The organism is Paenibacillus qinlingensis, from assembly GCF_031455095.1.
In the GTDB taxonomy this organism is placed as follows: domain Bacteria; phylum Bacillota; class Bacilli; order Paenibacillales; family NBRC-103111; genus Paenibacillus_E; species Paenibacillus_E qinlingensis_A.
Genome location: NZ_JAVDSB010000001.1, coordinates 57,672 through 114,798, shown reverse-complemented (window position 1 = coordinate 114,798; position 57,127 = coordinate 57,672). Strand labels below are relative to the sequence as shown.

Genomic DNA, 57,127 nt, shown 5'->3' with positions numbered 1-57,127 from the left:
GCTGACAAGTTAACGGTATCCCCGATCGCCGTGTAATCCAATCGAAGATCTTCAGAACCAATGTTTCCAACAACCGCAGGACCACTATTAATTCCCAATCCAAATTTAACACCAATGCCATAATTCTTAATCAACTTCTGCTCAAGAATATCCGCTTGTGACTTCATCTCGATCGCTGCACGCACGGCCATTTCAGGATGGTTCTCATACTCAATAGGGGCGCCGAACATCGCCATTACACCATCACCGATAAACTTATCCAACGTGCCATTGAACTTGAAAATCGCCTTCGTGCATACGTCCAAATATTCATTTAATACCTGAATGACTTGCTCAGGCTCTAATCGTTCAGACATCGGTGTGAATCCGCGAATATCAACAAATATTAAGGAAATATCTTTGCGGCTTCCACCAAGCTTCACATCTTCACCCGACTGAAGAAGCTCATCCACAACGGTTTTGGAGACGAAGCGGCCGAAAATACCTGTAACCCTGTTTCTTTCTTTTCGCTCTTCTAAATAGTGGCTAACCAAAGACCATACATAGATCGTCACGAGTGCAAATTGCGGATATACTAGCGGTAAGAACAACGAACCAATACTATAGAACCCTAGCCATACTAGGCCATAAATCACGAACATGCCTAAGAAAATAAATAAAGCTGTCTTTCCATTGAACTTCTCGAACAGAAACATAGCAAGCAATGAAATTAATAGAATGATAGCAATTCCTGCTGATTTCGAAGCATCATGATAGAAAGCACTCTCTAGCAAGGTTTGAATCATATTCGCATGAATTTCAATTCCAAACATCTTAACCGAAGAGATTGGTGTCGGATATTCATCCTGCATGGCCGTTACAAACGGACCTACAAGCACAATACTCCCCTTTAGAGGCAATGGCTTTGTACTATTTAGCACATCCACGAATGAGAGCAGTTCATAACCAGTTGTCGCGTCTACCTTCTGTCTCGGCAGTGTGAAAAACTCAGTCGTTACTTGATTTCTTTCGTTAGTTGGTACGACTTCATTCCCTCGCAACCATTCTCCAGTCGCTGGATCACGCTTTACTTTCTCACTATCATCCAGAACTAAATTCGCTAGCGCCACGCTGAATGCTGGTATGTAGGCACCTTTCTCATCAGGTAAACCGACGGGCAGCTTGCGCGCTTTGCCATCCTTATCAACGAATACATTGATATGAGCCATTTGATTTCTCTTGGTTGTTAGTGTCGAGGAGGGATAATCAATTCTCTCAGGAACTAGATCGCCTGCAGACTGTTGTTTGGAGGGGTAGTTTATTTGTACGGGCAAAATAATATTATTGTACTTCGCGAGCACATCAGCTAACGCTTTATCATCCCCAGGATTCTTCGAAGGCTCTGCAAGCACAACGTCGATACCAATGGCAGCTACACCTGATTGTTCAAGCTTTTCAATAACTTGTGCATATGTACTTCGATCCCACGGAAACTTTCCGATCGCGGCAAGCGATTTATCATCAATCTTCACAATCTTGATGCGATCGTCCGGCTGACGCTCTTCAATTGATTTCGCGCCACGCAAAGTATCTTGGAGAGGACCTTCAACAAAGTAAAACAATCCGCTCGAGTTCACAGTGTAGAAATATGTCGAAAATACCATTAATAGAAGTCCTACTACTAAAGTCTTAATCCATTTCTTCTTACTCATATAATCCTCCCTGTGTTTACTAGTTTCATTGTAAGATGCTATGTAAGAATTGGCAATAAATTGTTACAAATTTCACAATATTTCATCAAAAAAAAGAGCTCGTTCCCTTTCAGGAAACGAGCTCTTTCGACATTTCACGAGTTTTCACAAAATGATTTAAATTATGATTAGCTAAAAGGTGAATCCGCAACTTTAATGGAGTCTGTTGGGCAGCCATCTTGAGCATCTTGTAGATCATCAAAAAGATCTTCAGGAATTTCTGTAACCCCTTTGTTTCCATCACCATCAAAAATCACTTCCGCCAAACCTTCATCATCGTAATCATAGATATCTGGAGCTGTAGCTCCGCAAGCGCCGCAAGCGATGCAAGTATCTTTATCAACAAATGTATACTTTGCCATGTTTTCTACTCCTCCTCAAATTATCCTCATTGTAAAATATAATATAAATACGGACAAAGTTCAAACCTTAAAATTGACAATCCACAAAATTTTGCTCAATAAAGTCCGCAATTCCACAGATATCATTCAAATTGAAGCGTGGATATGCGAAGTCATCTTCTAGATTAGAGAGAGCGGTCACAACCGCTATTGGTGATGGTACGACTTCCCTAATCATTTCTCTTTGTTCTATTGTACGATAGACCGCAATCTTTGGATGCTTTTCCCTCTTAAAACCTTCAATAAAAATATAATCAAGATGGGCATAAGCTAGTAATTGTTCCTCTAAGGTCGGAGCTTCTTTTTTCTCATATACGTGCAAGGCATCTGGAGAGAGCGTCACAACAACATCTGCGCCTGACTCCGCATAAATCGTTGAGTCGGCTCCTTTCGCTTCTTTATAATGTCCATGCGCATCATGTTTCATAACCGCAATCCGATGGCCGCGAAGCTTCATTTCAATTGTAAGCTTTGCGACCAACGTCGTTTTTCCACTGTTGGAAAATCCCGCGAAGCCCACACAATAAGCCATGTCATTCACTCTCCTGATTCTTATGTAACGGATTATTACGCAGATGGTCCATTTGCAGCGACGTCCCTCTTACTTTGTGGTTCCGTATCAAGGAAGAGGGATCATCACTCATCATACCTGCTGTTAGAATAACTCCTTCGCCGAATTTATCCCGTAGACCATCCATCACTTTATTCAAATTCTCTCTGCGCGGCTGTTTCTCGTAATCGAATAAATCCAATTGTACATAGGATTCTTCCTTGGCAATCAAGCTCTGAAGAGTAATACCCAAGAGCCGAACTGGGTTCCCATCTTCCCATTGATGATCATATAGCTGACAGGAGGTCCGATAAATATCATCCATATGTTCGGTAGGCGTTGGCAGTGTAAGCGATCTTGTTATCGTCCTCATCTCGGGATCCCGTATTGTAATTTGAATCGTCGAAGTCATGAGTTCCTGCCTGCGTAGCCTTCTCGCTACTTGATCTGCTAAATTCAGTAAGACGCGATGAATTTCAACACGATCCGTGTAATCTCGCGGCAATGTCGTTGTATGTCCGATCGACTTACTCTGCTCCTGTTCTGGATTCACAGGTGAAGTATCAATCCCATTTGCAGAGCGCTTCAGATGCGCCCCTAACACACCGAAATGCTTGCTCAGTATAGTATCATCTCCGACAGCCAACTGACCTAAGGTATGGATACCAAGCCGCGTAAGCTTCTCCGCTGTTTTTTTACCGATTCCGTACAAATAATTACATGGCTTGTCCCAAAACACAGTTGGCACATCACGAAGCCGTAATACGGTAATGCCATTCGGCTTTTTCATATCAGAACCCATCTTCGCTAGTAGCTTATTGGGCGCAACACCAATGGAGCAAGGGAGCTGCAATTCTGTCATAATTCTTTTTTGAATACTATTCGCGATTTCTAGCGGCGTTCCAAATTGTTTGGAACCTGTGATATCTACAAAACATTCATCGATAGACATAGATTCTACCAATGGTGAATATCCATAGACTATCTGCATAAACCTTCTAGAGAAATTACGATAGAGATCAAAATCAGGTCTAATCAAGATGAGGTCGGGACAAATTTTCAGCGCTTGCCTAACTTGCATGCCTGTCTTGATCCCTAGCTTTCGTGCTGCATATGATGAAGTAACGATTATCCCCCTGCGCAGCTCCACACTTCCAGCAACAGCAAGAGGCTTTCCTTTATATAAGTCAGGCTCTACCGCCTCGTGTACCGAGCAATAGAAAGCATTCATATCAATATGTAAAATGACTCTGCCTTGCTTGGGATAATGATGCTCTACTGACACCATATTCACAACCTCCCAGTTATAGTGAAACAGAATTCAGAGCCTTCTCATTCGAGTGAAACACATCCAACTTGAGAAGTCAAAAAAATAATCATTCAAGCCAACGCAATTTTACGTTATGATGTCTTTAGCTGTACATTTATGTTATAATCGTAAATTATACATTAGCGCTTTAAAGCAAGCGAAACTACACACATCTCTTACAACGAAGTCACTTTGCTAGCTTTTGAAGGAGGAACCCATGCCAACATCAGTCAAAATCTTCGACACCACCCTACGAGACGGTACGCAAGGAGAAGGCATCTCTCTGTCCGTCGAGGATAAAATCAAAATTGCCCGTAAGCTCGATGAGCTTGGGGTTCATTATATTGAAGGCGGATGGCCGGGCAGCAACAGCAAAGACATTGAATTCTTTGAGCGTGCCCGTACGATGAAATTTACGAATGCCAAAATTACCGCGTTCGGCAGCACACGACGCAAAGATTCAATCGCCGCGGATGATATTAACCTCAACAGACTAGTTGAATCAGGCGCTCAGGTTGCCACAATTTTCGGAAAGTCTTGGGACTTTCATGTAACGACAGCAATCCAAACAACACTTGAAGAAAATTTGAACATGATTTATGATTCCGTTCTCTATTTGAAAAACAGCGGAATGGAAGTCATTTATGATGCCGAGCATTTCTTCGATGGCTACAAGAACAATCCAGATTATGCTCTCCAGACTATCAAAAAGGCGCAAGATGCGGGTGCCGATTGGATTACGTTATGTGATACGAATGGCGGATCTTTGCCAAACGAGATTACTGCCATCGTAACCACCGTTACACAGCACGTTTCTACACCAATTGGTATTCACGCTCATAATGATTGTGAATTAGGTGTAGCGAACTCCTTAGCAGCCGTACAAGCCGGCGCAAGACAGGTTCAAGGGACCATTAACGGTTATGGCGAGCGTTGCGGTAATGCTAACCTAAGCTCAATCATCCCTAACTTACAATTGAAACTGGGTTATGAGGTCATCTCCCCAGATCAATTAAAGTCATTAACATCCGTTTCGAGATATATCAGCGAAATCGCCAACATGCATATGCCTGTTAACCAACCTTACGTTGGCAATGCAGCATTTGCTCACAAAGGCGGCATTCACGTCTCGGCTATTCTCAAGGACGCCAGCACGTATGAACATACGAAGCCTGAACTTGTAGGAAATAAACAGCGCGTTCTAGTTTCTGAGCTTGCTGGTCAAAGCAACGTGCTGGTTAAGGCACAAGAACTGAACTTGGACTTCAATCGGGAGCACCAGAAAACGAAAGAAATCATCGAGAAAATCAAAGAAATGGAACACCAAGGCTATCAATTCGAAGGCGCGGATGCAACGCTCGAGCTTTTGCTGCGCGAAGCGTTCGAAGGTCTTGAAGAGATTTTCACCCTTGAATCCTTCAAGATGCTTGTTGAGAAGACTGCTAACCAAGCGGTCGTTTCAGAAGCGATCGTCAAGGTCAAAGTACATGGCGAAACGATCTACACTGCAGCTGAAGGCAATGGACCTGTCAATGCACTCGATAACGCCTTGCGTAAAGCGCTCATCCAGTATTATCCCGATATCAAGAATATTCATCTTTCTGACTACAAAGTCCGCGTATTGGACGAGAAAGGCGCTACAGCCGGTAAGGTTCGCGTCTTAATGGAAACGACTGACTTCAACACGACATGGAACACACTAGGTGTATCAAGTAACATCATTGAAGCTAGCTGGTATGCGCTAGTTGATAGCTTGCGTTACGCCCTCATCAGCCGCAAACGTGTAGAACCAGCGAACAAAGAACAACAAGAACGCCTAGGCTTAGTGAATCATTAATAGGTACGAAAAAGCTGCAAGAGCATCATGCCTCTTTGCAGCTTTTTTTGCGTTCGCTCACTCTTCCTTGAGCAGATTAGCCATCTTCTTATCAAGTTCCTTCGGGGAAAGCACATGGATAATTTCGCGGATCACACCATTTTTATCAATCAGAAAACTGGTTGGAATGGCGATAACCTGATAGGTATCCGCATTCGTCCCTTGTTTATCTAATAGCACAGGGAATGGATATTGATACGTGTCAACGAATTTTTTGATATTCTCCATTTTATCCCCAGGGGTCACATTCACTGCATAAAGATCAAATTGCCCCTCGTATTTCTTGTACAAATTCACTAGGTCAGGCGCTTCTTCCTCACATGGACCACACCAGGAAGCCCAAAAATTCACAAACATCGGCTTCTCACGCGGACCGCCAACAGAATAATCCTTCCCATCCAACCCTTGCAAGGTAAAAGAAGGAGCTAAGAAATTCACTTTTGCCGCTTGCTCACTTGGCATCATTGTTTCTTTATTTTCATTTTGAACATTTTGATAAATCGCAATGCCCGCCAGTAACAAGACGAAAGCAATCACGATGAGATTCTTCTTCACAGTATCAACCTCCACTCCCTCTATATTATCTCCAAATTAGCGAAAATTCCAACATCACCAGACAGAAGTATGCTTTCATGCCAATAGGGAAAAGTAAACTTACTCTTTGCAAGGAAAGGATACGTTCATATGAAACAAGCAGCGCTTCCACCAAAAGGTAAGAATACGCTAAATAAAATGAGAATTCACGAACACAATGAGGCTCCCGATAAAAAAGATGCGAGTGCAAAGGGAAGCGTTTGGCAATATCTCGCACTTGCTTCTATCCCCTTGGTACTTGTCCTTGGCAATTCCATGTTAGTTCCTATCCTGCCTGACTTGCAAGAGAAAATGAATATCTCTCGTTTCCAAAGCTCGCTTATCATCACCTTATTTTCACTGACAGCAGGCATCATCATTCCGGTATCCGGTTATTTATCCGATCGTTTTACTCGCAAATCCGTTATCATCCCTTCGCTTATCGTGTACGGGGGTGCGGGAATTCTCGCCGGGCTAGGCGCGGTATGGCACTCCTATCCAATCCTTATAGCCTCACGAGCTATACAAGGGCTTGGAGCGGCAGGGACAGCCCCAATAGCAATGGCCTTAGTCGGCGATATCTATAAAGGCCCCAAAGCTAGTAAAGCGCTTGGTCTTATTGAAGCTTCCAATGGTATCGGCAAAGTAGTGAGCCCCATCCTCGGCTCTCTGTTAGCGTTAATCATCTGGTTTGCACCTTTTTTTGCATTTCCACTGTTTTGTTTACTCGCCTTGCTTGCTGTTATATTCATGATCAAAGAGCCGCCCAAAGAGAAAGAAGCTGAACCTCTTCGTCAATATCTGAAGGAGATCACAACCATCTTAAAGAGTAAAGGCCATTGGCTTCTTCCTGCTTTTGTTGCTGGCTCAATTACTTTATTTATTTTATTCGGCGTCCTTTTTTACCTCTCCCAAATCCTTGAAGAGAAGCCTTACAGCATTGAGGGTGTACGCAAAGGACTTATTCTCGCAATCCCGTTGCTCTGTCTCGTCATTACTTCCTATACCACGGGGGCTAAAATCAAACAAAACGGCAAACTCATGCGATGGCTCATGAATATCGGGCTTATAACCATGGTTATTTCACTTACATTGGCTACATTCCTGAATGGGAACTTGTATGTGTTCATTGGTTTATTATCGCTCAGCGGGATAGGCACAGGACTTCTTCTGCCATGCTTAAACACACTCATAACCGGATCGGTTGAGCGTGAGCAGCGCGGTATGATTACTTCCCTCTATAATAGTTTACGCTTTATTGGCGTTGCCTTTGGGCCTCCACTTTTCGGTTGGCTCATGAGCATTTCTCACAAAACGCTATTCCTTACAGTAGCCTCGTTGTCATTACTTATGCTAGCACTCGTATTCTTCTTCATTAAACCGAAGGCAGAACTGAAAGAACAAACGTGATATACTAACCTCATGTCACGCATGATGAGGGGAGCGAGCGCAAGTGAGCGTATATTTGACTAAAAAAATCTATGACGAATTAGTCTCCTATAGTATGCGTTCACTCCCTAATGAAGCATGCGGTATCCTGCTCGGGGATTCCTCATCCCAGTCTTCAACCGAAATTCACATACATACGTTTATACCCCTTCACAATCATGCCGAGCATCCAACAAGGCAATTCCTCATACAACCAATCGAAATGCTTCCTTTTCTATCAGATAAAAACCTTTCTATGGTTGGCATCTTCCATTCACACCCCACCGCCGCGCCAGTGCCTTCTGCTGAAGACCTCTCCACACTTTGGCACACCGTTCCAAGCTATTGGATCTTATCCTTACAAGACGAATCTAATCCTAATCTCCAGGTTTATTCCCTAAAAAAAACCACCACTACCGCATATCACAAACTTTCGTTTGTTATCGGTCAATGATGGCTTAATAAAGCATATAAATCGCCTAATGTATCTACATCTCTCGCCCTGACTTCCCCCATTAATCGAGACCATAGCTGCGCGGTCATCATAGCATCCTCAAGTGCATGATGCCTTACAGTCACAGGGACATCATACGCATGCAGCAGCGAGTCTAAGCTCAAGTTCTTCCTTTTAGGCATCAACCACTTGGCAATCATCATAATGTCTAAAACACGATGGGATAAGCTTACTTTGGATGTACGCCATAAGGCTGAGTTCAAAAAGTTCTTATCATGTCCTATGGCGTGCGCCACAAGGATTTTCTGTTGAACAAATTCTAAGAAATCACTCAACACACCGATTAAATCAGGTGCTTCACTTGCCATTTCATTCGTAATGCCCGTTAATTTCACAATCTCATCCGGAATCTTCCGTTTAGGGTTCACCATTTTATAAAAGGTCTCTTGCGTCTGCACTTCACTGCCAATAACAGAGACGGCCCCGAATGAAATAATTTCATCACCGTTATAAGGAGAGAAGCCTGTCGTTTCCAGATCAAACACCACAATTTCCATCGAATGCAGAGGAATTTCAAACAGAGAATCCTTCCGTTGCTCTTTCAACATCGACCGAATGAAGGCCATTTGCTGCGCACTTTGTACATCGAACATCGAGGTTAGGGCTGGTGTTAAACCACCCATCTTATATAAATGCCACATACGACCTGCTGGACGCATATCCTTCACGCGATTCACCTCTCCCTAGAACGCGATTTCCGAATCCGATATAGCTAACCTTTTTCTCTCTCTTTATGTGACTCTATCGATTTAGCAACATACTTCTGCAAGGCAATTCCTGTACGAAGGCAACGTTTTAATTGTAAACGAACCTCTTTATTCAACTGATGGGATGACAGTTTACCCCTTGTCGTATACCTCTCCTCCTCTAACAGGAAAGGTGTACTGTCCCTTAACTGTAAAGCGATAGAAAATGCCATTTCCCACTCACTTGCCAGATGTTCGGATATCCCATTCACCTTGAGTTGCTCGATCCGTTCCATAGTTGAAGTAGCCAGAATTCCCGCGTGGATGGCAAGCAGCCGTATCCCATTGACGATTGGAATATAAGCGCCGTATTTAATATCGAATCCGCCCGCATCTTCACCATATCGCTCAGTAATCAAATGCCCTAATACACCTAACGAAATTTTGTGATGCAACGTGTTCGACAATAAATATTTCAAGAGACTAGGATGTTCCTGAACATAGGCAAGAAATGACTGCTTTAACTTCACTACTAATGCCTCAGAACCATAGATACAACGTACATCAGCCAAAATAAGCAGATACCGTACATTCTCCCAATCCGGTTCCTTACACCAATCTAGCATCATTTCTGTATAGCCTTGGAGCGATTTGCGCCACTGCGGATTACTCGATATGACATTCCCTTCACAAGGCGGGTATCCTAGTACATTCAATCCGTGAAGAATATAGGTGGTTAATTTCTCAAAGTATGCATCCAATTCTTCTTGCGAATGCGTTTCACTATCCGCATAAATAAGTCCGTTATCCTGATCGCTCCAGAGCGTTTGCTCCCTTCTCCCGCCACTACCCAATAGAATAAAAGCATAGGAAACAGGCGGCTTTCCGTATCCTTCATCCTCCAGCAAATACTCAGCAATCTGCGTTGTTCGTTGAATCAACGCATCATGCATGTGATTAATTCGCTGTCCTGTCTCAGGTGTATAGGAAAAAAGGAGATGCTCCCGAAACATCTCATGCACCTGATCTCTGGTAATACGCATCTCTTCGAATTGCTCCGACTGATGAATGCGTTCCAGGATCCGTTCCATTGAGAGATGATTCATGTTGCATCCCCTTTGCTCTAGTAGAAAGTATAAGTGTTATTAAACGGAAACTCCGTTTTGAGCTGCTTTTTTCATTTGCTCAGGATAACCGTATGAACCATGCTCAGACAGATCCAGACCAATGATTTCTTCTTCTTCTGTAACACGAAGACCGATTGTCGCTTTAAGAATGCTAAGAATAATGAAGGAAAGAACAAGTACGAATGCTAGAGCTCCAGCAAGACCAAGCGCTTGAACACCTAGTTGGTGGAAGCCACCGCCGTAGAATAAACCTGCACCACCGATACCAACCTTCGCAGATAGCTCAGGCGTTGCGAACAAACCAGTGGAAAGCGTACCCCAGATACCAGCGATACCATGTACGGAGAAAGCATAGATTGGATCGTCAATTCCCGCTTTTTCAAACCATTGTGCTGTGAAGAATGTGATGATACCTGCTACAGCACCAATAACAATAGCCGCCCAAGCATCTACGAACGCACAAGCTGCAGTAATCGCAACAAGTGCTGCCAGAACACCATTCAACATGCTAGGAATATCAGCTTTACCGAAGTACATCCAAGAAATAATCAACGCAGCTACAGCACCTGCCGCAGCAGCCATATTCGTTGTCAATGCGATATAACCAAAGAACCCATCGCCCATTGCACTAAGCGTACTACCTGGGTTGAAACCGAACCAACCGATCCAAAGGATGATAACACCTAGAACAGACAATACTTGGTTGTGACCTGGAATCAAGTTTGGCGTTTTATCTTTATTATATTTGCCAATACGTGGTTTAAGCAAGATTGTTGCTACTAATGCCGCTGTTGCACCTTGCAAATGGACAACCGTTGAACCCGCGAAATCTTGCATACCCAATTTACTCAACCAACCGCCGCCCCATACCCAGTGCGCTACAATTGGATAGATAATGACAGTGAACAAAATTCCGAAGATGAAATAAACCGGAAGCTTTGCTCTTTCTGCGAATCCACCAAAAGCAATGGCAAGTGACACACCTGCGAAAGCTAGTTGGAATAAGAATTTAATACCAATTGGCACATCAGAGAAAGAAAGAGAACTGAAAGCTGCTGCAGCTTGATCTTCTAACCCAGTAACGAAGAATCCTGTTTCTCCGAAGAAGGCATTTCCATCACCGAAGGCAAAACCAAATCCTACAGCCCAGAAAGCAATGGCACATAATCCGAAAGTTAAAATCGTTTTACCGGCTACGTGACCGGCATTCTTCATTCTAGTTGACCCCGCTTCTAAAAGTGCAAAACCAGCTTGCATGAAAATGACTAAGATTGCTGCTAACATTACCCACACTGCATCGATTGCACTCTGTAATTGTGGTGCTGTTGCCTCATCCGCTGCAAATGCGAGTGTAGGGAACAATAATGACATAAGACCAAAAGCTAACAACAATTTCTTAACCATACGACCACTTCCTTTAATGTTAGATTAAGTAACATGTAATGAAACTCTTAATGTCATTATATACAGGTTATTTAGGTTTGACAATAGGATTTTCGTTAAAAAATTGAAAAAAACGAAAAATAACCTGACATGAAACAGGCATAATTCGTGTTTTCGCACATATCCAATCCAAAATCACCCTTTTTACACCATTATCCAATGTTAGGTTTGCGAAGCATCACGTTTGACTGTACGGTTTATTATCAGTTATCATGTTTATATAGAAGAAAGAAATTTATAACACTTGGAGTAGAGGTGAATTTAGCATGGGGAATGAGAAACTTTATAAAATTGGAGAACTCGCAAAGCTTGCTGATGTAAGCCCTCGAACCATTGATTACTACACCAAGCTGAGCTTAATCGAACCCGAGAAAAGATCCGATACGAACTATCGTCTTTACAGTGGTGAAACCTTGCATCGACTTAAACGTATTGAATCGATGAAGAACGAGAAATATACCTTAGAGGAAATCAAAGCTCAATTACAACAATGGAGTAAAGTGACCTCCGATGATACAGTGACAGATAAGCTTACATCACTTCAATTGCATCTTGAACAATTAATGAAGGAAGCCAAAGAACTAAGCCCACTTGTTCAACAATTGAAGCCCAAACAACTGAAAAAGCTGTATCACATCCTTACACAACCTACCGCCGCTTGCATTGAAGCACTTATTGTCCTTCTAGGTAAAAATCCGTTCTCATAATGAATTACGGAGGAGTGCCCTATGTTTTTTCATCCAATGGATTTTCTAATTATTATTGCCTTCGCCCTTTCCATGTGGGCTTCATTCCGAGTACGAGGAACTTTCAACAAATGGTCGAATGTTCCCGTCTACTCAGGCATGACTGGTGCAGAGGCCGCAAGACGAATGTTAGACGCTAACGGTCTATATGATGTACCTGTTGAAGCAGTCCCAGGAACACTGACAGACCATTACGATCCGACGGCTCGCACCGTACGGTTATCGGAACCTGTCTACTTCCAGAGCTCCATCTCAGCCGTGTCAGTCGCTTGTCACGAAGTGGGTCATGCAATACAACATCAAGTTCATTACCCCATGCTCGTCGCGAGACACAAGATGTTCCCTGTTGTTAATTTCGCATCCGGTGTGGCTCCCATCTTAATCCTAGCGGGCTTCTTCTTTCAGCAGATCCCATGGCTCTTGGGTGTGGGTATCATCTTCTTCGCAGCAGCAGTAGCTTTTCAACTGGTCACGTTACCTGTCGAATTTAACGCCAGCTCCAGAGCACGCGATGAAATGGTGGCACAAGGCTTCATTTCTAATGAAGAAGAGCGCGGCGTAGCCAAGGTGTTGAATGCAGCAGCCTTAACCTACGTAGCCGCAGCGTTAATCTCTGTGCTTGAGCTTCTGAAATACCTCATGATTTTCAATGGTCGCAATAACGACGACTAAAATAAAAGCTCTCCCGATTGGGTGCTAAGGCACCTGACGGTAGAGCTTCTTTTATTTAAAATATTCATATAGAAAACGGCGAAACACTTCAGCCACCAATGGCAGCTTCACATCCTTACGACAAATCAATCCAACTGTTCTTGTAACATGAGGATCGGTCACACGAATCTTAACTGGCTGTGTTTGGCCACTTTCCAACAAAGCCATTGCTGGAAGCAAGCTGACACCCATACCCGCGGCAACAAGACCACGAATCGTATCCGTTTCTTCACCCTCAAACTCAATCTTAGGAACGAAGCCCGCCTTCTGACAAGCTTCCATCACAATCGTTCGCAGCGTATATTCTTCACTGAACATAACAAATGGCTCATTCTTCAATTGCTCAAGTCGAATCGATGTGTAGTCAGCAAGAATATGATTGGAAGGGATAATCGCGTACAGTTCTTCCGTTAATAAAATCTCACCCGTCACATGCTCATGTGATTCTGGAAATGGTGAAATAAAGGCGAGATCGATCTCACCTTTCGATACATCACGAATCAAAGATGTGTATGTACCTTGGCGCAATCGAAACTTCACATTCGGATGATTTTTCTTAAAAGCCGCGACGACAGCAGGCAGCAAATTAATGACTAGGCTGTGTGGAAATCCAATGCGAATCTCACCTGCTTCCGGATCGAGAAACTCATGAATTTCACCTACGGCACGTTCTAGGTCAGTAAGAATTCCCTCTACCCGGCTTAGAAACAAATGTCCAACAGAGGTCAAATGTAAATTGCGTCCCTTTTGAACAAATAACTCGACACCTAGCTCTTCTTCCAGCAAATGAATTTGCCGACTAACGGCAGATTGTGCCACATGCAGCTCTTCCGCCGCTTGGGTCACATGCTGTTTCCTAGCTACTTTCACAAAATACTGCAATTGTCTTAATTCCACGTGAGTAATTCCCCCGAATTCCCTTCTTGATGACGAAACAATACGCCTACATTGACTCCGATTATAGCTCTATAGTAACGATTGGACAACTTATCAGCAAAAAGCTTATAATAAGTGAGTTGTTATTTAACATGGATAATAAAGGAGGAAAACATTCAATGGCACAAGAACGTACTGGTGTTGCTACCCTGAAAAGCAATCCTATCACTTTGGTAGGTCCCGAAATTAAAGTAGGTGACAAAGCACCTAACTTCACAGTTAACAAAGACTTGATGACACAAGTTACACTTGCTGACTATGCAGGTAAAGTGAAATTGATCTCCGTAGTTCCTTCTTTGGATACAGGCGTTTGTGATGCACAAACACGTCGTTTCAACGAAGAAGCAGCAAGCCTAGGTGAGAATGTTGCTGTTCTTACAATCAGCGTTGATCTTCCTTTCGCACAAGCTCGCTGGTGCGGCGCTGCAGGCATCGACAAAGTGATCACATTGTCCGATTACAAGACAAAATCCTTTGGCGAAGCTTATGGCGTACTTATCAAAGAAATCCAATTGGATATGCGTTCTATTTTCGTAATCGACGCTAATGACACTGTTCAATACGTTGAATACCTTGGCGAAATGACAGCTCACCCGAACTATGAAGCAGCTGTTGAAGCTGTTAAAAAATTAGTTTAATCCGTAACATAAAATAAAACAGCAAGGAGGCCAAGCTTCCCTGCTGTTTTTGTTATCCATCAATTTTATATGAAGCAAGCTTACGGTCTAATTGTTTATAAATATCTAAGATTGTACGATAATTGGATCCAAGATCCCCCATCGAACCACGTGAAGCCGAATAGATATCAACAGCTGTTTTCACTGGATTAATCGCAAACAAGGTTAAAGTCACGTCTTGCGTTCTCCCTGTCACCGTCTTGCGCTCAGCAAGAATTTCGCCTACATTGGGAACCTCATGTAAAAGCTTGTAACCTGGTGTTTTCTTCAATACAGCCGTTACTTCTTCCCAAACTTGCTCCTTCGGCAGCTTAAAATATCTAGTTTTAAGTAAAGGATCTCTAGCTTTTTCCCCTGTCGTTTCATGACTACGTACTAATCCGATTAAAGTTCTCTTTAGCAAAAGCCCTTTCCCCCTTCAATGAAGTGCATGTAGACCACTTGCCATTTCAACACTATTCTCTATAATACCATTGATTAGGCTTTAGAAAAAGAGGTAAATGAAAAATCGAGGGATCTCTCCCCCGATTCATAACAATCTATTCCTATCTATTCCTTTTTATCCAAAAAAAGTAGTATACAGGAGATAAGCATTCAATCCTGCGATCAAAATAGCAACAAACCAACTCAAAATCGCCATCCATTTAGGGATCACGAGCACGCCCATTTTTTTACGATCAGATGTAAAAGTGACTAGCGGGATCACGGCAAAAGATAGCTGTAAAGACAAAATCACTTGACTGAGTATGAGAAGATCAGTTGCTCCACTTTCCCCATAGATACCAATAACGATAACTGCAGGAATGATGGCAATCAATCTCGTAATCAATCGACGAAGCCAAGGTGTGAGTCGAATGTTGAGGAACCCTTCCATGACAATCTGTCCGGCAAGCGTTCCTGTCAGTGTTGAGTTTTGACCCGAAGCCAGGAGTGCGACTGCAAATAATATACTTGCCGCTCCCGTACCTAGCATAGGTCCCAAAAGATGATAGGCATCTTGAATTTCTGCTACCTCTTTCCCCGCTGAATGAAAAGCTGCCGCCGAAAGAATGAGAATCGCCGCGTTAACGAATAAGGCTAGCATCAAGGCAACCGTTGTATCAATTGTTGAGAATTTGATCGCTTCGCGTTTCCCTTCGATTGTCGGTTCAATTTGACGAGTCTGAACAATGGATGAGTGCAAATACAAATTATGCGGCATGACAGTTGCACCCAATATACCTAAGGCGATATATAACATTGCCGGATTCGTAACAATTTCAGTTGTAGGGATGAAACCAGCAGCTACAGCAGCAAATTCAGGTTGTGAGAAAATTAACTCCATTATAAAACAAACCACAATAAGCGCCATTAAACTGATAACCATCGCTTCAATATAGCGAAAGCCCTTTTTCTGGAGCATAAGCACCAGGATTACATCTAATGCCGTCAGAATCACACCATAGATGAGCGGTAAGCCAAATAGCAATTGCAAAGCGATCGCGGCACCGATAACTTCGGCTAAATCACAAGCCGCAATTGCAAGCTCGCACAGAAACCATAGCACATAAGAAACGGGCTTACTATAATGATCACGACATGCTTGCGCCAAATCCCTACCTGTCACAATGCCGAGACGACCAGATAAAGCTTGCAAGAGAATCGCCATAAGATTAGAAATTAAAATAACGGAAAGCAGCGTATATCCAAATTGTGAACCCCCAGCTAAATCTGTCGCCCAGTTTCCTGGATCCATATAACCAACAGCTACCAGATATCCTGGCCCCACGAAAGCTAATAACTTTCGGAAAAAACCTGCTTTTTTAGGTACTTTCATACTATTATGAACTTCGGGCAGACTTGGACTGGAGGCTTCTTTACGCCATCCGAGCGTCTCCCGAAATGGTTCTTTTTTTGCAATACCCATAACTCAACCCTTCTTTCACAAGACCAATAATGTTGTTCTAGGGAAACTTTTATATGTAGTATACTACATAACCCCATACTATGCTACAGGTAAACAGTTATGTTCCACTGAAATTATTTTTCCCTAGGGAAAGTTTTGAGACAAGTTATATTTGTCAGGTAAGTCGCCATTACTTATTATTTGATATTAATAAGAAAAATAATTAATAAAAGAAGGATATTGAAGCCTAGGCGCGAATACAATGTTTAGTTATCTTTGTATATTCAATAAACAAACAAAGAATGACGAAGTAATAACCATATTCATTGACAAAGGGTGATCCTCATGACTTATTTTATGGGTTTAGATCTAGGTACTTCTGCTATTAAGTGCATTCTAGTGGATGAAGCCGGTACCGTCATCGGCTCGCATTCCGTTGAATATCCGCTATACCAACCACATCCAGGTTGGGCTGAGCAGCAACCAGAAGATTGGTGGCAAGCCACTATTGCAGGTATACAGGGACTTCTAGCGACCACTGGCGTCGAAGCCTCTAGTGTCGCAGGTGTTGGCTTCTCCGGCCAGATGCACGGGTCGGTCTTCCTCGACGAGGCGCAGCAGGTTATCCGGCCTGCGCTGCTCTGGTGCGATCAGCGCACCGCGGAGCAGTGCGCCTACATCAAGGCGACCGTCGGCGAAGCCGAGCTCGGCCGCCTCACAGGCAATCAGGCGCTGACCGGCTTCACCGCGCCTAAGCTCCTTTGGCTCCGGCAGCATGAGCCGGAGCACTACGCCCGCGTTCGGCATCTGCTGCTGCCGAAGGATTATGTCAGGCTGCGCCTGACGGGAGCGTTCGGCATGGACATGGCCGACGCGAGCGGCACGCTGCTGCTTGATGTAGCCCATCGCAGCTGGTCCCAAACCGTCGCAGAGCGGTTGGAAATCCCGCTCGAATGGCTGCCGCCGCTCTATGAGTCCGGCGACATTGCCGGGCACCTGCTGCCGGAGGCAGCGGCGCTGACCGGCTTAGCCCCAGGCACGCCGATCGTTGTCGGCGGCGGCGACCAAGCCTGCGGCGCCGTGGGTGTTGGCGTCGTCCGCCAAGGCATCGCCTCGGTGGCCCTCGGCACTTCAGGTGTCGTCTTCGTCCATGACGACACCTATCAGGCAGATGAAGCGTACCGCCTTCATTCCTTCTGTCACGGCGTGCCAGGTAAATGGCACCGCATGGGCGTCATGCTGGCCGCAGGCGGCTCGTTTCAGTGGTGGCGCAATCACTTCGCTAGCGAGGAGCTCCAACGTGCACAACAAGAAGGCAAAGACGTGTATGAGATTTTGACAGCCGATGCCGCTACAGCCCCACTTGGCAGCGAAGGGTTATTGTTCCTTCCATACTTATCCGGTGAGCGTACGCCACACCCAGATCCCAAGGCACGTGGCGCTTTCATTGGTCTTAACTTAAGACATCAGAAATCTCATATGACCCGAGCTGTCCTAGAAGGCATTACCTTCGGACTTCGAGATTCTATGGAATTGATTCGTGAGTCTGGCATCGAGGTAACAGAGCTTCGGGTTAACGGCGGAGGCGCTAGAAGTCCTTTCTGGCGTCAGATGATTGCTGATATCTTCGGAATCGCAGTTGTAACTGTTAATTCAACGGATGGACCCGCTTACGGCGCTGCTATTATGGCTGCCTCTGGCGTCCTGCAAGTGGAAATCCCTAAGCTTTGCGAAGATTGGATCCAAGTCACAGATCGCGTTGAACCAAACCTGGTAAACCAACAGAAATATGAGGCTTACTACCAGGTTTATCGCAGTCTATATCCGACACTTCAAAGCACTTTTCACCAACTAACCGATCTCGCTGAACACAATTAAAACATAACCTTTGGCCAAGCCGTTCCAAGTTGAGCGACCTTGGTCGGAGACACCTACTATGTAAATAAAAAAAAGGTTGAGCAGGTATTGTACCTGTTCAACCTCTTTTTTATTCGAAGAAACCCGCCTATGCCGTCCGGTTTCCGTGCTTCAAACCCGCTCTCGCAGGTGGGTGTCCGCAGAGGTGTATTTGAGGTCCCCTTTCGAGGGCATGTCAGCCACACTTCAATATAGGTCTCCCTAGAAACAGTCATTGGTTTAAAACAACTTAAAACCGTTACGAGCATCGCAGATTTCTTCTGTTTTCTTATTATAGATCCAACCTCGCTGATAATCAACTGGTAGGATTAGTCTTTAGTCTTGTCATTCTCATCATTTTTATGCAGACTGATTGGAGATTGACTTCCATCAAGCTCATTCGCCTCTGCTTTTTCCGCTTCAGCAGCTTCTGCTTCAGCAAGTTTCTGCTGTTCCTTCTCTTCCAACTCCTGTTGTTTCGTCTGAAGCTTTGTAAAGCTTCTATTAAACTGCCAGAACGAGAATGTTGCAACAATGGCTCCCATGAAGAACACAACTAAGAAGAAATTGAACTTCGTTAAGCAGATATAAACAATAACACCATTACAGATGAGTAACACAATCGAATTGATCGGATTACCAATTGTAAGTAAAATTGAGTTTTTGACAATTTGAAAAATTTTCATATGCAAATGAACGATAATGGAGAAGAAATTAAACAAAGCAATGGTCATGATGACGGTGAAGGCAATAAAGAGAACAGCTAATACCCTTAACGAACTCCCTTGCTTCAGATAGAAGAAATAGTTCACCGCAATAATAACAAAGATTAATACAAAGAAAATACCCCCAAGCATACTTTGCAGGTAGTTGTCTTTGTAACCACGAAAAAAGGTTTTCAATAAAGGAACATCTTCTTCTCCGGTCACCCATTTTCTCGCTACAGCAAACATTGCGGTTGTCGCGGGAAATAAAGTAAACGGTGCCAAAATTGCAAGAATAGGCAACGTAGCTTTCAATGCATCCGGTGTTTGACTCACTAACCCCATAAAGAGGAAAAAGAATACCGGAATTGAGCAAAGCATCCAAAGTAAATTAATAACGGATAACCGCATAATCCACTCCGATATTCTGTACAGTCCTCCCATAACTCCCTTAAACTCCAAAACTGCTTCCTCCTTAGCGTTTCCTTCTGGAAACTTTCTACGTTGATTATTACTGGGCAAGACAACAAGCTTGTCTTATTTGTATATGTACTTAATTATAGCCTATTTTTCATCATATAGGTAGCCGTCTAGTCGTTATAGGTACTTTTACATAATATAGTATTGTCTAGTCGCACCACCCCCAAATCATTATTCAGGAGGTTGATACAATGTCTTATCCAGGTGGAAATTCTGCAGGTGCAATTTTGGTTCTTTTTATCTTGTTAGTTATCATTACTAGCTCATTTGTACTTTAATCCATATACAAGTTGAAAAAAGGCGAAGATCCTCAGGATCTTCGCCTTTTTTCGTGTAATCTTATTTATTAACTAGTGTATCTTCACTTTTACGTGGCGCTCTGGAGCGATCACGGTTTCCGGAGTTGTTGCTACCGTAATCACGGTTTCTCGAAGAGGAGCTGCTTCCGCCTTCTCTGTTTGAACCGTAGTCTCTGCTGTCCTTACGCGGGTAACGTGAACCGCCGCTGGAGGAACCACCTGAACCTGAACCTGAACCTGATCCACCGTAGCTGCCGCCACCTTGACGACGATCACTTGAACCTGATCCTGAACCGTATCCGCCGCCAACACGTCTACCTGAGCTGCGAACGTCGAATTTTTTCTTTCTTGCACGAATTGGATCTTCTGGAGTAAGTTCGATATTTAGATCTTTCTTGTCACCAGTAAGAAGTTTCATCGCTGCTGCAAGCAAGTTAACGGAATCGTATTGCTCAAGCATTTGAATAGCTAGGCCTTTAAATTCGGAATGCTCTTCTTTTTGAAGCATATCCAAAATACGCTCAGCTGTCATTTTTTGTTTACCTTCTACCGCTTCTGCAACGCTTGGCAAAGGTTTTTTGTTGATTTTGTGACGTGTAACCTTCTCAATGAAGTGAAGGTGATCGATCTCACGTGGTGTTACGAAAGTCCAAGCTGTACCTTCTTTACCTGCACGACCTGTACGGCCGATACGGTGAACGTAGCTTTCTGGATCTTGTGGAAGGTCAAAGTTGATAACGTGAGTTACACCAGATACATCTAGTCCACGAGCAGCAACGTCAGTCGCTACTAGAACATCAATACTGCCATCACGGAATTTTCTCATTACGTTATCACGTTGATTTTGGGACAAGTCGCCGTGAAGTCCTTCAGCTGCATACCCTCTTTTTTGAAGAGCTTCTGCTAACTCATCTACACGACGCTTCGTACGTCCGAAGATAATCGCTAGGTCTGGAGCTTCCATGTCAATCAAACGGCTAAGCGCTTCAAACTTTTGTTTCTCGTGTAATTCGATGTAAGCTTGCTCGATCAAAGGAGCACTAACTTGTTTCGGGATAACCGAAACGTGTTCTGGGTTTGTAAGGAATTGTTGAGCCAATTTTTGAATGTTCGTCGGCATTGTTGCAGAGAACAACATCGTGTGGCGTTCTGCTGGAACTAGTTTAAGAATAGATTGGATATCATCCATGAAGCCCATGTCAAGCATTTCATCCGCTTCATCCAAAATAACCGTTTGAACATCATCAAGTTTGATTGTTTTGCGGTTAATATGGTCAAGAAGACGTCCAGGCGTTCCGATAATGATTTGTGGTTTCTTTTTCAACGCACGGATTTGTTTCACGATATCCTGTCCACCGTAAATTGGCAGGGAACGAATGCCTTTGAAACGACCGAGTTTTTCAATCTCTTCCGCAACCTGAATGGCAAGTTCCCGTGTCGGACACATGATCAAAGCCGAAATGCGCTCTTCTTTTACGTTGATTTTGTTAACTAATGGGATACCGAACGCTGCTGTTTTCCCAGTACCTGTTTGTGCTTGCCCGATCAAATCACGGCCTTCCATGGCCAATGGTATTGTTTTCTCTTGGATTGGTGTGGACTCTTCAAAGCCCATTTCTGTAATCGCACGTAGTACCGATGCGTCTAAACCAAACTCCTGAAATGTTTTCAAATAAATTCAATCTCCTTTTGTACAGGGCAGGCTAATGCCTTGTATCTTTTTTACCCTTAAGTACGACTTCCTATCCGTCTCTATAGTTTCTTGGTGGAATACACTTTCGATTCGTCATCTTCCATGATCCAACTGGCCGCCCTTAAGAACATCTAAAATATTATAGCACAGGTGATACATACATTGCCAGTGGCTACTTTTACCCAATCGAACGAAACCGAATGAATAAGCAACTCGTATTATAGGGGAGAACAATAAAACGGAATCGTACAGAGGAGAGTTTCTATGTCCATATTTAAACGTGTCAGCAACATTCTTCGCAGTAATAAGGAACAACCAACTACACCGGCATCCCTCGGCAACCCGCTAGAAGTCGCTCGTGTTGGCGATATTGTCAATGTAGACTTAGAGGAATATGTCATCTCCGGTAAAGTCACTTATTTTGACCGCGGCTTTGCGCCACATCGCTACGCTTATTATCTACAAAGCGGCAAAAATATTCAGTGTTTGATTGTGGAAAAAGGCAGAACCTATGACTGCTTCCTTTGCAGCTTTATTGAAGGAGCTTTAGATGATCCGAATGATGTCCCAACGCGATTAGAGTTGGACGGAGATGTCACTTTCGATTTGGAGCATCATCGCAGCGACGTTTCCCGAACCGAAGGCAACACCGATTTCCGCAGCGGAGATGATATTCTCTTCTGGCGATATTTCGGACCAGACCAACGATTCTTTTTCCTTCAGTGGCAGGATGGTAAATTCGTTGCATTAGAAGGAGAGCGTACACCAGGCAATCAAATTAAATTTTTGAGGAATTTTTGAAATCGACTCTGATGACAATAAAGATATGTTATCATATAAGCAGATTTCAGAAGGATCGGAAAGGAGGACTACCAGACAATGAAGAGATGGACTTCATGGCTTTCCTTCGTACTCATTATCGCTCTTCTTACTGCCTGTGGTGCTGACGCCGGACGTTACATTAAGGATGAATATCCGTTAGTAAGCGTGGATGGCAAGGGAAGTAACATGTCCAAGGTTTACGCTGTTGAGGGCAAGAATGTGCCAACAGTGGCCAATGAGCTTGCTGCCAAAGAGACACCTAAAGAGAAGAGTAAGGAATCCGAGGATCAGATGTTCCTTGTTTATAAGGACAAGGTTATCAATATTCAGAAGGATCCAAGCGATAGTAAAAATACATTGGTTCAACTCGATAGTATTGAATACGCCAAGAGTCATTATGATTCCTCATTCCTGCAAGGCTATTTAACAGCCACGCTGTTACAATCCTTATTTGGTGGCGGTTGGAATTCCAACAAAGGTTCCTCATACGACTACCGCGGCTATACCAAAACGCCAACTTATAAGGCTGGAACGGGAACAACTACACCATCGACAGGCACTTCCAAGGAGACGAAGCCTACGACCTCAGATCGAACGGGAGGTTTCACAAGCGGTGCAGCCAATCCTAGTTCAGGAAGTTCCTCCACGACACGTAAGAATGATGGTTCAACAACGAATAAAGTAACCAAGCCTTCAACAAGCAAGCCAAGTACAACCAAAAAAACCGGATCCTTTAAACGCAGATAGATCATTCCTAAAAAGCTGTTGTCCCTCACACGGACACAGCTTTTTTATATGCTCACCTTTAATTATCCAATGGTTAAATAATGATTGCAGTTTTATAAGAATGAATTATACTTGCAATATGCTGCATACTATTTTAGAGGTGATATGTTTTGAAAAAGGCGCTAGATGTTCTAATCATTCTAGTTGGCGCACTGCTTGTCGCAGTTGGCTTCAATATGTTCCTTATTCCCCATCAGCTGCTCAGCGGTGGCGTGTCGGGAATTGCCATGATTATTGGTTATTTTACTGATTACAATATTGGGTTTCTTTATTTGTTATTTAACATGCCATTAATGATCTGGGGACTTATTTCCATCGGAAAACGTTTTATCATGATTAGCGTTGCCTCCGTCGTTCTAACGACTTGGATGATGCAAATTATTCCAATGAATTTCGTTGCGAAGGACTCGATGTTAGGTGCCGTTTTTGGTGGTGTACTCATTGGTATCGGAAGTGGAATTACACTTCGTATCGGCGGTTCCAGCGGGGGATTTGATATCGTTGGCTTGATATTGACCCGCAAATACGACTTTCCACTCGGCACCCTCCTCTCCTCGATGAATGGAATCGTCATCGTCGCACTTGGCTATTTTAAAGACAATTGGGACCTCGCCTTATTTTCAATGCTAGCCATTTTCATAAGTGGAAAAACGGTCGATATGATACATATCCGCCATATTAAAGTAACCGCGTTTATTGTTACCAAGCACAAGGATGCCATAATTAATAAACTGCTCATGATACCAAGAGGCGTTACTTTAATTAAAACGGAAGGCGCTTATACAAAACAACAACATGATATGCTGATGACTGTAACGACGCGGTATGAGCTCGTAGAGCTAAAACGAATTATTAAAGAGATTGATCCGAAAGCGTTCGTGAATATTGTGGAAACCGTTGGTGTAGTAGGGGAATTTCGAAAGCCCAAGTGATAAATCAGCCAACTGCCCCTTTATTCCAGTTTGAATTGTGTTATAATGAATGTAATTTCATATAGTTCTGGTTTCATCGATGGTAGGTTCAGGCGTAGTTCTTATTCTAATCTTCTGATTGGAAGGGTGATGCTTGTGGAGACAGTCAAATTATCCAGGATTGTAATGAAATTAACGCCCGAGTTGTATCCCTCTTTAACCAGCAATGAGTTGGAATCCGAGATCGTACTCCGGTTCGGTATAGAGGCACTCGCAGCGGAAGATGTCATGGAAATTATTCAATTCAGCATTTCGGAACATCATAAGGACACCCTGTACCACTGAGGGTGTCTTTTTTTGCATGCAACACGGTATCAATATTATTAAAATTGTAATAAATAGGCTATATAGGTTATGATAAGTCCATGATATAATAGTGCTAACTTAAATTTTACTGGAGGTGTCTGGAATGGGAGCTTTATCTCCTTGGCACATCATTCTAATTGCGATTGTTGCCCTTCTATTGTTTGGGCCTAATAAACTGCCTGAACTTGGTCGTGGATTTGGCAAAATGTTCCGCGAATTTAAAGATGCAACGAACGGTAATGGCAATAACTCATCCACGGATGATCAACCTACGATTGCGCGGAAAGAAATTAACCCTGAAGTATCCAAAAGTGAATCAGGACAAGTCAATAAGTAAGTTCAAGCATCTGGAGGCCTAGCTTCTGGGTGCTTTTCTTTTTCCCCTACAAAAGACCGAGTCTCTCCTATGCCAAATTACTCATACAAGCTTCTACAAAAGCCTACAAATTTCCTCTGTGCGTAGTTTCCCGCTTGCCTTATAATGAAAGCTAGAAACAAGGATTGGAGTGGACTTATACATCATGGAAATATTACTTGCCTCACTTGCCCTTATATTGGGTAATGTTACGGCCGCAAACCCTGATGCTAGCTTTGAACAGCTTGTGCAGGCATCGCTCGATGCGAAGAACGCAGTAGCTATCGTACAACCAGAAACACCAACTACACCAACTGATGTAACGGATCCGCTTGCACCTGTCAACAAACTAGATCCGCAGAAGGATGCTCCAGTTGTGAAAGGCATCTACTCCACTGCTCATAGCGCAGGCGGCTCGCGACTCAATACGCTTGTAAAGCTGCTTGATGATACCGATTTGAATGCCATGGTTATCGATGTGAAAGATGATTGGGGCTATATCACGTGGGAAACAGGGAATCCAACGCTCGATGCGCTGGGAACCACTCAGAAAATCATTGGCAATATGCCAGGCTTAATGACAACATTACAAGAACATAACATTTATCCAATTGCACGTATTGTTGTCTTTAAAGACACCATTCTTGCCAAGAAGAAACCGGAATTATCCTTCATTAATCCAGATGGTACGCTGTGGGGGAACGGTAAGAACCCTCCTGATAGCTTCGTCAATCCGTATAACAAGGAAGTTTGGGACTACAACATTGAAGTTGCGAAAGAAGCCGTCAAGGCTGGCTTTAAAGAAATTCAGTTTGATTATGTACGTTTCCCTGAAGGCTTCGAAAAGAGGGCAGATATTTTGAAATATACGAAAGATGAGCGTTCGCGCATCGATGCTGTCTCTTCTTTTGTCAAATACGCACGCGAACAATTAACACCTTTAGGTGTTCGTGTTTCTGTCGATATCTTCGGCTATGCGGCTTCGGTCCCTGCAGCTGAAGGGATTGGTCAGGATTTCGAGAAAATCTCGCAGAACGTGGACGTAATTGCTCCGATGATTTATCCAAGTCATTACAGCACAGGTTGGTTCGGCTCCAAAGTTCCGGACGCTGCTCCTTATGCCACCATTAATGGGGCTTCAAAAGATACAATTAAGAAGCTAGAAGCGATTGATAAGAAGGGTTGGAAGCCGGTTATTCGACCATGGATACAAGACTTCACGGCCTCTTGGGTGCCAGGCTATATCAAATACGGTAAACATGAGCTAGACGAACAAATTCGCGCCTTGAAGGACAACGGTATTAACGAGTATCTGCTCTGGAATGCCAACAATAACTATACAGCTAACGTAAGTTATTAATCCCCACAACTGAGAATACCCTGCGCGCTGCAAAGCGCTCAGGGTATTTTGATGTTTCGTCGGAGTTTACATTCGCATTCCATTTCATTTATCATTGTAGGTATTCATTTCAAAACTCCAAAAGGATGTGATGACATGCTGAAAATAGTAGCCGTAACAGGTATGAATTTAACCTCGATGCAAGAGCAAATGCCACAAGATTTGAAGGAACGCTCCGAGTTTCATTGGTTTTCTTCTTCGAAGGAGGCCGGCAATGTGATTCCTGATGCTGATGTCATTATCTCAGCAGGTCGCTTGCACCCTGATATCGTCAGTCGCGCCAAGAAGTTAAAATGGGTGCAAACCTTATCCGCTGGCGTCGATAAACTGCCACTAGCAGAGCTGGAACAACGTCAAATCATTGTCACGAATGCCAGAGGTGTTCACACCATACAAATGAGTGAATTCGCGCTGAGTCTCATGCTGCAATGGGTTCGGAAAGCAAATGTCCTACATGATAATCAGCAGCAGCAAGTATGGGACAACCAAGTTCGTTTTGGTGAATTGCACGGTAAAACGATCGGAATTATTGGCGCAGGAGCCATCGGAGAAGCGGTTGCTCGTAAAGCTAAAGCGTTCGATATGACGGTCATCGGCCTGAATCGTTCTGGAACACCACTAGCTGCTTTCGATAGAACCGTGCACGGGGAAGATGGTCTTCAATTGCTGCTTTCACAAAGCGATTTCATCGTCGTACTCCTTCCAAGCACAGAGAAAACACGGGGCTTCTTACAAAAAGAGCATCTCTCGCTTATGAAGCCGAACGCCTTTTTCATTAATCTGGCTCGCGGGGATGTCCTTGATGAAGAAGCCTTGATCCAAGCTTTGGTAGAAGGCAAGCTTGCTGGTGCAGCGTTAGATGTTTTTGCTCAAGAGCCCTTGCCTGCAACTTCTCCACTCTGGAACATGAAAAATGTCATCCTCACCCCTCATATTGCAGGATCTTCTGAGCATTACACCGATCGCGTGTCCTCCATCTTCTATCACAATTTGCGCGTCATGCTCAATGGTGGAGATATGATCAATATCGTGGATTTAGCGGAAGGTTATTAACCGAATGAAAAAACACCTATCCTTGTCGAGAGTCAAAAGGATAGGTGTTTTTCTTATGGGGCAGGAATGGCTTCCAGCCCGCGCATATAGGGTCGAAGCGCAGGAGGCAGATAAATCGAGCCGTCCGCTTGCTGATGATTTTCTAGCAAAGGAATTAGAATGCGCGGCGATGCTACGGCCGTATTATTAAGTGTGTAGCAATATCGCAACACACCCTCTTTATCCCTGTACCGTAAATTGCTTCTTCTGGCTTGGAAGTCGAGAAGGCTCGACGACGAATGGGTTTCACCATAAGCTCCGCGGCTTGGCATCCAAGTTTCAATGTCGAATTGCTTATAATTTTTGGCCCCCATGTCCCCCGAACATACGGCCACCACACGATACGGCAGTTCCAGAAGAGCAAGTAAATCTTCGGCATTTTGTGTAATCAGTCCCATCATGCGTTCCGCTTCCTCTTCACGATTCTCGCAAAGAATCACTTGTTCCACTTTTGCAAATTGATGAACACGATATAGCCCTCTTACGTCTCTTCCTGCCGAACCCGCTTCTTTCCGAAAACAATTCGATACAGCCGCTAACTGAATCGGCCCCTCCGACAAATCAACAATCTCACCCGCATAATACGAAATCAATGGGCCTTCCGAAGTTCCAACTAACCAGGTATGGTCAGCTTGTAGCTCATAAGTCTGATCTTTGCCAGCTGGAAAGAAGGCAGCGTTCAGCAGGGTTTCCTCCCGCACCATGAGCGGTACATCCATTACAGTGAACCCACGATCTGTTAACAGGTCTATAGCGAGCTGCTGAACAGCTCTATGCAAGTAGAGCCCCATCCCTTTAAGATAGTAATTTCGGCTGCCAGCAACCTTGACACCACGCGCGACATCAATCATGTCCAGTGCTTCACCAAGCTGCAAATGATCTTTCGTCTCAAATTCAAAAGCTGGCTTCGTCCCAACGACCTTCAATTCTACGTTCTCATGATCACTTGCACCTATCGGTGTATTCGGCGAGACTAGATTCGGTATCTTGAGCATGAGATCCTTGAATCTTGCTTCATGCGTGTTCAATTCTGCTTCAAGAACCGCCAATTGCGTATTCCAGCCACGAACCTGCTCCTTCAAACGTTCTGCTTCTTGCGATTTCTTTTGCGACATATAGGTCGCGATCTGCTCCGACGCGCGATTGCGCTCTGCTCGAAGTTGATCCACTTGCCCCGATAGTTCTCTTTTCTTCTCATCGACTAGGAGCAATTCCTCAACATGGCATGTAACTCCTTTGCGAGCTGCCGCTGTTTGCACTAGCGCTTGATTGTTTCGAATCCATTTGATATCCAGCATTTCCCGTCACCGCTTCCTCTTCGTTTGTGTGAAAAAGACAAAGAACGCCCTCAGTCCGATTGGGACGAGGAGCGTTCTGCTCGCGGTGCCACCCAACTTGATGAAGACATAAGCTGTCATTCATCCGCTTGGTTCCGCGATAACGGGCGGTGCCGACTTATTTAGTAAGAAAGGAAACATCCTTCCGATGGTCATAAGTGTCTCCGAGTTGGATGCTCTTCATTGACATGATGTTGATGTATATATTGATCGTTATTATAGTCGAAATATGAATGAAGATCAATATGAATGAATGAAAATAGGCTTATTGCGATAAACGGCTAGCTAATTCATAAAGCTCCATGTTAAAGGCACGCTTCGTGTTCACAACAAGATCGATATCTGTGGCTACAAGTTCACCTTTGATGATGCCGCAAGCTTTGGAAGAATCACCCTCCATAAGTTTACGCACAGCGAAATCGCCAAGGCGACTTGCCAGAATACGGTCATTATGCGTTGGTGCTCCGCCGCGTTGAATATGACCAAGGACAGTAACACGAGGCTCAATCCCGTTCGTTTCTGTGATCTTCTTAGCAATACCTTCGCCAGTTCCTGCCCCTTCAGCTACAAGGATAATACTATGACGCTTACCATGGTCGAAGTTATCCTTCATGCGGTTAGCGACTTCTGTAATATCCACATCCACTTCAGGAACAATAATCGTTTCAGCACCGCTTGCAAGACCTGCGTATAGGGCGATTTCACCACAATGACGTCCCATAACCTCAACCACGGAAGAACGTTCGTGAGATGTCATCGTATCACGCAATTTATTAATCGCATCTACAACGATGCTAACCGCTGTATCAAAACCAATTGTAAAGTCCGTGAACGGAATGTCATTGTCGATCGTTCCTGGAAGTCCCATTGTTTTGATACCTAGTTTACTAAGCTTGTTCGCACCTTGGTAAGAACCATCTCCACCAATAACTACCAAGCCATCAATCCCACGTTTACGCAAGTTATCAGCGCCGATTTGTTGACCTTCAGGCGTCATAAACTCTTTGCAACGAGCCGTTTGCAGGATCGTACCACCACGTTGAATGATGTCACCAACGCTGCGCAAATCCATTTTACGAATATCATCGTTAATCAAACCTTGATACCCACGCTGTACTGCAAACACTTCGAGCCCATGGTACAATGCACTTCGAACGACTGCTCGAACAGCGGCATTCATCCCCTGAGAATCTCCTCCACTGGTTAAAACCGCAATTGATTTTACTGCTGACATTTTAATTTCCTCCTTCATAATTCTTATGAATGACATTCATGATGTCGTACGAATGTACATGCTATTTATCCAGAAAAAGAGCCTTGTTAAGGGACTATTTTTCATCAGACGCTTCGAAATTTTCTTCACTTGGTGTTGACTGTTGACCTTAGGGTCAGATAAATAGAGAGCAAGCAAACCTTCGATTATCATACGATGAAATCTCGGATGTTCCAAGAACAAAATTTTAGATCTTGCTTCTTGGACAATGAAAGCGATTCGCTCTACGGTTGTATCCATGGAATCATAGTAGGTACAGAAATTCAGGTCTCCGCCTTCACTATCTTCTTCCTGATCTATCAAATAATCAAGCAGAATATGAAGTCCACACACATAAGGGAAATAAGCCTCTCGGATGGCTTCCACCTGCTTGTCCGTCATAACGGGATCACATGCAGCCAAGAATAACATGAACATGCCTAAAGTTGAGCCTGTTGCAGCAGCAAATTCATTCCAAACGATCTGGCGATACTTATGGTGATGGTTATCCCACCATTGATGCAGCTGAGGCTCACGCAAATCTTTGCGAATATGCTTGTACACCTGCAAATCACAGTATAAGCCAACGAATTCTTTGACCTGATCCGCTACTTTCAAATACGAGGGCATCTGGCTGATCGACGTCTGACATTGCTGAACAAGATCAGATAAATACCCGCCATCCTCCTTCTCGGCCCTGAACGCATAGTAATCATGCAGAGGCTTCGCAGGATCGACTGCATCTAGCATCGATTGATGTAATTGCCGAAAATCCAACGGATCTAACGATGTGCTGCGATCACATAAATTATCTAAATAATCGCTAATCGACTGGAAAGCGACAATTAGCGGGATAAGCACGTGACGCATCGATAAATGAGCAGCTGCATACACAGCTCCTCCTTGGCAATGAAATTGCTTCGTGGCAATGCTGGCAAGTGCCTGAGTACGCAGCTCTTCATCAGGAATATTCGCTGCTTTGGTTCTCCAGACGCTCAATTGCTCATTAACAGCTGGCAAAATATAGCGATATACACTGATCATTAATCGGATCGGGCCTTGCGGGACTTTCACATGGCTCTTTATCCTACTTCTGGCCAATGGCTTCAAGTAAACTTCCTCCACAACTTTGTTCATAGCAATATTGAAGTAACAATAGCATTTCAGAACGTTGTATCTGGCGCAGCCAACCATCTACGGTCGGATTCTGCACAAGTGAAACCTGAATTTCAATCACATCAATAAATACATATGGATTCCAAACTGGCGATGTTACGAGCACTTCAAGCTTATGGCGAAGAGCTTCATTGTCCAATTCCATGAAGTCCTTAGTCGATAAATTATCTCTGACAAATTGGATTAATTGAGAAAAAATAGGATGATGACCCACATCATTAAACCAGTATTTCGCATTACTATAGTCGCCTTCCATGCGATGCATGAGCGCATGCCAGTAGCTTCCCGTAGCATTCGTAATCTCCTGAGAGATATCATGTGATTTATCTAAACTTTCATTTAGAAGAAAGAGTCCTGCTTTGATAGCTAAACCATAGGGTTGCTGCTCAGCGCTGCCTTCTGTAATCAACGAAGTCGAGAGCGCTTCAATCCGTGCATCCATTGCAGCATCCCACTCTTCAATTGGATAAAGCGCTGGGAGATGCTCTAGAAGTGGTTTCGCTATCGTCCCAAGCCAGTTATTCCCATCCTTATTGCTATGCATGCAGTCATTCTCCCTTCGTTAACAACCATTAATGGTGGGTTTTGGATTCTAAATCCTGATTCGTACGGAACCAGAGATGAAGATCATTTATGATTGAAGCCAAGTCAGCAATATCGGAATTTAAACGGCACGAGGTTACAAAGTCGTCTTCTTTATCGAGTTTATTTTGCTTTTCTATGATTTGTGCTTCTAATTTGATAATCCGATCCGGGATGATACCTCGAATTTGTTCCCACTGAAGCAAGAGATCTATGCGAACGGCAGCATCATACATTTCCCATTCCAATTCCAGAACGGGAATCGCAATACCTAACCTCTCATCATACTGAAAATAGCTATTCATTCCTATAACCCTCCTTGCAGGCAAAACTGTCTGTCTTATTCAAGAAACATTCTACCTTTAAATGTATCACTTCAAACCTTGGGTTTCCAGTTAAAATTGTATGTCATCCCCATTTCATTTTCTGATATACTTAAGAAATGTTTTGCAAAACGCGAAGGAGTGCGATTTGGATGAATGCTAAGACAGTAAAGGATGCCATCACTTGGAAACAGCTCATCTCCTTTTTCCTCCCCCTCGGACTTTCTGCAACGCTCGTAACCCTCTCTCATGTTATTATTAATAGCACTCTGGCAAGGGCTGATAATCCTGAGCTCGTCATTGCCACCTATGCTATCCCCTTGAGTTTACTAGGATTGACGGAAAGACCCGTTGTATTGCTACGACAAGCATGCTCTGCACTCGTGAGGGATCGGGTTTCGTTCCGTGCGATGGCTGTTGTCAGCTCTTATGTGTTTGCTTGTATTATTCTGCTGGGACTCATACTCTGCTACACACCGGTTGGCGAATGGGTGTTTCTTTATTTTTTTGGCGTAGAACGCGAAATACTAGCCGCAACCTTAAGTGTATACCGCATTCTCATGTACGTTAGCATTTTCTCTGGCCTCCGTTGTTTATTTCACGGAATTATCATATTCAATATGCGGACAAAATGGCTCACGATCGGGATGGGTGTGCGGATCATAGCCATGTACTTCTTATCATTGTATTTCATTACAACGGATAACGTGTCCAGCGGTAAAGTCGGCGCCATTATTTTCCTAGTCGGGATGATTATTGAGGCAACGATTGCCATTTGGGAAGGTACAAGCTTGCTGAAGCGCGTCATTCCTGAAAAAGCACCCCATCATCCGATTGAAACGAAGCAGCAAATCTTTGCCTTTTATAAACCTCTCTTATATTCATCTGTTATTGCCGTGATTATTGGCCCTTCCATTAATGCGATACTAGGCAAAACAACACAGATTCATCTGGCCATCTCAGCCTTTGCGATTGCTGGATCTTTAACACAATTAGTAATGAGTTTCTTCTCTTACATACATCAAATTGTTTTAAATTTCTACCGTAAAGATGCTGTACGAGTGAAAAAATTCATTCTTCTGCTGAGCTTCATACCAGGCACTCTTATTGCTATCCTATCCTATACACCGATTGGCCCGTGGTTCATGACCCATATCATGGGTGTGGATGCTGAGCTGAAACAGGCTAGCTTGAGTGCCATGCGCATTTTCATGATTATGACGATTGTATTTCCATGGCTTGATTATATGAATGGCATTATTATGCTGCGCGGCCAAACAAAAATCATGGTTTTCTCGCAATCTGCGAATGCTACTATAACGGTACTCACTTTATTCGTTGCCATTGCAACTGTTCCAGGGTGGAATGGCATGATTGGCGCTCTTGCGCAATCGTTTGGCATGTTGGCAGAACTGCTTGTGGTCATTTATGTGCTCAAACGAACAGCCGATGTCCAACAACCTGGATTGTCTCTCGAAAATAAGTAATGAAATGGTGATGATTACCTTGTCCAATTCTACTGCGATTGATCGAAACGACCGATTGCTTAAAATGTTTACACTCGCTTTTTTTATGACGATGGGAATTGTTGTTACCTTTTTCCCCTTGTATTTCGATTATAAAGGGTATTCAAAAATCCAAATTGGCTTACTTTATGCCATTGGTCCACTGATCGGTATTGCAACCAACTTGCTCTGGGGCTTCTTGAGTGATCGCTTTCAAACAGTAAAAAAAATCATGATCATTCTGATTCTTGGTCAATTGCTGACAGCCATCTTCGTGTTTACGGCAGGGTGGTTCTCCTTGCTTTATGTCTGCTTAGCCGCTTTTTTCTTCTTCCAGCAACCGGTTAACTCCTTGAACGATAGTCAAGTCATGCTGCACATTCGCTCTAGCGGGAAAAGCTATGCTTCCTTCCGTGCGTATGGCTCCATTGGGTTCGCACTTTCTGCAGGAGGATTCGGGCTATTATTAAAAGCCTATGGAACTGGACTAACACCGATCCTTCTTTTTATTACGATCAGTTGCACCTTACTCATTCTTCTTCTGCTCAAAGATACACGCCAAGGCGGCAAGAAGATGGCCTTCGGCGGCATGGTGAACATCGTCCGATCCAAAAAGTTCATCTGGTTTCTTGTGCTCGTTATCATTATGTCCGTCTCACATCGCTTCAACGATGGCTTTTTAGCCCTCTATATGCGTCAGCTAGGCGCTTCTGACTCGCTGATCGGGTATGCCTGGATGACATCTGCACTAAGTGAAATTCCCGTGTTCTTCTATTTGAGCAAGCACGGTCACCGCTTTAAGGAATTGCCCTTACTTGCTTTTGCAGGCGCGATTTATGCCTTTCGCTTCATCATGATGAGCATCATCCAAGATCCAACTTGGGTTATCGGCATCCAGCTTCTCCATAGTTTAACTTTCGGTGTCTTCTTATTTACAGCGAATCGGTATTTGAGCCAAATTATTCCGGATGAATATCGCTCGTCTGGGCAGGCAATTTTCGCAGTTGCGTGGTCAAGTATTGCTGGATTAATCAGTGGTACAGCAGGCGGCTGGATCTACAATGCAACGAGTGGCAGTACCGTTTATATCCTAGCCGCTTGCCTATCAACGGCATCCGCGATTGGTTTTCTATGCACTTACCTTTTTCAAAAGAATGAAGATGCGCTTCCTAGTCGATGATACAAGAGTGTGTCTTGGCTGATTGCTTCGACAGTTTAACGGTCGCGGCAGTTGTACTCCTAGCCCATCTCCCCTATAATAAGGATATAGTCTTAGTACCAAGTAATAACATCACATCGATAATATGAGCAGCAAAGGTAGGTACACATTTATTATGAAGTATGAAGATTTCAAAACCATTGTGTTAGAACGACGCAGCATTCGTAACTTTACAGAGCAAGAAGTCGCACTTGAAGATATTCGTGAAATCATCGACTGCGCGCGGTACGCTCCAAGTGATACGAATTCACAAACTTGGAAATTTATCGCCATTCGAAATACAGAAAAGATCAAACATATCGAGCAGTTAACTTGGGATCAACTCCACTTGCGCGCCGCAGCTGCCGAGGAGAAAGGGCTGTCTCGCGAAGCTCGCATGCTCGTAAGATCTTTCGGACCTTACGCGACGGCTTTCTCCGACGCACCTGTTCTTATCATTTGCTTGGCTACTCCATATGAATCCAAGTTCCGTGATCGCATCTTCGATCCAATTCAATTAGTAGATGATCATGTATGGGCGGAAGAAGGCATTAAGAGCTCCTGTCTTGCCTCCCAGAACTTGATGCTTGCCGCTCATGCGAGAGGGTTAGCAACGTGTCCAATGACGGGGCCAGTCTTGCTTGCACAAGATCAAATCCGCGCATATCTGGACATTCCAGCCGAATATCAGATTAACATGGTGATCTCCCTTGGTTATCCGAAGGAAAAACCTGGTAAAATGGCCCGTAAAAAAGTAGACGATATTCTTCAAATTATCGACTAACAAGTAGGAGCTGACCGCACAATGCGGACAGCTCCTTTTTTACAACCATTTAGTTATCAGAAGCCGGTGCTTGTGCCCTTCTCTTCACTTTGCTAGGCCAGAAAACAGCATCTCCTAACAGCATTGTAATCGAAGGAACAAGGAATGGTCTTACGATGAACGTATCCAAAATGACCCCGACAGCACAAATTACACCAAACTGCACAAGCACTTGAATCGGCAGCGAAGCTAGTACCGCAAAGGTGCCTGCTAGAATCAAACCTGCTGAAGTGATTACACTACTTGTTGAGCTTACCCCTAATCGAATCGCATCCTTCAGTTTCAAGCGGTTGCGCTCCTGCCAAATACTCGAAATCATAAAGATGTTATAGTCCTCTCCCAGCGCAACAAGGAAAACAAAGGCATATAGCGGAATTAAGCCTTGAATCGCAGCTGTATCCATGAAATAGTGCAAAATAAGCCAGCCTGCGCCTAACGCTGAGTAATAGGAAAGCAAAACGGTTGCAATCAAGTAGACGGTTGCGACAATCGAACGTAAATACACAAGTAACAGTATCGCAATTACGGTAATAACGACCGGGATAACAATCTTGGTATCGCGTTCCACAACAGTCTTCGTGTCATATTGTGTAGCGGTTTCACCACCTACCCAGACTTGCGGTGAAGCTACACCAGCTTCTACAAGCTTTTGCTCCGCCATGTTCCGAATCTCAGGAATCCGATTAATGACATCCAAATCATAGGGATCCTGCTTAAAAAGCAACTCATACGCTTTATAATTAGCGTCCTTCTTACTATCCTCTGGTTTACTCACGGATTCAACATACGAGAGCTTGGCAAGTGCTCCTTGAACATCCGCGTTCTTGCCTTCTGTATTCACCACCACTTTTACTGGAGCCAATGAGCCTGGTGAAACATGTTCCGCTAACAAGCTAAAGCCTTCTCGAGATGCCATTGTAGAAGGGAACGATTCCAGAATGTTGTATGTGAACTTAATCTGCGGGGCAAAAGCAGCAAGCGCGATAAGAATGATTAAGGAGATAGCCAGCACGCTTTTGGGCTTTTCAGTTACAACACGCCCTAGTGCAGCGTTTAATGCACCGACAGGCTTTTGCTCTTTCATGCGCTTCCCTTTGCGCGCTTCTTTCTCTGCACGCATCTCGGCCGTCAGCGGAATGAATGGGAAGAAGGAAACACGACCAATAATAGCAAGCAATGCTGGAACTAAAGTCAGACTAGCCAGTGCCATGATGAAGATTGCGACACTGAACGGAATTGCGAACCGATGATTGGAGCCATAATGAGCGAATAACAAGCCCAACAAGGACACAATAACTGTAAGTCCACTCATCCCGATCGCACCTGTTGAGCCCCCAAACGAAACACGAAGTGCGCTATACTTGTCTTTCTCCTCCAAAAGCGCTTGTCGGTACCGAGCAACGAAAAAGAGGCAGTAATCCGTTCCTGCACCAAACAGCAGGACTGTCATAATGGAGATCGACTGTGCATCGACAGTGATCCAACCTTGTTTAGCCATGAATCCAAGAATTGGAGAAATGACCCCATAGGCAAATCCTACGCCAACCAGTGGAATGATAGCCAGAATCGGTGAGCGATATAGTAGAATAAGCAGAACGAGTACAAGCAGCACCGTTGCTAACAACAGCGTAAAGTCGGCTCCTTTGAATAGCGCTGTCGCATCCGTTTGAATGCCGACAGGACCTGTAATACGGGCATGCAGACCTTCTTCGTCTATGTTAGCTTCAAATGGGTCACTGCCTAATTGACTTACCGTTATCTCTTCCAGCTGCTTCATGCCTTCCTGGAGGACTTCTGTTTCCGTCCCCTCATTAAACGAAATCGGCAGCACAAGTATTTTGCCATCCTTGGATACCATGCCTTTTAGTGCAGGAGCAGGCATCTGATGCAAGGGAGGCAATCCCTTCTGAGCAGCTAACGGTGAATCCGTGAGCTGTTTCGTAACCTTTTGAACAGCAGCCAAATCTTGATCTGTCAGTCCCGAGCCACGATACCAGACAACGAGCGCTGGTACTCCCTCATTACTGGGGAATTGCTCTTTCATTAACGCGGCTGCTTCGAGCGACCAGGAATCTGTTGGCAATTGCCTAGCAGCATTATTTTCTTGTGAATTGACATTAGGCAGTAAGACAGATAATAGGCCTGTAAGTAAAATCCAAACGGCAAGTGTCACCCATTTGCTTCGGCGACCTGCAACTAATCCACCAATTTTACTGAAGAAAGGATTTTCGTGCATAACGTTGCTTCTCTCCTATACATAGAAAATAGTGTTATAATAAATATTAGTACAGGATTAATTATATATACTAGATAGTTAATTAATCAAGCGTTATTTAGAATCGTCTCAGGAGTGACACAAACTTATGGAAAAAAAGTCAAAACCTCTTGGCAGACCCCGTGTCTCACAGGGAGAATTGCCTCTTAATCAAAAAATCTTAATGACCGCTATCCCTTTATTCTTATCTCGCGGCTTCGAATCTGTGTCTATGGATGATATTGCCAAAGAGTGTCAGGTCACGAAGGCATCGGTTTATTACTATTTCCCCTCCAAATCCGACTTGCTTACAGCCTCTATGATTCAGCTCATGGACAATGTCAGACGTGTCACGATTAAACGTTTAAGCGAACCTACTCCGCTTCGTGAAAGACTTCTCAGCATTACAGAGGGGCATCTAAAAGCGGTCGATTTCGACCTGCATTCGTTCATGCGCAAGATGGAAGCTACACTTTCCGAGGAGCAAATGAAAGCTATGCGTAAGTCCGAGCAAGGTATATTGGATGCGCTCGAAACCGAATTCCAGAAGTCGATTGACTCTGGCGAAATCGGTCCCGTAGATCCCCGCGTGATCGCACGCGCCTACACTTCGCTTCTCATGATGGGTCATGCGCGTGATGGGAACGGGGATCATATGTTTCCAGATGAAGGTAAAGCGGCCACTCAAATTATCGACATACTCTGGCATGGCTTATATCCGCCCCCAGTGACCAATTGAAAACGAAGCAAACAAAAAAGACAGCCTCGAGTAATCTCGAGAACTGTCTTTATTTGCTTGTGCTATGACACTATTTATAAGTAGGGAGTCCCAGAATCTTATAATTTGGTGACGTTAGCTGCTTGAGGACCACGGTTACCTTGAGTAATATCAAACTCAACGGATTGGCCTTCTTCTAATGTTTTGAATCCTTCGCCCTGAATTGCGGAGAAGTGAACGAATACATCGTCGCCTCCATCAACAGAAATAAAACCGTACCCTTTTTCTGCGTTAAACCATTTCACTGTACCCTTCAAATGAACAACCTCCTAAAAATATCGCCATCTATGACGAATAAGGAAATTATACCATTTGAGTGGTGAAAAATCAACGGAAATTCCGAGGTGGATAAGCTGAAATTTGTTGATGTACCAAGGTTTTCCACTATGCAGAGGGCTCTTTTTTTATGCTTAAATATTGCTGAGAATTTGGTAAAAAAGGTAGACTAGCTTCTCTCTTTTGAACGGTAAATCCAGCTAACTCGAACTCGAGGATTAGATCGTGAAGGCGAGAATATTCCTCTGTTCGGAAATTCATCAACGGGTATATCCTAACCTCGCCACCTGGCTTGCAAACACGAAGCAGCTCACGAACAGCCCCAGTATGAAACGCATAATCAAACTGCTCCTCATATAGAAAAAGAAAGTGACTGCACATAACGAGTTCAAAGCTCTCCGCTCCGAATGGTAATGATGGTAAAGCAGCTTTATGATATCTGGCTGATCCTTCTGCGCTGGAGAAATCCTCAACAAAACGCTGAAGCGCTTGAATACGTCCTGCCCGATGCTGCTCGACGGACCCGTAAAACGTCCAGTCATACACATCCGTTAGTTTAGACAACTTGGCTGTACTGCGCTCAATTTCTAGCCTGCCATACTCAGCAATTGCGTCTGGCGACTTCTCGTATAATGGATCAACTGCTTCTGCTTCGATCCCAAGCTGCCTTGCTTCTGCTGTAAACGAAGAGGCGCCTCCAGAGACATCCAACACTCTTTTGCCAATCAGCTCATCTGTCTGCAACATAAACATTTTCTCATATTCCACGTACGATCTCGAGGTCATAGCAACCCCAATTTGCTCATAAACTTGCTTCTCTTCCATGCTCATCTCTCCTTGGCTCGGCTCATAACCCCTTCCCTATGGAAAGGATTAGGAGAATTCTATCATGAGAGATGCCCGTGCACAACAAAAAAAAACGAAAAAACGAGCCTCTTGTTTGGAAATAGCCGCATTTTATGATACGATTGTTTACATCTATAAGCTTATTACAGAAACGAGGAAAAAAGCCATGTCGCATCAACCCTTCAAAAGACATACGATTTATAAAAAAGATAAATGGAACATGCTCAATGTCGAGGTGCAAGGCACCAAAATCGTCTTAACCGAGATTTCCGACCAATGGGGCGAAGAGTGCCACACTTTTATTGGACGACCTGCTATGCTGCATTGGGCTAGCGAACGTTTTGCCAAGGATAAATTCGACGGTACCGAAGAAGAATGGCAAGCTATTATGGACGCTTTTAAAAACGTATAAAAAAAAGAGTTCTATTTTGAAACGCATCGCATATATTAACGTATAATCTCATAGTAACACTCCAAAGGGGAGTAGCTGATACAGTAAAGTCGTCAATTCGGATCCTCATCAGATCCCGGCTTTATTGGCAACGACAACGTTGTTAGCAAGACCTTTGCCATGTTCATTGGTGAAGGTCTTTTTTGATGAATTAGAGCCTTCACCGGTCAAGCGGTGCTAGGCTCTTTTTGCATCAAAATAACTTTGAAGGAGTGTGTTCGCGTATGGATTGGTTGTCAACGGGCTTTTTCGTCTCACTACTCAGTATTATCTTGATTGACTTGGTTTTGGCAGGTGATAACGCGATTGTGATTGGGATGGCTGCACGTAATTTGAAAAAGGAAACACAAAAGAAAGTCATTCTTTGGGGCACGGTTGGCGCGATTGTGATTCGAGCTTTGGCCACGCTTGTTGTCGTTACGTTGCTCAAAATCCCTGGGTTGCTGTTAGTCGGCGGTATCTTGCTTCTCTGGATTTCGTATAAACTTCTCAGCGAAAAGAAAAGTCATGAGGATATGAAAGTAAAAGACACCATGTGGGCTGCTATTCGAACGATTATTATTGCTGATGCGGTCATGGGATTAGATAATGTCATCGCGGTCGCTGGCGCTGCACATGGTAACTTCTTGCTCGTCGTTATTGGTCTACTTGTCAGTGTGCCTATCGTGGTCTGGGGTAGCACTTTATTCATTAAATGGATTGAAAAGTACCCATCGATTATTTATATCGGAGCTGGCGTGCTTGCACTTACCGCAGGAAAGATGATTACAGGCGAAAAATTCCTAGCCCCCTTCTTCGAATCCAACCCGTTAGGAAAATGGCTATTCATTGGTTTACTCGTCATCCTCGTGCTCGGCGCAGGCAAATGGGCGAAAATGATTGGCTACCAAGTCAGTGTCGGGGATAGCGGACAACTCACTCTTCCTAAAGAGCTTAGCGAAGAAGCACAAATCTCCCCTGAGGACCGCTACACCGTCAAAATGGATTCTCGTGGCAAGTTCATTCTCGTTAAAGAGGAAGATGATGAAGAGTCGAACCGTGATACGATGCAGCATGCCGGATGAAAAAGGAGTTTGACCCCGCATAGCGAAAATTAGTATGATACGAAACAAGTATCATACTCTACAGCAAAAAGGATGATTTTCGATGACTGATTCTGGATCTATTCTCACATTTGTAATTGTATCCTTTTGCCTGGCGATCATTTTAATTATGAAAAAAGACAGCCTTCCGGCACAAATGAAACGTTACCTTGCTTTACTAGCGATTGTTATGGTTTCCATATCCTTCGTTCTGATCGTACTTAGCTTCTTCCGAGCTGGAACTTGAAAATACTTCCATACTTGCTCGTCCATCATGGACGGCAGAGTCGTTTGTTTTGTATAATAATAATTGATTAAGCAAACGGTCATACTAGGTGAAAACCATGAAATGGGATTTCAGTTCGTGCATCCCTCATGGGAATATGCCGGGAGCGATGACCGCAATGCGCCTTCTTTATGTAACGGCTGTCATGGGAATTCTGCTTAGCTCAGTCCCATTAGCTGATTTACACGCAAAGGATACCAGCTTACCCCAATCTCAAAACAAGGACAGGAGGGCTCCGATGACTCAATTATTGGATCGCAAGCAAGTACCAGCCGAGCACCGTTGGCAGTTGGAGGATTTATTTGCCGATCAGAAGGCTTGGGATCAAGAATTTCAAGAAGTGAAGGGCTCGCTTAGCAAAATCAGCGCCTTCCAAGGGAAAATCAACGACGCCGCAGCTGTGAAGCAAATTTTCCAGTTGGAAGATGAGCTCTCAGTTAAGATGGAGAGATTATATGTTTACTCCAACATGAAGCATCATGAAGATACAGCTGAACCTGTTTATCAGGCCTTATCCGAAAAAGCTAAAAAACTCAGTGTTGAATTTGGTGAAGCTTCTTCCTTTATTTCTCCTGAAATTCTCAGCTTGTCGGACGAAAAGCTTCAGCAACTCGTGAATGATCCTTCCTTATCTTTTTATAAAGATACGCTTGAAGAAATGATTCGTCAGAAGCCTCATACGTTAAGCAAAGAACAAGAAGCGCTTCTTGCTCAAGCAGGTAATATGGCTGGCGCTCCTAGTACGATCTTCGGCATGCTGAACAATGCTGATTTGAAGTTCCCGAAAGTGAAGAATGAAAAAGGTGAAGAAGTCGAGCTTACGCATGGCAGCTATATTCAATTCCTAGAAAGCCGTGATCCTGAAGTTCGAAAAAATGCGTTCAAAGCGGTCTATGACACCTATCGCAATAATCGGAATACCATTGGTGCGACGCTTAGCGCGAACATTAACAAGAACATTTTCTATGCCAAAGCGCGTCATTACCCTTCTGTTCTTGAATCCACACTATTTGGCGATAATATCAAAAAAGAAGTGTACACGAACTTAATTTCCACCATTCATGAGTCCTTGCCTCAGCTGCAGCGGTATCTCAAACTCCGTAAAAAGCTGCTCAAGGTCGATGAGTTACATATGTATGACCTATTTGCACCGCTCGTTGAAGAATTCAAGATGGACATTACTTATCAGCAAGCCAAAGAAGAAATCAAGAAAAGCTTGGCTCCGCTAGGTGAAAATTACTTGAAAATTCTACAAGACGGATTCGACAACCACTGGATCGATGTGTATGAGAACAAAAACAAACGCAACGGCGCTTACAGCTGGGGTGCTTACGGCACACATCCTTACGTATTGTTGAACCATAAAGACAATTTGAACAGCATGTTTACCTTGACACATGAGATGGGTCATGCGATTCATTCCTATTTGTCCGATGAGAATCAAGAGTATCGTTATGCGCAATACACCATTTTCTTAGCAGAAGTTGCTTCCACGCTGAATGAAGCTCTACTCATGGATTACCTGTTGAAGCGTGTAACAGATCCTAAGGAAAAAATGTATTTGCTTACGTACTATGCGGACCAATTCCGTACAACGGTATTCCGTCAAACGATGTTCGCGGAATTCGAAATGATCACGCATGAGAAAGCCGAAGAAGGCGAGTCTTTAACACCGCAAGAGTTCAGTGAAATCTACTATGGATTGAATAAGCTCTACCATGGCAATGACATGGTTGTGGATCAAGATATCGAGATGGAATGGGCTCGGATTCCTCACTTCTATAACAGTTTCTATGTTTATAAATATGCGACAGGCTTCTCTGCTGCTACTTCCTTTGCGAAGCAGATTTTGGATGAAGGCCAGCCAGCGGTTGACCGCTACCTCGGCTTCCTCAAAAGCGGCGGCAGCGACTACTCGCTGAACATCCTTAAGAAGGCCGGTGTGGATATGTCTACGCCTGAGCCGATCAAACAAGCAATGAGCGTATTCAGCTCCCTGTTAGATCAGATGGAAGAGCTTACGAAGTAACTGCATGCACGATACAAGCCACTCTCCTCGTGGAGAGTCGGATTGCAAGACCAAAAAGGTTGAAAGCCTCTGCTTTCAACCTTTTTCTTAAAATCGAGAGGATGATGGATACTTGAAAATACAATGGATTCTCATCAGTGCTTTAGTATTTGCTCTACTTACTGCGGTTTTTGCTGTTGTCAATGTGGATCCCGTACAAGTGAACTTCCTATTCACGACGACGTCCACACCTCTGATTCTTGTCATTTTAACTTCAACCTTATTAGGTGGTTTGATTGTTGGTCTCTTCGGCATGGTTCGTCAATATAAGCTCCAGCGTAAAGTGAAACAAGTAGAAAAACAACTTCACGAAGTGCTAAATCCGACACCTGAAGCACCAACTGATTCTAAGCTAGAGCAAAGCGAACACCATGTATAAAACGAGGCATATTCCTCCTCCAATGAAAGATGAGCTTGCATTAACTGCATCATTGCTCATTCCTTGGAGACCACGTATCTGTCTTGCTTTCTGATGACAATGCTCCTGCTTCTCAATCGTTTTACCACAGACCTCACAATGAAACATCACCTGCAGCGTAGCCCCAAGCCAAGAATCAACGAGAGAACCTCCTAATCCTGCAAGTGATCCCAGCAAGATTAGGAGCACCATCGAACTATTCACCGCTTGCGGCTCCCCGAGTTGGTTTAGAAGCCCTCCGATGAGGCCGATAAAAGCCCCGCCAAGAATCGACGCAAGTAATCCAAGCCCTGTAATGCCTCCTGAGGTCCCTGCTGTCACCCGTTTTCCCGTTACAATGGAGCGTGGAATCGACTTGCTCATCCCTCCGATTTCCGTCGCCCATGTATCCGCGGTAACGGTTGCCATAACGCCAATAAATAACAGCCACCAGAGCGGACTCGGCCAGATGGCATTTCCCATACATAGCAACAACCCTAAGCCACCATTCGCAGCAACTTGCCCTGCATCACGTCTACCACCTTTGGCATAGCCACTTTCAGCTGCTGCCTTACGCTGATGCTTAAGCTTCGATAACAAGCTGGATGAGATGAAAAATGCGATAAGTGTACCAAACCACGCAAGACTTCCCAACGCATACATCGTCGTTCCTAGCAGCACTGCTGCAATTAATCCGGATAGAGATAAGGAACGTTTCCAATAGGCTGCCCCAGCTATGATCAGACTACCTGCGAATCCATAGATGACTGGCATGTGTAGAATTCTCTCCTTCACATTCAAATTCTTATTAGCTGTACCTGATAATCCATATTGTATCATAGTTCACCCAACTCTCTTTATGTGGTAATTCGTATGATAAATTCGACAATTTTCATGATTTTCTGCAGATTCTTAACCAATAACAGCCAAATCTATGATACTATGAGAGGGAAAAGCGTAAGGAGGCTGACATGGAGCAAGATCAATCCACTACCAATTCCCGATTTAAAAGAGACCTGGCGCCCGAGGAAATGCTGCGTGTCATTTTCGACTATGCTGCCAAAATTGCGAATGAACGTATACTTGATCATGTACTCATGCTAATGGCGGATATGGGTCGTGAGATGATTGTCTCCGATCGTTGTACCGTCTGGCTGTTAGATACACAGAATAATGAGCTTTGGTCCAAAGTTGCTCATGGTCTTGATGAAATTCGAATCCCAAGCACTGCTGGTCTAGTCGGTTATGCCGTAACGAATGATCAAGCAGTCTTCATCCATGATGCTTATACCAATGAGGAATATAAATCTTATTTGCAAAATGGTGCTATCTATACGGATCAGCAAACAGGTTATCGAACGAAGGCCCTCATGGTGATCCCCTTTCGGAATAGCAACGGTGAGATTATGGGGGCTTATCAAGCGATTAATAAACTGACTGTCAGTGAACAATTCTCCGACAAGGATATGGAGTATTTAACCTTGGCCTCTTCCTATGCAGGCAAATCCTTGGAATCTGCGCTGCTTACGATGGAAATTGAAGAGACGCAAAAAGAAATTATTTTCCGAATGGGGGAAATTGGTGAAAGTCGTTCCAAAGAGACAGGCAATCACGTGAAGCGTGTTGCCGAGTATTCTTATTTGCTAGCCTTAGAGCTAGGCATAAGTCAGGAAGAGGCAGAATTACTCAAGATTGCGTCTCCCATGCACGATATTGGTAAAGTAGCGATTCCCGATGCCATCTTGAATAAGCCTGGCAAGTTGACTGAAGAAGAGTTCAAGCTTATGCAGAACCATACGCTCATCGGTTACAACCTACTTCGAAATTCAACCCGTCATATTCTCAAAACCGCAGCTATCGTTGCTTATGAGCATCATGAGAAATGGAATGGGCGCGGATACCCACGTGGTATACAAGGGACAGACATTCATATTTATGGACGTATAACGGCCATAGCCGATGTTTTCGATGCACTCGGCAGTGATCGTGTGTACAAAAAAGCCTGGGAGCTCGACCGCATCCTTCAGCTGTTCCAAGAAGAACGTGGCGAGCATTTTGATCCCGATGTGATTGATGCCTTTTTCAAGCAATTACCGGCCATTCTCCGCGTAAGAGAACAATACTCGGACACAGCCTTAGCCAATTCGATAGAATCCTAATACATAGAAAAAGGGCAGTCTCACAGGTCGATATGACCTTGAGACTGCCCTTTTAGATTATATACGAATACTAGAAGCTCCGAATTGTTCTTCTCCCCAGAGAAGCTCTAAACGGTCGCCATCCTTGACAGGACCTACGCCTTCTGGCGTCCCCGTGAAAATGATGTCCCCCGGACCCAATCCATAGTGCTTCGCAACATAATCGATAATCGTTTGAAGATCGAAAATCATATGCGAGATGTTGCCATCCTGAACTACCTGTTCATTCTGAAAGAGTTGGAAGTTCGACTTCGTCAACTCAGAAGCACCGGGGAATGGACGGAAATCGGTAATAGGCGCCGACTTTAGAAACCCTTTGGCAGGCAGCCATGGTTGGCCCTTCTTCTTAATCACATTCTGGACATCACGAAGTGTAAAATCAATGCCAAGCGCATATTGATCTACGATCTCATCAACTTTTATCCCTTGCGTGTAAGGTTTCGCAATATGTACAACCAGTTCAGCCTCGTAATGAATCTCACCTTGATCATTAGGAAGTGTCAGCTCGCTGCCATCCATGTGTACTAAGGCATGTGTAGGCTTCGTGAATATCATCGGTTGGTCAGGAACATCATTTCCAAGTTCTGCCGCATGTGCGCGATAGTTACGTCCAACGCAATATATGTTTCGGACCGTTATTGTCATGGTAGTTGAACTCCTCTTATTTCTTAATCACATTCCCTTGGGCATCAACCCCAGCCCCGATAGAAATCTTACTTAATCGTTGAAATAGCTTTTCCCCATCTTCCGTATTCATCGGAGTTGGCAATGCTAATTTGGTCAAAATGGGTACCAGATGAATATTGCATGACTTATCCTTCGAGCAGGCAGCTTCCAAGATGACCGTTTCCCATGTTTTCGGCGTGTCATTTGTCGTAAAAATGAAGTTCCCTAAGCTATACGCAATCCACTTGCCCTTATATTGCTCAAAGCCTTGCAGGACGTGCGGATGTCCGCCAATGATAAGATCTGCCCCTGCATCAATGTAACGATGCGCGAGTTCTTTTTGGTTTTTGTCCGGATTGTCATCGCGTTCAACACCCCAGTGTGCCACAACAACGACCAGATCAGCGGATACTTTCGCTTTTTCAATCGCTTCAACTGGCACCTTATAGCTATACGTTTCAGCAACACCCGGATGTCCAGGACCAGCTTTCCATGAAGCTTCAGGCACGACGCGGCTGAAACCAAAAACAGCTATCTTCATGCCATCTTTTTCCACAATCACGGGTTGATAAGCTTCTGTGTTATCCTTACCCGCACCTACGCGTTTGATGCCCTGTTGATCCAGAGCCTTCAACGTATCTAGCAAACCTTCTGTGCCATAATCCATCACATGGTTATTCGCTAAATTAACAATATCCACACCTGCTTGTTTCAGCGGAGGCAATGCCTCGGGTGAAGAGCGATACACGTATTCCTTGCTTTGAACACTACCTCTAGTCGTTATCGGTGATTCCAAATTGGCAATCGTAAAATCAGCTTTGGTCAAGTAGTCTTTCACATTCGTATACGGATAGTCAAAACCTTTTTGCTTCAAAATATCTTCCACTTTGGAGGCCATGATCACATCACCCACAAACGTTAACTTCACTTGTGAGCCTGTTCCTACTGGTTGTACAGCGGGTGCGTTCGTACTAGTCGATGTTGAAGATGGGGTAACAACAGCAGAAGCTTTGGGACTCGCTGTAGCGGACGAACTGCCACTCGACGTGGAGGTCGATGGTTTGGGAGAGACAACCGCCATCGGTGTTGAAACCGTTCCGTCTTCTTCCCCATTCTGATAAGTGGAGGTCCAATAGGAAGCCCCGATTCCAACGGCGAAACAAGCAATCGCTGCAACTGTGAAGCCACCCAAAACCTTAAGCGAAGGCTTTTTGCTTGGGTTTGAATCTTTTTTCGATTTACCGTGACGTTCTTGTCTGGATTCCAATGAAAACATTCCCCTTTCCCCCTACAAATTATAACAGATGTCGACATCGTTGGGTAATAGGGCGGCTCACATTTTCAGATCGTCTGCCGTGTGTTATAACAGAAGCATGACTATTCATGGTTTTAGGAAGAAAGGGAACGAATGACATGGAGAGAATCGCTGTTATTTCAGATATTCATGGCAACCTGCCTGCTCTTGAAGCCGTACTTTCCGATATTGAGCGCAGAGGCATCACACGTATCTTCTGCTTAGGCGACCTCGTGGGCAAAGGTCCTAGCTCAGCGGAAGTCGTCGATCTCATTCAGCAAACTTGTGAAGCCGTCGTGCAAGGCAACTGGGATCTAGGCATAACGCTTCCGCAGGAACTGCCGGCTGGCTTGTGGCAACAGCTGTCACTAGGTGATGAGCGACTCGCCTATTTGAAGCGGCTGCCCTATGCGATTCATGTGAACCTTAGCGGGAAGCACATACGATTGTTCCACGCATCCGCGCAAAGCGTCTTTCATCGTTTGAAGCGCGAAGCTTCTAAGAATGAGCGATTGGCGATGTTTGAAAATACAGCGATGACCGGCTCTCTCGATGGAGGCATAACGCCGGATATTGTCGGTTATGGGGATATCCATATCCCCTATATGTTGACGTTGAGCAATCCCTCTGAGAAGAGGGAGAGTGATGCCGTAAGTGTAGAGGAGCGGAGTTGTCTGCTGGGTGGGGAGGATTCTGTGGTAAATACAAACGCTGGGGAGCAGAGTCATCTGCTTAGTGAAGGCGATTCTGTGGTATCTGCAAGTGCTAATGCTGGGGAACCTAGTGGGTTGCTGCTGTTCAACGTAGGTAGTGTAGGCGTTCCCTATGACGGCATACCTCAAGCGTGCTACTGCATAATTGAGGGGGATAATGATCCCACGGTTCAAGCAGGTTTTGCGCTCCAGTTTGTACGTGTTCCTTATGATATCCAACGAGCTGTACAGATGGCTTATGAGGTTCAGATGCCTGACAGTCGACGATATGAGTTGGAGATTACGACGGGGTTGGTTCATTTAAATGGTTAAGCATCCTTGCGTCCTCACTTATCTCCCCACCACCAAAATTAGATGGAGGTTCTCCATGTATTCGACATGCTATGCGAATCAAGAGAGATTTTGCCTTTGGATGAAAACTTATGGAAATTAATTCCACCACATGCTAATATAGGGGTATGATGGAAAGTGAGGCATGGTAATGAATGCAACTTAACTGGCGTAGAATCATCCTTGTTATCGTTTGTGCGGAGTGTTTGTTCATTTACTGGAACAGCCTTAGTACAATGAGCTTTAAGAAACAACAAACGACCCAACTCGGCCCTACTAATCAGCCGAAGGCACCATTAACACACATTCCACAACAAATTCCAAACAACCCAAGAATCGATTCCGATTTACATACGAAGGAAAAAGCCTCCTAACAACCCCAAAAAAGCGACAGACTGCCGTGGCAGCCTATCGCTTTTTTTGTCATCTAAGCTACTTCACCCGAGCTAAGGCTAAACCATCATACGCTGGAAGAATTGTGCTTTCGAGCCTTTCATCTGTTGCAATTCGTTGATTAAACGTTCGCATTGCTTGAACTGATGCTTTCGTTTGCTTCTCATCAACGACTTTACCGCGCATAAGCGTGTTATCTCCTGCAATAATGGCACCAGGATTCGCCAGCTTGATTGCAAGCTCCAAATAGTTCGGATAATTCACTTTGTCCGCATCAATAAAGAAGAAATCGAAGCGTTCCCCCTGCACCCGCAGCTCGTTCAAGTGAGTGAGGGCTTCGCCAATTCGGTATTCCACGAATTCACCGAGCCCTGCGTCTATCACGTTGCGCTTCGCCACATCGGCAAAATCCTGTTTGAGCTCGAGTGAAATGAGCTTACCGCCCTCTTTTAACCCGCGTGCCAAACAGATTCCGCTGTACCCGCCTAATGCCCCTATTTCTAACACCCGCTTCGCACCGATCATCGTTACCATCATCGTTAATAGCCTGCCATACCCAGGCGCGATTGAAATCTCAGGCATATTGTGAGCAACAATGACTTCTTTCACCTTGGTTAGAACGGCATCTTCCTCGTATAAACCTTCCATATAGCTTTCAGCCGTGATGTTTTCCATGTATTTGTCCTCCTAAATTCGCATCATTTGAATCATCTTTCCAATACCCGTTTGTAAGTGTAACCTATTTGTCCTATACTTGTTAATTGTATGAGTTTTCTGAGCGTTGTACAACCCGGATGGAAGGACTATACCTATGCCACAAAAAATTGAACTAATCGCCACTTGCCCGATGGGACTTGAGGCCATCGTCGCCCGCGAAATCCGTGATCTCGGCTATGAAGAATTGACTGTCGAGAATGGACGCGTCCGTTTCTTTGGTGACGAATTAGCCATCTGCCGCACCAACCTTTGGCTGCGTACCGCAGATCGTGTCCTCGTACTTATGGGACAATTCAAAGCAACTACCTTCGATGAGCTATTCGAAGGCACCAAAGCTCTCGCTTGGCCAGATTGGATTCCGAACGATGCCGAATTCCCTGTTGAGGGTCGTTCCCATAAGTCACAGCTATCCAGCGTTCCTGCTTGCCAAGGGATCGCCAAGAAAGCTGTCGTCGAGAAAATGAAGCTTAAATACGGTACGGAGTGGTTCCCCGAGAACGGGGCACGCTACGTGATCGAAGTTGCGCTGTTGAATGACATCGCGACACTCACGATAGACACGACCGGACCTAGCTTGCACAAGCGCGGCTATCGCAAGCTCGTAACCGAAGCGCCGCTGAAGGAAACCATGGCGGCAGCTATGATCTTGCTGAGCCGCTGGAGCGTAGAGCGGCCGCTCTACGACCCGTTCTGCGGGTCGGGCACGATCCCGATCGAGGCCGCGATGATCGGCTGGAACATTGCGCCAGGCCTGCGGCGCAGCTTCCCTAGTGAAGCTTGGGGGAACATTCCCCGCAAGCTGTGGGATAAAGCCCGCGACGAAGCCTTCGACGCGGTGAAAGACAACGTGCCGCTGCACATCGTCGGCAGCGATATCGATCCTGCTGCCATCGAAGTGGCAGAGGCGGCCGCCAAGGCAGCTGGACTGACGAAGCAGTTCCAGCTGAAGGTTGAGCCCATCGCCAAAGCGCGCCCGCGCGGCGATTATGGCTGCTTGATCACCAATCCGCCGTACGGCGAGCGGCTTGGTGAAGCACCGGATGTCGAGCTGGCGCTGCGTGAGCTCGGTGCATTAACGCGACCGATGCCGTCGTGGAGCTTGTTTATCCTAAGCCCAAGTACACAACTTGAGCATTATATGAACCGCCGCGCCGATAAGAAGCGCAAGCTGTTTAACGGACGGATCGAATGTAATTTGTTCCAATATCTTGGCCCCTTTCCTCCACGTAGATCGGATAGATAGCACTGTGTAATGAAAAAGAGGCAGCTAAGACTTAGCATATAAGTCTTAGCTGCCTCTTTTTTGCGTTAATTCTACCCTGCTGCTTGCATGGTTTCAATAATTTTATGTAGGACCTCATTTGCTTCCGCATAGGCCACTTGGCAAGTTCCTGCAGCGTGATGTCCGCCGCCGCCATTGTGAAGCATCAACTCACCAATATTCGTTTGGGCTGTGCGATTCACAATACTGTGACCACAAGCGAAGACGCAGTTTTGTTTGTTTCTGCCATCAACGATCCAAATGGATGTGTTTTGCTCGGGATAGAGCGCATAAACCATAAAACGATTGCCTGGATAGATTGTCTCAACATCACGAAGGTCCGTAATGATCACATTACCTTCTACCCGTGTGTAAGCCTGCAGCATGTCCCTGTACAAAGCATCCAACTCATGGTAACGTGCTACACGTTCCTGAACATCTGGTAGCTCCATAATTTCGCTAATGGTTTTGGTTGCACAATGCGCAACTAAGTCCTCCATCAACTGATAATTACTGATTCGATAATCCCGATAGCGGCCAAGCCCTGTACGAGCATCCATGATAAAAGAAAGTAAATCCCAACCGCTCGGGTTCAGAATATCCTCTTTGCTGAACTGGGCAGAGTCTGCTTTGTCCACACCTTGCATAATATCGTCGATATCACCGAAGGTTTCTTTGCCACCATAATAATCATAGACTACCCGCGCAGCGCTTGGCGCGATCCGAGTTTCCCCTTTAAACGTTACCGATTCACCCAAGCGTGTCAGCTCACTTGTATGATGATCAAACCATAATCCGCAGCCTGGGACATACGGCACATTGGCCAAAATATCGTGCTCATTCACTTCAATAAGACCGTCCTGCATATCTTTGGGATGGACGAACTTCATTTCATCCACCATGTTTAATTGTTTGAAGAGCATCGCGCATACTAAACCATCGAAATCGGAACGTGTGATCAATCTCATGCCATGCATCCCCTTTTGAGATAGTTCTTAAGAACTACGAATTATGATGATCATATTATATCAGCTAGTGTCGATATGTGACAATGAGAAAATCACTCGCCGCTCCATTGACTGCTTTCTTTTTTCAATAAAAAAGAACGATTCACCTAGATAGGTTGAACCGCTCTCAATTTGGAGGACATGCATTGAAATAGTCTAGTTAAAAAACCTTCGATTTGAGCCATTGGGGGTATTTTCACGGACAGCTTAACTTCGCCTTTCCAGTAGAAAATGAGAATGCTATTGTTTCTTCCATGAAACATTTCGACATCCCAACAGGCTTCGTTCAATGCGTATTCTTCACGGTTAATCATAAGCTTAGGCCCATCCGTGGATGGCACCAAACGTGCAACATGGTTACCGCATAATGATGTTACTTTTTGTTCCTCCTGCAATTGCTCTTCCGATTTCATGCCGCGAGGGCCTCCTTTGTTCAACTTGTTCCATTGGTTTTCATTTGCTTCGCTATGACAGAGAAAAAACCCCACCGTAGTGAACCGACTAGAGGGGTTCTAATGTGAATTCCCAATCGTTCGGCGGCTGGCTGGCTGCTTGTCCTTTTCAGGAGAAGTAAAGCCCCTGTAGCTTTGCGTCGCTGGCTTTCGCCAGCTTTGCCTTTATCGAGATGACGTACTGAAACTGATTAGATGAAGCGATAACACTAGACACCTTATACTCTCAAGGATAAGGGATGACGATTCCAATTCGAATAGTTCGGAGGAACTATTTTTACGAAATCCATCAAAATGTTTGCATTTTCGACGATATTTTTACCGAATTATGACGTTTTGTGCCTTTCCAATAGAAAATCGACCCTACCAAAGACAAAATTGCGATTGCAAGGAAGAGCGTTTGACCTCCATAGGACACCAATAAAAAGCCGCCAATCCATGGCCCCATAAAATGACCCAGGTTCGTTAACGTTTGAGCACCGTAGTAAGTTCCACGCATATTTTCCGGCGCAAGCTTATCGATTAACATGTTCGCTGCTGGATAATTTAGGATTTCACCGAATGTGAAAATAGCCATTGAAATAATGAGCCAAATGAGTGTGTGAGAGAAAGCAAAACCGATATCCCCTAAAGCGAACATCAGATTCCCTACGACAATCGCTGTCAATGGCGAATACTTCTCCGCCCATTTCCCTAGCGGTATCTGCATAACAATAACGACAATGGCATTGGCGCTCATGAGAATCGCAAACATTTTGACACCATCAGCAAAATCCCTCTGCAGGTACTGCGACAACGTGACCATAACTTGAGAGTAGCCAATAGCCCCAATAATGCCCCCGACAATGTACAGACGGAAGGTCACGTCCTTACGAATGACTCCCCATGCAGAACTGAAAGTCACAATCGCTTTCTTCTCGCCTTCGATTTTCTTAATACCGAACTTGATAAGTAGAGCGTACAATGTGATGCCATAAATTAAATAGATAATACCCGTTAGCAAGAAAGGCAAAGCACCATTCATTGTTGCAAAGAAGGCTCCCAGTAATGGACCTACTGCCACACCGATGTTAATGGCCATGTACCGAAGTGAAAATACCTGCCGCCTCTTGGATAGCTCTGTAAGATCTGCCATTAAGGCTTGCGACACAGGCTCATAGAACGAGCGGCAAAGACCATTTAACATATTAAGCAGCATAAATAGAACTGGTAATTTCACAATGCCGAACCCCAGGAATACGACTCCCCAACCAAAGAGTGCCGCGAGCATGATCACCCGTCTTCCGAAGCGGTCAGACAAAGTGCCACCGACAAACCCGCCGAATGTACCAGCTAAAGCTCCCATACCAATGACAATTCCAATGAGCCCCGGGCTCATATCTGAATGCTTGGCCAAATAAATGGCTAGGAAAGGTAAACTCATGGAGGACGCAGCCCGAGCCATGACCGTACCTAAGAGTAGCGTATGTACGATAGGATGATAGGATTGCAGAAAATAACGTATACGATTCATAGACGATGACTCCTCTCGCTGACATACGAATTACCCAAGGGTTAATTAATTGACGCCGAATTTCAATTATACACGAAAAGCGCAGATTGTGTTGTAATTTCGCACTGGGAATTCCCACTTTTTCAAAGCATATGCAGACAGATGGTATTTATTGGGTGTACGTTTTATAATGGCGATATGGAGGTGTTAGAGATGAAAATAGCGATTACAGGTGGCAGCGGTTTTATTGGAAAACACTTAATAACATACTGGTTAGAACAGGGTCACGAACTTTTTAATATATCACGCTCATCATCGAAACAGATTCCGGGTGTCAGAACGATAACCTGGCAGGAGTTAGACAAAAATACGAGTCTGCTTCAAGGACTCGATGCCATTGTTAATCTGGCTGGAGAATCCATCAGTCAACGTTGGACAGCCGCGGCTAAGACGCGGATTGTTCAGTCTCGTTTGGAAGCTGCAGCGCATGTAGCTAAGCTAGTCGCCAATATGAACCCAAAGCCTAAGGTCGTGGTGAACGCATCCGGGATGTCATATTACGGCATTTCGGAGAGTGCTACCTTTGACGAGCAAAGTCCTCATCGACATACAGACTTCTTATCCGATGTCGTCAAGCAATGGGAGGCTGCCGCTGATCTTATTCAAGGAACACGCCTCGTGAAGGTTCGGGTTGGCCTTGTTTTGGATAATAAGGAAGGTGCTTTCCCCAAAATGGCTCTGCCCTACAAGATGGGCTTCGGGGGTACTGTCGGAAGTGGCAGGCAATGGGTATCGTGGATTCACATTGAAGATATGGTTCGACTGATCGATTTCTGTATTCGGAATACATCTATAGAAGGTCCGGTAAATGCTACAACTGCGCAGCCTGTTACCAATAAAGATTTCGGACGCGAGATGGCGAAAGCTATGCGAAGACCGAATCTGTTTCCAGTTCCAGCTTTCTTAATGAAGTTGATTTTCGGTGAGCTGTCTGTGCTACTCTTGGAAGGTCAGAAGGTGATTCCGCGGGTATTGCAGGAGAATGGATTCGAATGGCATTTTCCAGAGGTAGCTGGTGCGCTAAGAGATCTGGTAAAAAAATAGCTTTTCATTCGAATTAAATTTGTGTACAATTAATTTGTGTGAAATATTAGTGACGGAAGGTTGTGACCTAATGAGCGTACACCAATTTCAAGTGAAGACGATCCGCGGTGAAGAGAAATCCCTCTCCACGTATAAGAATCAAGTCCTGCTCATTGTCAATACAGCAACGAAATGCGGATTTGCTCCTCAATTCAAAGGGCTTCAAGAGCTCCATGATACTTACAAAGACCAAGGATTTAGCGTTCTAGGCTTCCCTTGTAACCAATTCAAGGATCAAGAGCCAGGCGATGATGCGCAGGTTGAGCAGGCCTGTCAGATTAATTTTGGTGTTAATTTCCCTCTTTTCTCCAAAATCGAGGTCAATGGTGCGGGAACTCATCCGTTATACCGTTATCTGAAAAGCAAAGCATCGGGTCTATTCGGCTCGGGGATCAAATGGAATTTCACCAAATTCCTCGTGGATCAGGACGGAAATGTGATCAAACGCTTTTCCCCAACAACGACACCGCGCAAAATTGAAAAGCAAATTCAGAAGCTCCTTGAAAAGTCCCCTGTTCATGCTTAAGCCTACTTTCAAAGAATAGTAAAAAAGCATCCTGTCCAATTGGACGGATGCTTTTTGGTTATTTAACGTATTTCTTTGCTTTCTCGATCGCTTCGTCTTCCGTTGCGCCTGTAATGTAGCGGCCATTAATAAATATAAATGCGAACCGTGAACATGGACCGCAATACGACTTGCACGCAACCTTGACTTCTGTATCCGGTGCAATCGCACTTATTTTGGCAAGTGCTGATTTCACCTTCATGTGTTTGCATTTATCACAAATGCGAATATCATTCGGCATTAGTGGTCTCCGTGGTTCCCCTTGCTTGGGTTCGTGATCATGAAGCCTTCTTCTGGTGTGTAGAAGTAGTCAATACGAATACCGTCTAGAAGCGGTTCTGTTTGATCAAGCAAAACATCAATGCCTTTATCCGTGTTTACTACAACATCATTTGCTGTTTTATCATCAAGACCCAAGCCATAGTGAGCATGGTCACCATGCTTATGCGTCACTTGTACGCGAACCAACAAACCCTTGTTTTCTTCTTTATTAAGCTCCAATTGAAGTACCTTTGCTGCATTACGAGAAATTTTGACTTTCATATGTACACATCTCCTGAAACAATAAATTTTAACTCTATTGTAAAGAATCTAGAGCATGAAATCAACCTTGTCCTATTCTGCCCTTCTATTGCCAAATTACATAAGGAACTTTAAAATACATAGTAGTATGAGTATTCATCCCTTATTACAAAATGTTAACTTACTAACCTTGACGTAAGTAACCTACACGACTTTGATGAAAGGAAGCGATCTCATGTCTACGCTAGAAAATGAAAAAGTCGCCTCAACTAGCAATTATATACCTAAAATCCCTAAGGAAATCGAATGTTCCGTTGAACGGACACTAGAAGTTATTGGCGGAAA

General features: G+C 44.4%; 60 protein-coding genes, 1 other RNA gene, 1 pseudogene and 1 riboswitch (2 of these 63 only partly in view). Of the genes and pseudogenes, 30 read left to right on the top strand and 32 right to left on the bottom strand.

Annotated features, from left to right (window positions below; translation table 11 throughout):
- The 4 genes from J2736_RS00575 to J2736_RS00560 all read right to left on the bottom strand — a co-directional run.
- A protein-coding gene (locus tag J2736_RS00575) for an adenylate/guanylate cyclase domain-containing protein (RefSeq protein WP_310222495.1) crosses the window boundary here: on the bottom strand, positions 1 to 1,691 show its 5' portion. It extends 157 nt beyond the left edge of the window; the window shows 1,691 of its 1,848 coding nt (coding positions 1-1,691); its start codon is at positions 1,689 to 1,691; its stop codon lies off the left edge, out of view.
- Between the two features lie 167 nt (positions 1,692 to 1,858).
- Positions 1,859 to 2,092, bottom strand: a complete 234-nt coding sequence (locus J2736_RS00570) for a ferredoxin (protein ID WP_028556576.1) — start codon at positions 2,090 to 2,092, stop codon at positions 1,859 to 1,861.
- Positions 2,093 to 2,159: 67 nt separating this feature from the next.
- Positions 2,160 to 2,663, bottom strand: a complete 504-nt coding sequence (gene mobB, locus J2736_RS00565) for a molybdopterin-guanine dinucleotide biosynthesis protein B (RefSeq protein ID WP_310222493.1) — start codon at positions 2,661 to 2,663, stop codon at positions 2,160 to 2,162.
- A gap of 1 nt (position 2,664) precedes the next feature.
- Positions 2,665 to 3,969, bottom strand: coding sequence for a DNA polymerase IV (locus J2736_RS00560; protein WP_310222491.1), 1,305 nt, complete (start codon positions 3,967 to 3,969; stop codon positions 2,665 to 2,667).
- A gap of 238 nt (positions 3,970 to 4,207) precedes the next feature.
- Between J2736_RS00560 and cimA the strand changes: the two genes are divergently transcribed.
- A complete protein-coding gene (gene cimA / locus J2736_RS00555; protein WP_310222489.1) occupies positions 4,208 to 5,827 on the top strand; it encodes a citramalate synthase in 1,620 nt (539 codons plus the stop codon).
- Between the two features lie 57 nt (positions 5,828 to 5,884).
- Here the strand turns inward: cimA and J2736_RS00550 are convergent, their stop codons facing one another.
- On the bottom strand, positions 5,885 to 6,421 hold the full coding sequence (locus tag J2736_RS00550) for a TlpA disulfide reductase family protein (RefSeq protein ID WP_310222486.1): 537 nt from the start codon (positions 6,419 to 6,421) through the stop codon (positions 5,885 to 5,887).
- 177 nt (positions 6,422 to 6,598) lie between these two features.
- On the opposite strand from J2736_RS00550, the gene J2736_RS00545 reads away from it, so the two are divergent.
- Together J2736_RS00545 and J2736_RS34255 are read left to right on the top strand one after the other, a co-directional pair.
- Complete coding sequence (locus J2736_RS00545; protein WP_310225140.1) at positions 6,599 to 7,849, top strand: MFS transporter; 1,251 nt, start codon at positions 6,599 to 6,601, stop codon at positions 7,847 to 7,849.
- 43 nt (positions 7,850 to 7,892) lie between these two features.
- The gene (locus J2736_RS34255; RefSeq protein ID WP_397340151.1) at positions 7,893 to 8,321 is read left to right on the top strand and encodes a M67 family metallopeptidase; all 429 of its coding nucleotides are present in this window, start codon (positions 7,893 to 7,895) and stop codon (positions 8,319 to 8,321) included.
- On the opposite strand, the gene J2736_RS00540 is transcribed toward J2736_RS34255, so the two are convergent.
- The 3 genes from J2736_RS00540 to J2736_RS00530 are packed head-to-tail and all read right to left on the bottom strand — an operon-like array spanning position 8,315 to position 11,598.
- Positions 8,315 to 9,049, bottom strand: a complete 735-nt coding sequence (locus J2736_RS00540) for an exonuclease domain-containing protein (protein WP_310222484.1) — start codon at positions 9,047 to 9,049, stop codon at positions 8,315 to 8,317. The two genes, J2736_RS34255 and J2736_RS00540, sit on opposite strands and share 7 nt — an antisense overlap.
- Before the next feature lie 44 nt (positions 9,050 to 9,093).
- Positions 9,094 to 10,173, bottom strand: coding sequence for a DUF294 nucleotidyltransferase-like domain-containing protein (locus J2736_RS00535; RefSeq protein ID WP_310222482.1), 1,080 nt, complete (start codon positions 10,171 to 10,173; stop codon positions 9,094 to 9,096).
- 39 nt (positions 10,174 to 10,212) lie between these two features.
- Positions 10,213 to 11,598, bottom strand: a complete 1,386-nt coding sequence (locus tag J2736_RS00530) for an ammonium transporter (RefSeq protein WP_310222480.1) — start codon at positions 11,596 to 11,598, stop codon at positions 10,213 to 10,215.
- A gap of 305 nt (positions 11,599 to 11,903) precedes the next feature.
- On the opposite strand from J2736_RS00530, the gene J2736_RS00525 reads away from it, so the two are divergent.
- Positions 11,904 to 12,344, top strand: a complete 441-nt coding sequence (locus J2736_RS00525) for a MerR family transcriptional regulator (RefSeq protein WP_310222478.1) — start codon at positions 11,904 to 11,906, stop codon at positions 12,342 to 12,344.
- A 21-nt stretch (positions 12,345 to 12,365) separates the two neighbouring features.
- Positions 12,366 to 13,055, top strand: a complete 690-nt coding sequence (locus J2736_RS00520) for a zinc metallopeptidase (protein WP_310222477.1) — start codon at positions 12,366 to 12,368, stop codon at positions 13,053 to 13,055.
- Between the two features lie 51 nt (positions 13,056 to 13,106).
- On the opposite strand, the gene J2736_RS00515 is transcribed toward J2736_RS00520, so the two are convergent.
- Positions 13,107 to 13,991, bottom strand: coding sequence for a LysR family transcriptional regulator (locus J2736_RS00515; protein ID WP_310222475.1), 885 nt, complete (start codon positions 13,989 to 13,991; stop codon positions 13,107 to 13,109).
- Between the two features lie 158 nt (positions 13,992 to 14,149).
- Here J2736_RS00515 and tpx point away from each other — a divergent pair, with 158 nt between their 5' ends.
- Complete coding sequence (gene tpx, locus J2736_RS00510) at positions 14,150 to 14,668, top strand: thiol peroxidase (protein ID WP_028556564.1); 519 nt, start codon at positions 14,150 to 14,152, stop codon at positions 14,666 to 14,668.
- 52 nt (positions 14,669 to 14,720) lie between these two features.
- On the opposite strand, the gene J2736_RS00505 is transcribed toward tpx, so the two are convergent.
- Together J2736_RS00505 and J2736_RS00500 are read right to left on the bottom strand one after the other, a co-directional pair.
- Positions 14,721 to 15,110: a DUF1499 domain-containing protein gene (locus J2736_RS00505; protein WP_056616306.1), complete on the bottom strand. Its 390-nt coding sequence runs from the start codon at positions 15,108 to 15,110 to the stop codon at positions 14,721 to 14,723.
- 156 nt (positions 15,111 to 15,266) lie between these two features.
- Entirely contained in the window at positions 15,267 to 16,613 is a 1,347-nt protein-coding gene (locus tag J2736_RS00500; RefSeq protein WP_310222473.1) for an Nramp family divalent metal transporter, read from the bottom strand.
- A 324-nt stretch (positions 16,614 to 16,937) separates the two neighbouring features.
- Between J2736_RS00500 and xylB the strand changes: the two genes are divergently transcribed.
- Positions 16,938 to 18,470, top strand: a complete 1,533-nt coding sequence (gene xylB / locus J2736_RS00495; protein ID WP_310222471.1) for a xylulokinase — start codon at positions 16,938 to 16,940, stop codon at positions 18,468 to 18,470.
- Between the two features lie 116 nt (positions 18,471 to 18,586).
- On the opposite strand, the gene ssrS is transcribed toward xylB, so the two are convergent.
- A non-coding RNA gene (gene ssrS / locus J2736_RS00490) (6S RNA) lies at positions 18,587 to 18,768 on the bottom strand.
- Between the two features lie 49 nt (positions 18,769 to 18,817).
- Entirely contained in the window at positions 18,818 to 19,654 is an 837-nt protein-coding gene (locus tag J2736_RS00485) for a YesL family protein (protein WP_310222469.1), read from the bottom strand.
- A gap of 209 nt (positions 19,655 to 19,863) precedes the next feature.
- On the opposite strand from J2736_RS00485, the gene J2736_RS00480 reads away from it, so the two are divergent.
- On the top strand, positions 19,864 to 19,950 hold the full coding sequence (locus tag J2736_RS00480; RefSeq protein WP_310225137.1) for a YjcZ family sporulation protein: 87 nt from the start codon (positions 19,864 to 19,866) through the stop codon (positions 19,948 to 19,950).
- Between the two features lie 61 nt (positions 19,951 to 20,011).
- Here J2736_RS00480 and J2736_RS00475 read toward each other — a convergent pair whose 3' ends face one another.
- On the bottom strand, positions 20,012 to 21,643 hold the full coding sequence (locus J2736_RS00475) for a DEAD/DEAH box helicase (protein WP_310222467.1): 1,632 nt from the start codon (positions 21,641 to 21,643) through the stop codon (positions 20,012 to 20,014).
- Between the two features lie 285 nt (positions 21,644 to 21,928).
- On the opposite strand from J2736_RS00475, the gene J2736_RS00470 reads away from it, so the two are divergent.
- From J2736_RS00470 to J2736_RS00440, 7 genes are all read left to right on the top strand, one after another.
- On the top strand, positions 21,929 to 22,465 hold the full coding sequence (locus J2736_RS00470; protein ID WP_310222465.1) for a DUF4178 domain-containing protein: 537 nt from the start codon (positions 21,929 to 21,931) through the stop codon (positions 22,463 to 22,465).
- Positions 22,466 to 22,543: 78 nt separating this feature from the next.
- Positions 22,544 to 23,233 (top strand): DUF4247 domain-containing protein, encoded by a 690-nt coding sequence (locus tag J2736_RS00465; RefSeq protein ID WP_310222463.1) that lies wholly within the window; start codon positions 22,544 to 22,546, stop codon positions 23,231 to 23,233.
- Positions 23,234 to 23,382: 149 nt separating this feature from the next.
- Positions 23,383 to 24,204 carry a YitT family protein gene (locus J2736_RS00460; protein WP_310222461.1) on the top strand — a complete coding sequence of 274 codons (822 nt, stop codon included), beginning with the start codon at positions 23,383 to 23,385 and terminating at the stop codon, positions 24,202 to 24,204.
- 165 nt (positions 24,205 to 24,369) lie between these two features.
- On the top strand, positions 24,370 to 24,528 hold the full coding sequence (locus tag J2736_RS00455; RefSeq protein WP_397340150.1) for a hypothetical protein: 159 nt from the start codon (positions 24,370 to 24,372) through the stop codon (positions 24,526 to 24,528).
- Positions 24,529 to 24,652: 124 nt separating this feature from the next.
- On the top strand, positions 24,653 to 24,886 hold the full coding sequence (locus J2736_RS00450) for a Sec-independent protein translocase subunit TatA/TatB (protein WP_310222459.1): 234 nt from the start codon (positions 24,653 to 24,655) through the stop codon (positions 24,884 to 24,886).
- Positions 24,887 to 25,070: 184 nt separating this feature from the next.
- On the top strand, positions 25,071 to 26,264 hold the full coding sequence (locus tag J2736_RS00445) for a putative glycoside hydrolase (RefSeq protein WP_310222457.1): 1,194 nt from the start codon (positions 25,071 to 25,073) through the stop codon (positions 26,262 to 26,264).
- A gap of 135 nt (positions 26,265 to 26,399) precedes the next feature.
- Positions 26,400 to 27,356 carry a D-2-hydroxyacid dehydrogenase gene (locus tag J2736_RS00440; RefSeq protein WP_310222455.1) on the top strand — a complete coding sequence of 319 codons (957 nt, stop codon included), beginning with the start codon at positions 26,400 to 26,402 and terminating at the stop codon, positions 27,354 to 27,356.
- A 53-nt stretch (positions 27,357 to 27,409) separates the two neighbouring features.
- Here J2736_RS00440 and serS read toward each other — a convergent pair whose 3' ends face one another.
- The 5 genes from serS to J2736_RS00415 all read right to left on the bottom strand — a co-directional run bounded on the left by serS (position 27,410) and on the right by J2736_RS00415 (position 32,047).
- Positions 27,410 to 28,693 (bottom strand): serine--tRNA ligase, encoded by a 1,284-nt coding sequence (serS, locus tag J2736_RS00435; protein WP_310222452.1) that lies wholly within the window; start codon positions 28,691 to 28,693, stop codon positions 27,410 to 27,412.
- Between the two features lie 304 nt (positions 28,694 to 28,997).
- Positions 28,998 to 29,966, bottom strand: a complete 969-nt coding sequence (gene pfkA / locus J2736_RS00430) for a 6-phosphofructokinase (RefSeq protein ID WP_310222450.1) — start codon at positions 29,964 to 29,966, stop codon at positions 28,998 to 29,000.
- 36 nt (positions 29,967 to 30,002) lie between these two features.
- On the bottom strand, positions 30,003 to 31,028 hold the full coding sequence (locus J2736_RS00425; RefSeq protein ID WP_310225136.1) for a tetraprenyl-beta-curcumene synthase family protein: 1,026 nt from the start codon (positions 31,026 to 31,028) through the stop codon (positions 30,003 to 30,005).
- A 43-nt stretch (positions 31,029 to 31,071) separates the two neighbouring features.
- Positions 31,072 to 31,704 (bottom strand): hypothetical protein, encoded by a 633-nt coding sequence (locus J2736_RS00420; protein WP_310222448.1) that lies wholly within the window; start codon positions 31,702 to 31,704, stop codon positions 31,072 to 31,074.
- Positions 31,705 to 31,732: 28 nt separating this feature from the next.
- On the bottom strand, positions 31,733 to 32,047 hold the full coding sequence (locus tag J2736_RS00415; RefSeq protein ID WP_310222446.1) for a hypothetical protein: 315 nt from the start codon (positions 32,045 to 32,047) through the stop codon (positions 31,733 to 31,735).
- A gap of 170 nt (positions 32,048 to 32,217) precedes the next feature.
- Here J2736_RS00415 and J2736_RS00410 point away from each other — a divergent pair, with 170 nt between their 5' ends.
- From J2736_RS00410 to J2736_RS00400, 3 genes are all read left to right on the top strand, one after another.
- Positions 32,218 to 33,552: a multi antimicrobial extrusion protein MatE gene (locus J2736_RS00410; protein WP_310222444.1), complete on the top strand. Its 1,335-nt coding sequence runs from the start codon at positions 32,218 to 32,220 to the stop codon at positions 33,550 to 33,552.
- Entirely contained in the window at positions 33,515 to 34,750 is a 1,236-nt protein-coding gene (locus tag J2736_RS00405; protein WP_310222441.1) for an MFS transporter, read from the top strand. The genes J2736_RS00410 and J2736_RS00405 overlap by 38 nt, the downstream gene beginning before the upstream one ends.
- Before the next feature lie 154 nt (positions 34,751 to 34,904).
- Entirely contained in the window at positions 34,905 to 35,552 is a 648-nt protein-coding gene (locus J2736_RS00400; RefSeq protein ID WP_310222439.1) for a nitroreductase family protein, read from the top strand.
- 49 nt (positions 35,553 to 35,601) lie between these two features.
- On the opposite strand, the gene J2736_RS00395 is transcribed toward J2736_RS00400, so the two are convergent.
- On the bottom strand, positions 35,602 to 37,827 hold the full coding sequence (locus J2736_RS00395; protein ID WP_310222437.1) for an MMPL family transporter: 2,226 nt from the start codon (positions 37,825 to 37,827) through the stop codon (positions 35,602 to 35,604).
- A gap of 127 nt (positions 37,828 to 37,954) precedes the next feature.
- Between J2736_RS00395 and J2736_RS00390 the strand changes: the two genes are divergently transcribed.
- A complete protein-coding gene (locus tag J2736_RS00390; protein WP_310222434.1) occupies positions 37,955 to 38,584 on the top strand; it encodes a TetR/AcrR family transcriptional regulator in 630 nt (209 codons plus the stop codon).
- Between the two features lie 98 nt (positions 38,585 to 38,682).
- Here the strand turns inward: J2736_RS00390 and J2736_RS00385 are convergent, their stop codons facing one another.
- Complete coding sequence (locus tag J2736_RS00385) at positions 38,683 to 38,880, bottom strand: cold shock domain-containing protein (RefSeq protein WP_028556542.1); 198 nt, start codon at positions 38,878 to 38,880, stop codon at positions 38,683 to 38,685.
- Positions 38,881 to 39,007: 127 nt separating this feature from the next.
- Complete coding sequence (locus tag J2736_RS00380; RefSeq protein WP_310222432.1) at positions 39,008 to 39,724, bottom strand: class I SAM-dependent methyltransferase; 717 nt, start codon at positions 39,722 to 39,724, stop codon at positions 39,008 to 39,010.
- A gap of 187 nt (positions 39,725 to 39,911) precedes the next feature.
- On the opposite strand from J2736_RS00380, the gene J2736_RS00375 reads away from it, so the two are divergent.
- Entirely contained in the window at positions 39,912 to 40,157 is a 246-nt protein-coding gene (locus J2736_RS00375; RefSeq protein WP_310225134.1) for a hypothetical protein, read from the top strand.
- A 263-nt stretch (positions 40,158 to 40,420) separates the two neighbouring features.
- Positions 40,421 to 41,062: pseudogene (locus tag J2736_RS00370) on the top strand (TerC family protein); the annotation flags it as partial.
- Positions 41,063 to 41,443: 381 nt separating this feature from the next.
- Here J2736_RS00370 and J2736_RS00365 read toward each other — a convergent pair.
- Positions 41,444 to 41,608, bottom strand: coding sequence for a hypothetical protein (locus tag J2736_RS00365; protein ID WP_310222431.1), 165 nt, complete (start codon positions 41,606 to 41,608; stop codon positions 41,444 to 41,446).
- A gap of 194 nt (positions 41,609 to 41,802) precedes the next feature.
- Between J2736_RS00365 and pepF the strand changes: the two genes are divergently transcribed.
- Together pepF and J2736_RS00355 are read left to right on the top strand one after the other, a co-directional pair.
- A complete protein-coding gene (pepF, locus tag J2736_RS00360; protein ID WP_310222429.1) occupies positions 41,803 to 43,593 on the top strand; it encodes an oligoendopeptidase F in 1,791 nt (596 codons plus the stop codon).
- 112 nt (positions 43,594 to 43,705) lie between these two features.
- Positions 43,706 to 44,011: a LapA family protein gene (locus J2736_RS00355; protein WP_310222427.1), complete on the top strand. Its 306-nt coding sequence runs from the start codon at positions 43,706 to 43,708 to the stop codon at positions 44,009 to 44,011.
- Here J2736_RS00355 and J2736_RS00350 read toward each other — a convergent pair.
- Positions 43,985 to 44,803 (bottom strand): DUF92 domain-containing protein, encoded by an 819-nt coding sequence (locus J2736_RS00350; protein WP_310222425.1) that lies wholly within the window; start codon positions 44,801 to 44,803, stop codon positions 43,985 to 43,987. The two genes, J2736_RS00355 and J2736_RS00350, sit on opposite strands and share 27 nt — an antisense overlap.
- A gap of 197 nt (positions 44,804 to 45,000) precedes the next feature.
- Between J2736_RS00350 and J2736_RS00345 the strand changes: the two genes are divergently transcribed.
- On the top strand, positions 45,001 to 46,188 hold the full coding sequence (locus J2736_RS00345) for an HD domain-containing phosphohydrolase (RefSeq protein WP_310222423.1): 1,188 nt from the start codon (positions 45,001 to 45,003) through the stop codon (positions 46,186 to 46,188).
- 57 nt (positions 46,189 to 46,245) lie between these two features.
- On the opposite strand, the gene J2736_RS00340 is transcribed toward J2736_RS00345, so the two are convergent.
- Both J2736_RS00340 and J2736_RS00335 read right to left on the bottom strand, forming a co-directional pair.
- A complete protein-coding gene (locus J2736_RS00340) occupies positions 46,246 to 46,872 on the bottom strand; it encodes a fumarylacetoacetate hydrolase family protein (protein ID WP_310222421.1) in 627 nt (208 codons plus the stop codon).
- Between the two features lie 16 nt (positions 46,873 to 46,888).
- Entirely contained in the window at positions 46,889 to 48,169 is a 1,281-nt protein-coding gene (locus tag J2736_RS00335) for a CapA family protein (RefSeq protein WP_310222419.1), read from the bottom strand.
- A gap of 107 nt (positions 48,170 to 48,276) precedes the next feature.
- Here J2736_RS00335 and J2736_RS00330 point away from each other — a divergent pair, with 107 nt between their 5' ends.
- Together J2736_RS00330 and J2736_RS00325 are read left to right on the top strand one after the other, a co-directional pair.
- Positions 48,277 to 49,212, top strand: a complete 936-nt coding sequence (locus tag J2736_RS00330; protein WP_310222417.1) for a metallophosphoesterase family protein — start codon at positions 48,277 to 48,279, stop codon at positions 49,210 to 49,212.
- A 173-nt stretch (positions 49,213 to 49,385) separates the two neighbouring features.
- A complete protein-coding gene (locus J2736_RS00325) occupies positions 49,386 to 49,604 on the top strand; it encodes a hypothetical protein (protein ID WP_310222415.1) in 219 nt (72 codons plus the stop codon).
- 58 nt (positions 49,605 to 49,662) lie between these two features.
- Here J2736_RS00325 and J2736_RS00320 read toward each other — a convergent pair whose 3' ends face one another.
- Entirely contained in the window at positions 49,663 to 50,298 is a 636-nt protein-coding gene (locus J2736_RS00320; RefSeq protein WP_310222413.1) for an O-methyltransferase, read from the bottom strand.
- A 136-nt stretch (positions 50,299 to 50,434) separates the two neighbouring features.
- On the opposite strand from J2736_RS00320, the gene J2736_RS00315 reads away from it, so the two are divergent.
- Positions 50,435 to 51,583, top strand: coding sequence for a THUMP domain-containing class I SAM-dependent RNA methyltransferase (locus J2736_RS00315; RefSeq protein WP_310222411.1), 1,149 nt, complete (start codon positions 50,435 to 50,437; stop codon positions 51,581 to 51,583).
- 71 nt (positions 51,584 to 51,654) lie between these two features.
- Here J2736_RS00315 and J2736_RS00310 read toward each other — a convergent pair whose 3' ends face one another.
- The 3 genes from J2736_RS00310 to J2736_RS00300 form a co-directional block, all read right to left on the bottom strand.
- Positions 51,655 to 52,569 carry an exopolyphosphatase gene (locus tag J2736_RS00310; protein ID WP_310222410.1) on the bottom strand — a complete coding sequence of 305 codons (915 nt, stop codon included), beginning with the start codon at positions 52,567 to 52,569 and terminating at the stop codon, positions 51,655 to 51,657.
- Between the two features lie 146 nt (positions 52,570 to 52,715).
- Positions 52,716 to 53,021 carry a hypothetical protein gene (locus J2736_RS00305; RefSeq protein ID WP_310222408.1) on the bottom strand — a complete coding sequence of 102 codons (306 nt, stop codon included), beginning with the start codon at positions 53,019 to 53,021 and terminating at the stop codon, positions 52,716 to 52,718.
- A 119-nt stretch (positions 53,022 to 53,140) separates the two neighbouring features.
- Positions 53,141 to 53,234: riboswitch (cyclic di-GMP riboswitch) on the bottom strand.
- A gap of 115 nt (positions 53,235 to 53,349) precedes the next feature.
- On the bottom strand, positions 53,350 to 54,573 hold the full coding sequence (locus tag J2736_RS00300) for an MDR family MFS transporter (RefSeq protein ID WP_310222406.1): 1,224 nt from the start codon (positions 54,571 to 54,573) through the stop codon (positions 53,350 to 53,352).
- 192 nt (positions 54,574 to 54,765) lie between these two features.
- On the opposite strand from J2736_RS00300, the gene J2736_RS00295 reads away from it, so the two are divergent.
- Positions 54,766 to 55,656, top strand: a complete 891-nt coding sequence (locus tag J2736_RS00295) for a TIGR01777 family oxidoreductase (RefSeq protein WP_310222403.1) — start codon at positions 54,766 to 54,768, stop codon at positions 55,654 to 55,656.
- 70 nt (positions 55,657 to 55,726) lie between these two features.
- The gene (locus tag J2736_RS00290) at positions 55,727 to 56,221 is read left to right on the top strand and encodes a glutathione peroxidase (RefSeq protein ID WP_310222401.1); all 495 of its coding nucleotides are present in this window, start codon (positions 55,727 to 55,729) and stop codon (positions 56,219 to 56,221) included.
- 58 nt (positions 56,222 to 56,279) lie between these two features.
- On the opposite strand, the gene J2736_RS00285 is transcribed toward J2736_RS00290, so the two are convergent.
- Together J2736_RS00285 and J2736_RS00280 are read right to left on the bottom strand one after the other, a co-directional pair.
- Entirely contained in the window at positions 56,280 to 56,501 is a 222-nt protein-coding gene (locus tag J2736_RS00285; RefSeq protein ID WP_310222399.1) for a DUF1450 domain-containing protein, read from the bottom strand.
- Positions 56,501 to 56,803, bottom strand: a complete 303-nt coding sequence (locus tag J2736_RS00280) for an iron-sulfur cluster assembly accessory protein (RefSeq protein WP_310222397.1) — start codon at positions 56,801 to 56,803, stop codon at positions 56,501 to 56,503. The genes J2736_RS00285 and J2736_RS00280 overlap by 1 nt, the downstream gene beginning before the upstream one ends.
- A 214-nt stretch (positions 56,804 to 57,017) precedes the next feature.
- On the opposite strand from J2736_RS00280, the gene J2736_RS00275 reads away from it, so the two are divergent.
- A protein-coding gene (locus J2736_RS00275) for a winged helix-turn-helix transcriptional regulator (RefSeq protein WP_310222395.1) crosses the window boundary here: on the top strand, positions 57,018 to 57,127 show its start. The gene runs 250 nt beyond the window's last position; 110 of the gene's 360 nt are visible here — the first part of the coding sequence; the start codon lies at positions 57,018 to 57,020; the stop codon falls past the right edge of the window.

Excerpts from the sequence above, each read along its gene's own strand:
- J2736_RS00545 (WP_310225140.1), top strand. The coding sequence starts at position 6,599 with ATGAGAATTCACGAACACAATGAGGCTCCCGATAAAAAAGATGCGAGT.
- J2736_RS00420 (WP_310222448.1), bottom strand. The coding sequence starts at position 31,704 with ATGCATAGCAATAAGGATGGGAATAACTGGCTTGGGACGATAGCGAAA.
- J2736_RS00350 (WP_310222425.1), bottom strand. The coding sequence starts at position 44,803 with ATGCCAGTCATCTATGGATTCGCAGGTAGTCTGATCATAGCTGGGGCA.
- tpx (WP_028556564.1), top strand. The coding sequence starts at position 14,150 with ATGGCACAAGAACGTACTGGTGTTGCTACCCTGAAAAGCAATCCTATC.
- J2736_RS00570 (WP_028556576.1), bottom strand. The coding sequence starts at position 2,092 with ATGGCAAAGTATACATTTGTTGATAAAGATACTTGCATCGCTTGCGGC.
- pepF (WP_310222429.1), top strand. The coding sequence starts at position 41,803 with ATGACTCAATTATTGGATCGCAAGCAAGTACCAGCCGAGCACCGTTGG.
- J2736_RS00290 (WP_310222401.1), top strand. The coding sequence starts at position 55,727 with ATGAGCGTACACCAATTTCAAGTGAAGACGATCCGCGGTGAAGAGAAA.
- J2736_RS00425 (WP_310225136.1), bottom strand. The coding sequence starts at position 31,028 with ATGATCAGTGTATATCGCTATATTTTGCCAGCTGTTAATGAGCAATTG.
- J2736_RS00450 (WP_310222459.1), top strand. The coding sequence starts at position 24,653 with ATGGGAGCTTTATCTCCTTGGCACATCATTCTAATTGCGATTGTTGCC.
- J2736_RS00375 (WP_310225134.1), top strand. The coding sequence starts at position 39,912 with ATGTCGCATCAACCCTTCAAAAGACATACGATTTATAAAAAAGATAAA.
- J2736_RS00295 (WP_310222403.1), top strand. The coding sequence starts at position 54,766 with ATGAAAATAGCGATTACAGGTGGCAGCGGTTTTATTGGAAAACACTTA.
- J2736_RS00320 (WP_310222413.1), bottom strand. The coding sequence starts at position 50,298 with ATGGAAAACATCACGGCTGAAAGCTATATGGAAGGTTTATACGAGGAA.
- J2736_RS00365 (WP_310222431.1), bottom strand. The coding sequence starts at position 41,608 with ATGACCGTTTGCTTAATCAATTATTATTATACAAAACAAACGACTCTG.
- J2736_RS00445 (WP_310222457.1), top strand. The coding sequence starts at position 25,071 with ATGGAAATATTACTTGCCTCACTTGCCCTTATATTGGGTAATGTTACG.
- J2736_RS00500 (WP_310222473.1), bottom strand. The coding sequence starts at position 16,613 with ATGGGTATTGCAAAAAAAGAACCATTTCGGGAGACGCTCGGATGGCGT.
- J2736_RS00280 (WP_310222397.1), bottom strand. The coding sequence starts at position 56,803 with ATGAAAGTCAAAATTTCTCGTAATGCAGCAAAGGTACTTCAATTGGAG.
- J2736_RS00325 (WP_310222415.1), top strand. The coding sequence starts at position 49,386 with ATGCAACTTAACTGGCGTAGAATCATCCTTGTTATCGTTTGTGCGGAG.
- J2736_RS00520 (WP_310222477.1), top strand. The coding sequence starts at position 12,366 with ATGTTTTTTCATCCAATGGATTTTCTAATTATTATTGCCTTCGCCCTT.
- serS (WP_310222452.1), bottom strand. The coding sequence starts at position 28,693 with ATGCTGGATATCAAATGGATTCGAAACAATCAAGCGCTAGTGCAAACA.
- J2736_RS00440 (WP_310222455.1), top strand. The coding sequence starts at position 26,400 with ATGCTGAAAATAGTAGCCGTAACAGGTATGAATTTAACCTCGATGCAA.
- J2736_RS00560 (WP_310222491.1), bottom strand. The coding sequence starts at position 3,969 with ATGGTGTCAGTAGAGCATCATTATCCCAAGCAAGGCAGAGTCATTTTA.
- J2736_RS00335 (WP_310222419.1), bottom strand. The coding sequence starts at position 48,169 with ATGTTTTCATTGGAATCCAGACAAGAACGTCACGGTAAATCGAAAAAA.
- J2736_RS00330 (WP_310222417.1), top strand. The coding sequence starts at position 48,277 with ATGGTTTTAGGAAGAAAGGGAACGAATGACATGGAGAGAATCGCTGTT.
- xylB (WP_310222471.1), top strand. The coding sequence starts at position 16,938 with ATGACTTATTTTATGGGTTTAGATCTAGGTACTTCTGCTATTAAGTGC.
- J2736_RS00405 (WP_310222441.1), top strand. The coding sequence starts at position 33,515 with ATGTCCAACAACCTGGATTGTCTCTCGAAAATAAGTAATGAAATGGTG.
- J2736_RS00340 (WP_310222421.1), bottom strand. The coding sequence starts at position 46,872 with ATGACAATAACGGTCCGAAACATATATTGCGTTGGACGTAACTATCGC.
- J2736_RS00400 (WP_310222439.1), top strand. The coding sequence starts at position 34,905 with ATGAAGTATGAAGATTTCAAAACCATTGTGTTAGAACGACGCAGCATT.
- J2736_RS00415 (WP_310222446.1), bottom strand. The coding sequence starts at position 32,047 with ATGAATAGCTATTTTCAGTATGATGAGAGGTTAGGTATTGCGATTCCC.
- J2736_RS00300 (WP_310222406.1), bottom strand. The coding sequence starts at position 54,573 with ATGAATCGTATACGTTATTTTCTGCAATCCTATCATCCTATCGTACAT.
- pfkA (WP_310222450.1), bottom strand. The coding sequence starts at position 29,966 with ATGTCAGCAGTAAAATCAATTGCGGTTTTAACCAGTGGAGGAGATTCT.
- J2736_RS00395 (WP_310222437.1), bottom strand. The coding sequence starts at position 37,827 with ATGCACGAAAATCCTTTCTTCAGTAAAATTGGTGGATTAGTTGCAGGT.
- J2736_RS00455 (WP_397340150.1), top strand. The coding sequence starts at position 24,370 with ATGAAATTAACGCCCGAGTTGTATCCCTCTTTAACCAGCAATGAGTTG.
- J2736_RS00470 (WP_310222465.1), top strand. The coding sequence starts at position 21,929 with ATGTCCATATTTAAACGTGTCAGCAACATTCTTCGCAGTAATAAGGAA.
- J2736_RS00530 (WP_310222480.1), bottom strand. The coding sequence starts at position 11,598 with ATGGTTAAGAAATTGTTGTTAGCTTTTGGTCTTATGTCATTATTGTTC.
- cimA (WP_310222489.1), top strand. The coding sequence starts at position 4,208 with ATGCCAACATCAGTCAAAATCTTCGACACCACCCTACGAGACGGTACG.
- J2736_RS00345 (WP_310222423.1), top strand. The coding sequence starts at position 45,001 with ATGGAGCAAGATCAATCCACTACCAATTCCCGATTTAAAAGAGACCTG.
- J2736_RS00480 (WP_310225137.1), top strand. The coding sequence starts at position 19,864 with ATGTCTTATCCAGGTGGAAATTCTGCAGGTGCAATTTTGGTTCTTTTT.
- J2736_RS00465 (WP_310222463.1), top strand. The coding sequence starts at position 22,544 with ATGAAGAGATGGACTTCATGGCTTTCCTTCGTACTCATTATCGCTCTT.
- J2736_RS00525 (WP_310222478.1), top strand. The coding sequence starts at position 11,904 with ATGGGGAATGAGAAACTTTATAAAATTGGAGAACTCGCAAAGCTTGCT.
- J2736_RS00315 (WP_310222411.1), top strand. The coding sequence starts at position 50,435 with ATGCCACAAAAAATTGAACTAATCGCCACTTGCCCGATGGGACTTGAG.
- J2736_RS00390 (WP_310222434.1), top strand. The coding sequence starts at position 37,955 with ATGGAAAAAAAGTCAAAACCTCTTGGCAGACCCCGTGTCTCACAGGGA.
- J2736_RS00285 (WP_310222399.1), bottom strand. The coding sequence starts at position 56,501 with ATGCCGAATGATATTCGCATTTGTGATAAATGCAAACACATGAAGGTG.
- mobB (WP_310222493.1), bottom strand. The coding sequence starts at position 2,663 with ATGGCTTATTGTGTGGGCTTCGCGGGATTTTCCAACAGTGGAAAAACG.
- J2736_RS00535 (WP_310222482.1), bottom strand. The coding sequence starts at position 10,173 with ATGAATCATCTCTCAATGGAACGGATCCTGGAACGCATTCATCAGTCG.
- J2736_RS00380 (WP_310222432.1), bottom strand. The coding sequence starts at position 39,724 with ATGGAAGAGAAGCAAGTTTATGAGCAAATTGGGGTTGCTATGACCTCG.
- J2736_RS00410 (WP_310222444.1), top strand. The coding sequence starts at position 32,218 with ATGAATGCTAAGACAGTAAAGGATGCCATCACTTGGAAACAGCTCATC.
- J2736_RS00310 (WP_310222410.1), bottom strand. The coding sequence starts at position 52,569 with ATGAGATTGATCACACGTTCCGATTTCGATGGTTTAGTATGCGCGATG.
- J2736_RS00305 (WP_310222408.1), bottom strand. The coding sequence starts at position 53,021 with ATGAAATCGGAAGAGCAATTGCAGGAGGAACAAAAAGTAACATCATTA.